The organism is Polymorphospora sp. A560 (assembly GCF_045781765.1).
GTDB classification, from domain to species: Bacteria; Actinomycetota; Actinomycetes; order Mycobacteriales; family Micromonosporaceae; genus Polymorphospora; species Polymorphospora lycopeni.
Window position 1 is genome coordinate 3610465 of sequence record NZ_CP122282.1, and the last position, 57671, is coordinate 3668135.

At 70.1% G+C, this 57671-nt stretch carries 45 protein-coding genes and 5 pseudogenes (2 of these 50 only partly in view); 24 read left to right on the forward strand and 26 right to left on the reverse strand.

Going from position 1 to position 57671, the window contains the following annotated elements; all coding sequences use genetic code 11:
* A protein-coding gene (locus QCD66_RS16285; RefSeq protein WP_375737168.1) for an Hsp70 family protein crosses the window boundary here: on the forward strand, positions 1 to 455 show its final stretch. 1660 nt of this gene lie to the left of the window's left edge; 455 of the gene's 2115 nt are visible here — the last part of the coding sequence; its start codon lies off the left edge, out of view; it ends in the stop codon at positions 453 to 455.
* Positions 456 to 1004: 549 nt separating this feature from the next.
* Here QCD66_RS16285 and QCD66_RS16290 read toward each other — a convergent pair.
* On the reverse strand, positions 1005 to 2444 hold the full coding sequence (locus QCD66_RS16290) for a hypothetical protein (RefSeq protein ID WP_375737169.1): 1440 nt from the start codon (positions 2442 to 2444) through the stop codon (positions 1005 to 1007).
* Positions 2445 to 2765: 321 nt separating this feature from the next.
* Between QCD66_RS16290 and QCD66_RS16295 the strand changes: the two genes are divergently transcribed.
* Complete coding sequence (locus tag QCD66_RS16295) at positions 2766 to 3026, forward strand: hypothetical protein (RefSeq protein ID WP_375737170.1); 261 nt, start codon at positions 2766 to 2768, stop codon at positions 3024 to 3026.
* A 986-nt stretch (positions 3027 to 4012) separates the two neighbouring features.
* Positions 4013 to 5713: an IS1634 family transposase gene (locus QCD66_RS16300; protein ID WP_407566753.1), complete on the forward strand. Its 1701-nt coding sequence runs from the start codon at positions 4013 to 4015 to the stop codon at positions 5711 to 5713.
* Positions 5714 to 5917: 204 nt separating this feature from the next.
* Here the strand turns inward: QCD66_RS16300 and QCD66_RS16305 are convergent, their stop codons facing one another.
* Positions 5918 to 6976: a serine/threonine protein phosphatase gene (locus tag QCD66_RS16305; RefSeq protein ID WP_407567185.1), complete on the reverse strand. Its 1059-nt coding sequence runs from the start codon at positions 6974 to 6976 to the stop codon at positions 5918 to 5920.
* A 690-nt stretch (positions 6977 to 7666) separates the two neighbouring features.
* On the opposite strand from QCD66_RS16305, the gene QCD66_RS16310 reads away from it, so the two are divergent.
* Positions 7667 to 8401, forward strand: a complete 735-nt coding sequence (locus QCD66_RS16310; protein ID WP_364220456.1) for an alpha/beta hydrolase — start codon at positions 7667 to 7669, stop codon at positions 8399 to 8401.
* 568 nt (positions 8402 to 8969) lie between these two features.
* On the opposite strand, the pseudogene QCD66_RS16315 reads toward QCD66_RS16310, so the two are convergent.
* From QCD66_RS16315 to QCD66_RS16335, 5 genes and pseudogenes are all read right to left on the reverse strand, one after another.
* A pseudogene (locus QCD66_RS16315) lies at positions 8970 to 9515 on the reverse strand (GPP34 family phosphoprotein); the annotation flags it as partial.
* A 78-nt stretch (positions 9516 to 9593) separates the two neighbouring features.
* Positions 9594 to 9989, reverse strand: a complete 396-nt coding sequence (locus tag QCD66_RS16320; RefSeq protein WP_375734719.1) for a GntR family transcriptional regulator — start codon at positions 9987 to 9989, stop codon at positions 9594 to 9596.
* 5 nt (positions 9990 to 9994) lie between these two features.
* A complete protein-coding gene (locus QCD66_RS16325; protein WP_375734718.1) occupies positions 9995 to 10819 on the reverse strand; it encodes a hypothetical protein in 825 nt (274 codons plus the stop codon).
* A 274-nt stretch (positions 10820 to 11093) separates the two neighbouring features.
* A complete protein-coding gene (locus tag QCD66_RS16330) occupies positions 11094 to 12281 on the reverse strand; it encodes a hypothetical protein (RefSeq protein ID WP_375734717.1) in 1188 nt (395 codons plus the stop codon).
* A 137-nt stretch (positions 12282 to 12418) separates the two neighbouring features.
* Positions 12419 to 12688 (reverse strand): hypothetical protein, encoded by a 270-nt coding sequence (locus QCD66_RS16335; RefSeq protein WP_407567186.1) that lies wholly within the window; start codon positions 12686 to 12688, stop codon positions 12419 to 12421.
* Between the two features lie 159 nt (positions 12689 to 12847).
* Between QCD66_RS16335 and pdxY the strand changes: the two genes are divergently transcribed.
* The 3 genes from pdxY to QCD66_RS16350 all read left to right on the forward strand — a co-directional run bounded on the left by pdxY (position 12848) and on the right by QCD66_RS16350 (position 15883).
* Complete coding sequence (gene pdxY, locus QCD66_RS16340) at positions 12848 to 13699, forward strand: pyridoxal kinase PdxY (protein ID WP_375734715.1); 852 nt, start codon at positions 12848 to 12850, stop codon at positions 13697 to 13699.
* 647 nt (positions 13700 to 14346) lie between these two features.
* Positions 14347 to 15603 (forward strand): hypothetical protein, encoded by a 1257-nt coding sequence (locus QCD66_RS16345; protein WP_375734714.1) that lies wholly within the window; start codon positions 14347 to 14349, stop codon positions 15601 to 15603.
* Between the two features lie 10 nt (positions 15604 to 15613).
* Positions 15614 to 15883 carry a hypothetical protein gene (locus QCD66_RS16350; RefSeq protein WP_375734713.1) on the forward strand — a complete coding sequence of 90 codons (270 nt, stop codon included), beginning with the start codon at positions 15614 to 15616 and terminating at the stop codon, positions 15881 to 15883.
* A 153-nt stretch (positions 15884 to 16036) separates the two neighbouring features.
* Here the strand turns inward: QCD66_RS16350 and QCD66_RS16355 are convergent, their stop codons facing one another.
* Positions 16037 to 16249, reverse strand: a complete 213-nt coding sequence (locus QCD66_RS16355) for a hypothetical protein (RefSeq protein WP_364220429.1) — start codon at positions 16247 to 16249, stop codon at positions 16037 to 16039.
* Between the two features lie 525 nt (positions 16250 to 16774).
* Between QCD66_RS16355 and QCD66_RS16360 the strand changes: the two are divergent.
* A pseudogene (locus QCD66_RS16360) lies at positions 16775 to 16912 on the forward strand (M23 family metallopeptidase); the annotation flags it as partial.
* Positions 16913 to 16961: 49 nt separating this feature from the next.
* On the opposite strand, the gene QCD66_RS16365 reads toward QCD66_RS16360, so the two are convergent.
* A complete protein-coding gene (locus tag QCD66_RS16365; protein ID WP_364220426.1) occupies positions 16962 to 17588 on the reverse strand; it encodes a DUF2625 family protein in 627 nt (208 codons plus the stop codon).
* A 33-nt stretch (positions 17589 to 17621) separates the two neighbouring features.
* Here QCD66_RS16365 and QCD66_RS16370 point away from each other — a divergent pair, with 33 nt between their 5' ends.
* The gene (locus QCD66_RS16370; RefSeq protein ID WP_375734722.1) at positions 17622 to 17756 is read left to right on the forward strand and encodes a hypothetical protein; all 135 of its coding nucleotides are present in this window, start codon (positions 17622 to 17624) and stop codon (positions 17754 to 17756) included.
* Positions 17757 to 17818: 62 nt separating this feature from the next.
* Here QCD66_RS16370 and QCD66_RS16375 read toward each other — a convergent pair whose 3' ends face one another.
* Genes QCD66_RS16375 through QCD66_RS16390 form a run of 4 tightly spaced genes read right to left on the reverse strand, consistent with a single transcriptional unit; the run spans position 17819 to position 21978 of the window.
* Positions 17819 to 18826 (reverse strand): LLM class flavin-dependent oxidoreductase, encoded by a 1008-nt coding sequence (locus QCD66_RS16375; RefSeq protein WP_375734712.1) that lies wholly within the window; start codon positions 18824 to 18826, stop codon positions 17819 to 17821.
* The gene (locus tag QCD66_RS16380) at positions 18823 to 19860 is read right to left on the reverse strand and encodes an NAD(P)H-quinone oxidoreductase (RefSeq protein ID WP_375734711.1); all 1038 of its coding nucleotides are present in this window, start codon (positions 19858 to 19860) and stop codon (positions 18823 to 18825) included. Before QCD66_RS16380 ends, QCD66_RS16375 begins: the two co-directional genes overlap by 4 nt.
* Positions 19857 to 21074 carry a hypothetical protein gene (locus QCD66_RS16385; RefSeq protein WP_375734710.1) on the reverse strand — a complete coding sequence of 406 codons (1218 nt, stop codon included), beginning with the start codon at positions 21072 to 21074 and terminating at the stop codon, positions 19857 to 19859. The genes QCD66_RS16380 and QCD66_RS16385 overlap by 4 nt, the downstream gene beginning before the upstream one ends.
* A 1-nt stretch (position 21075) precedes the next feature.
* Positions 21076 to 21978, reverse strand: coding sequence for a transporter substrate-binding domain-containing protein (locus QCD66_RS16390; RefSeq protein WP_375734709.1), 903 nt, complete (start codon positions 21976 to 21978; stop codon positions 21076 to 21078).
* A gap of 208 nt (positions 21979 to 22186) precedes the next feature.
* Between QCD66_RS16390 and QCD66_RS16395 the strand changes: the two genes are divergently transcribed.
* The 7 genes from QCD66_RS16395 to rocD all read left to right on the forward strand — a co-directional run bounded on the left by QCD66_RS16395 (position 22187) and on the right by rocD (position 30111).
* Positions 22187 to 23776 (forward strand): PucR family transcriptional regulator ligand-binding domain-containing protein, encoded by a 1590-nt coding sequence (locus tag QCD66_RS16395; protein ID WP_364220412.1) that lies wholly within the window; start codon positions 22187 to 22189, stop codon positions 23774 to 23776.
* A gap of 89 nt (positions 23777 to 23865) precedes the next feature.
* Entirely contained in the window at positions 23866 to 24789 is a 924-nt protein-coding gene (locus QCD66_RS16400; RefSeq protein WP_364220409.1) for an amino acid ABC transporter permease, read from the forward strand.
* On the forward strand, positions 24786 to 25577 hold the full coding sequence (locus tag QCD66_RS16405) for an amino acid ABC transporter ATP-binding protein (protein WP_357534493.1): 792 nt from the start codon (positions 24786 to 24788) through the stop codon (positions 25575 to 25577). Before QCD66_RS16400 ends, QCD66_RS16405 begins: the two co-directional genes overlap by 4 nt.
* Before the next feature lie 34 nt (positions 25578 to 25611).
* Entirely contained in the window at positions 25612 to 26514 is a 903-nt protein-coding gene (locus tag QCD66_RS16410; RefSeq protein ID WP_375734708.1) for an arginase family protein, read from the forward strand.
* Entirely contained in the window at positions 26511 to 28040 is a 1530-nt protein-coding gene (gene argH / locus QCD66_RS16415; protein ID WP_375734707.1) for an argininosuccinate lyase, read from the forward strand. Before QCD66_RS16410 ends, argH begins: the two co-directional genes overlap by 4 nt.
* The gene (ddaH, locus tag QCD66_RS16420; RefSeq protein WP_364220400.1) at positions 28037 to 28900 is read left to right on the forward strand and encodes a dimethylargininase; all 864 of its coding nucleotides are present in this window, start codon (positions 28037 to 28039) and stop codon (positions 28898 to 28900) included. Before argH ends, ddaH begins: the two co-directional genes overlap by 4 nt.
* Positions 28897 to 30111 carry an ornithine--oxo-acid transaminase gene (rocD, locus tag QCD66_RS16425; protein ID WP_364220397.1) on the forward strand — a complete coding sequence of 405 codons (1215 nt, stop codon included), beginning with the start codon at positions 28897 to 28899 and terminating at the stop codon, positions 30109 to 30111. Before ddaH ends, rocD begins: the two co-directional genes overlap by 4 nt.
* A gap of 175 nt (positions 30112 to 30286) precedes the next feature.
* Here rocD and QCD66_RS16430 read toward each other — a convergent pair whose 3' ends face one another.
* The 4 genes and pseudogenes from QCD66_RS16430 to QCD66_RS16445 all read right to left on the reverse strand — a co-directional run bounded on the left by QCD66_RS16430 (position 30287) and on the right by QCD66_RS16445 (position 34783).
* The gene (locus QCD66_RS16430) at positions 30287 to 32701 is read right to left on the reverse strand and encodes a carbohydrate-binding module family 20 domain-containing protein (protein ID WP_375734706.1); all 2415 of its coding nucleotides are present in this window, start codon (positions 32699 to 32701) and stop codon (positions 30287 to 30289) included.
* A 606-nt stretch (positions 32702 to 33307) separates the two neighbouring features.
* On the reverse strand, positions 33308 to 33586 hold the full coding sequence (locus QCD66_RS16435; RefSeq protein WP_364220391.1) for a substrate-binding domain-containing protein: 279 nt from the start codon (positions 33584 to 33586) through the stop codon (positions 33308 to 33310).
* A 52-nt stretch (positions 33587 to 33638) separates the two neighbouring features.
* Positions 33639 to 34034 (reverse strand): annotated as a pseudogene (locus QCD66_RS16440) (LysE family translocator); the annotation flags it as partial.
* A 2-nt stretch (positions 34035 to 34036) separates the two neighbouring features.
* Positions 34037 to 34783: a metallophosphoesterase gene (locus QCD66_RS16445; protein ID WP_375734705.1), complete on the reverse strand. Its 747-nt coding sequence runs from the start codon at positions 34781 to 34783 to the stop codon at positions 34037 to 34039.
* Between the two features lie 91 nt (positions 34784 to 34874).
* Between QCD66_RS16445 and QCD66_RS16450 the strand changes: the two genes are divergently transcribed.
* Positions 34875 to 35510 (forward strand): CGNR zinc finger domain-containing protein, encoded by a 636-nt coding sequence (locus QCD66_RS16450; protein WP_375734704.1) that lies wholly within the window; start codon positions 34875 to 34877, stop codon positions 35508 to 35510.
* Positions 35511 to 35701: 191 nt separating this feature from the next.
* Positions 35702 to 35923 (forward strand): hypothetical protein, encoded by a 222-nt coding sequence (locus QCD66_RS16455; protein ID WP_364220382.1) that lies wholly within the window; start codon positions 35702 to 35704, stop codon positions 35921 to 35923.
* A gap of 101 nt (positions 35924 to 36024) precedes the next feature.
* On the opposite strand, the gene QCD66_RS16460 is transcribed toward QCD66_RS16455, so the two are convergent.
* Both QCD66_RS16460 and QCD66_RS16465 read right to left on the reverse strand, forming a co-directional pair.
* Positions 36025 to 36579, reverse strand: coding sequence for a CGNR zinc finger domain-containing protein (locus QCD66_RS16460; RefSeq protein ID WP_375734703.1), 555 nt, complete (start codon positions 36577 to 36579; stop codon positions 36025 to 36027).
* Positions 36580 to 37004: 425 nt separating this feature from the next.
* Positions 37005 to 37901: an alpha/beta fold hydrolase gene (locus QCD66_RS16465; protein WP_407567187.1), complete on the reverse strand. Its 897-nt coding sequence runs from the start codon at positions 37899 to 37901 to the stop codon at positions 37005 to 37007.
* A 292-nt stretch (positions 37902 to 38193) separates the two neighbouring features.
* Between QCD66_RS16465 and QCD66_RS16470 the strand changes: the two genes are divergently transcribed.
* The 4 genes and pseudogenes from QCD66_RS16470 (at position 38194) to pip (ending at position 41206) form a co-directional block, all read left to right on the forward strand.
* Positions 38194 to 39138, forward strand: a complete 945-nt coding sequence (locus tag QCD66_RS16470) for a hypothetical protein (protein WP_407567188.1) — start codon at positions 38194 to 38196, stop codon at positions 39136 to 39138.
* A complete protein-coding gene (locus QCD66_RS16475) occupies positions 39135 to 39809 on the forward strand; it encodes a DUF6461 domain-containing protein (RefSeq protein ID WP_407567189.1) in 675 nt (224 codons plus the stop codon). Before QCD66_RS16470 ends, QCD66_RS16475 begins: the two co-directional genes overlap by 4 nt.
* 226 nt (positions 39810 to 40035) lie before the next feature.
* Positions 40036 to 40158 (forward strand): annotated as a pseudogene (locus QCD66_RS16480) (DUF664 domain-containing protein); the annotation flags it as partial.
* A gap of 64 nt (positions 40159 to 40222) precedes the next feature.
* On the forward strand, positions 40223 to 41206 hold the full coding sequence (gene pip, locus QCD66_RS16485; RefSeq protein WP_364220373.1) for a prolyl aminopeptidase: 984 nt from the start codon (positions 40223 to 40225) through the stop codon (positions 41204 to 41206).
* 511 nt (positions 41207 to 41717) lie between these two features.
* On the opposite strand, the gene QCD66_RS16490 is transcribed toward pip, so the two are convergent.
* A complete protein-coding gene (locus QCD66_RS16490) occupies positions 41718 to 41957 on the reverse strand; it encodes a hypothetical protein (RefSeq protein WP_375734700.1) in 240 nt (79 codons plus the stop codon).
* 579 nt (positions 41958 to 42536) lie between these two features.
* Between QCD66_RS16490 and QCD66_RS16495 the strand changes: the two genes are divergently transcribed.
* Complete coding sequence (locus QCD66_RS16495) at positions 42537 to 43250, forward strand: response regulator transcription factor (protein WP_375734699.1); 714 nt, start codon at positions 42537 to 42539, stop codon at positions 43248 to 43250.
* Positions 43251 to 43743: 493 nt separating this feature from the next.
* Complete coding sequence (locus QCD66_RS16500; RefSeq protein WP_375734698.1) at positions 43744 to 45579, forward strand: CocE/NonD family hydrolase; 1836 nt, start codon at positions 43744 to 43746, stop codon at positions 45577 to 45579.
* A 211-nt stretch (positions 45580 to 45790) separates the two neighbouring features.
* Here the strand turns inward: QCD66_RS16500 and QCD66_RS16505 are convergent, their stop codons facing one another.
* From QCD66_RS16505 to QCD66_RS16530, 6 genes and pseudogenes are all read right to left on the reverse strand, one after another.
* Positions 45791 to 48121 (reverse strand): lantibiotic dehydratase, encoded by a 2331-nt coding sequence (locus QCD66_RS16505; RefSeq protein ID WP_375734697.1) that lies wholly within the window; start codon positions 48119 to 48121, stop codon positions 45791 to 45793.
* The gene (locus QCD66_RS16510; RefSeq protein WP_375734696.1) at positions 48109 to 49728 is read right to left on the reverse strand and encodes a hypothetical protein; all 1620 of its coding nucleotides are present in this window, start codon (positions 49726 to 49728) and stop codon (positions 48109 to 48111) included. Before QCD66_RS16510 ends, QCD66_RS16505 begins: the two co-directional genes overlap by 13 nt.
* The gene (locus QCD66_RS16515; protein WP_375734695.1) at positions 49725 to 50672 is read right to left on the reverse strand and encodes a thiamine pyrophosphate-dependent dehydrogenase E1 component subunit alpha; all 948 of its coding nucleotides are present in this window, start codon (positions 50670 to 50672) and stop codon (positions 49725 to 49727) included. Before QCD66_RS16515 ends, QCD66_RS16510 begins: the two co-directional genes overlap by 4 nt.
* A 49-nt stretch (positions 50673 to 50721) precedes the next feature.
* Positions 50722 to 50970, reverse strand: a complete 249-nt coding sequence (locus QCD66_RS16520; RefSeq protein ID WP_364220355.1) for an acyl carrier protein — start codon at positions 50968 to 50970, stop codon at positions 50722 to 50724.
* Positions 50963 to 57229 (reverse strand): annotated as a pseudogene (locus QCD66_RS16525) (condensation domain-containing protein); the annotation flags it as partial. The gene QCD66_RS16520 and the pseudogene QCD66_RS16525, both read right to left, overlap by 8 nt.
* 182 nt (positions 57230 to 57411) lie before the next feature.
* On the reverse strand, positions 57412 to 57671 hold the end of the coding sequence (locus QCD66_RS16530; protein WP_375734694.1) for a 2-oxo acid dehydrogenase subunit E2. It continues 874 nt past the right edge of the window; the window shows 260 of its 1134 coding nt (coding positions 875-1134); its start codon lies beyond the right edge, outside the window — the gene reads right to left on this strand; it ends in the stop codon at positions 57412 to 57414.

The following is a 57671-nucleotide window of genomic DNA, read 5'->3' on the forward strand; positions in this document are numbered from 1 at the left end:
TGACGCTGCTCGTGATGAACAGCTTGGACTCCGACGGCGACAACGGCCTGCTCGCGGCGGGCAGCATCGTGCTGGGCACGGGTTTGCTCCTGACATTGGTGGCGATCGGCCTGCTGGTCGTGGGCCTGCGGACCTACCCGCGCTTGGTGGTCCACGCCGATGGGATCACCTACCAGCCGGATGCCCGGTACCGGTATGACCTGCTGTGGACCGACCTGGCACGGGTCGAACTCGCACACCTCACACCGGGACGACCGCCTGCCCTGATAGCCGTACCGCTGCCCCAGTCACCGCTGACCGACGACCTCGCCCAGGACCTTCGGTGGCGCCCCGACCTGGACGCCCTGGTCATCGACGACCTCGACCGTTTGAGTCAACGGCTCGCCGCCGACCTGCCCCACATCGCGCAGGCCCTGGTCCATTACCGCGCCGCGGCAGGCCCTGGCCCGTCCTGACCGACATCGGTCCAGGCGGAATCGGGGCAGCAGATTGGGAGCAGCGGGCCGCTCCCAATGCGCTGAACGGCTTTGGACAAAGCAGCCCGCTACGAGGAGTTCGATGACGGGAAACGGCTGTGTCCGACACTGAGCGTCGGGCCACAGCCGTTCAGATCGAGCATCAGGCGTCCGGAGCAACGACCCTGCGTACGGCGGCTACCGCCCGGGCGGGCCGGTAGTTGGGCCCAGGGTCACCGCACGCCGGATCAGCAGGTCGCGGTGGCCGTAGGGCACGCGCGGGGCGCGGGGGCCGGTGGCGGCGGCACCTGGCCCGGCAGAAGACCGGGCAGATCGAGGGTATTCCATGTCGTGGCCCTGGTGAACGGTGCATCGGCACCAAAACTGGTCCGGGGCGCGCTACCGAGGTACCGATCGGCGTTGCCCGTAGCTGCCGGGTCAGCCGCCCGGCAGCGTCCGCTGCTGCCGGGACAGGGAACGTCCTGCCAGCCGGAGCCGCCCAGCGGGTTGGCGTAGGCGGCCCCGAGTCCTGCGTCGCTGCGGTGCGTGTTATCGACAGGCAGCGGCCACTTGAGCGAGAGCGGCCATATGGGCCGACTCGGCCGTCACCAGCGTGGCCTTGGCTTCCTCGAGCTGGACCTTGGCCTTGGCGACCTTCGCCTCGTCCTGCTTGATGGCTTGGGCCGGTTTGCCGCCCGCCAGGCTCTTCTCGAACTTGACCTCGGCGTCCTGGAGCTTCGTCTGGGCTTTCTGGACGTCCTTCTCAGCCTTGTCCACGGCCTTTGCCGCCGTGTTGGCCTTCGCCTGGGCCGTACGGCAGTCCGGCGACGGGTCGACTGGGCCCGCAGGGGCCTCGACGACGATGGAATTGACGATGCCGTGGTGGCCGGCGTGGGTCAGGGCGGCCCAGACGGTGCCTCCTTCGGGAAGGGCGATCGGCTCGGTGTAGGCGACGGCGCCCCGGAGGTCGACCGGCGCCGCGGCGCCGGGCTCGGTCACGACGTAGGTGATCGTGTACGTCGGGTCGGTCGCCGCGGGCCCGGTGCCGGCCTTGGTGAGCGTGACGACCATGTCGGCGACGGTCCCGGCGACCTCGCTGCCGCGGAAGTCGTGGATCGCCGCACCGCCACCGGTACTGCCGGTGACCGCCGTGGTGCCGTTCAGCACGTAGTCACCACGGTAGAGCGCGGTGTTGGTGTTGGTGACCGTGCTGTCGGTGATCGTGAACAGCGGCCCCGCGTTGTAGGCGTAGGTGGTGCGTGCGCCCTTGCCGCTGACGGTGGAACGGTCGATCGTGACGGTCGGGCTGGAGCCCTCGATGACGATGACGCCCTGCGAGCCCGACATCGTGACGTCCGACCGGATCGTCGCGTCCTGGACCGCCAGGTGAGCGTTGTTGCGCAGCATGAAGAACGCCGCCAGCGCGGTGCTGTCGACGCTCTGCACGATCGTCAGCTTCGGACCGATCGTCAGCTCGGCGTCGTCCACGTTGAAGTAGACGTTGCCCGTCGCGGTGAGCGTGGCCGGCTCGTCGGCCGAAAGGCGGATCTTGCCGGCGTCGACCTGGATCGCCCCGCCTTTGTCGTCGGCGACGATGTCCTCGGTGATCCAGATCGTGTTCTCACCGCTGCCGATCTCGGCGATGCGGAAGCGGAGTTCCGCAATGCTCGCGGCCCGGAACTGCTTCTGCGCCACGAGCGGGTTGAGGAACCTGATGGCCGTGGTGAGGTCGGTGACGGCCGCGTCGACCTTGGTCTGCGAAACGTACGGGTCGTTCATCACGACGCCGGCGGTGTCGATGGCCGCCGTCAGGAACCGCAAGCTGTACGGCGTATAGCCGGCCGGGTTCGGGGCGTTCTCTCCCGTCACGGTGGCCAGCAGACCCGCCAGTGCCGCCTTGCTGGTGTACGGCGACGCACCCTCCAGGTAGTAAAGGTCGTCGATCAGCCCGTCCAGCGGCGGTCGCGGCACTCTGGACACGTACTCCACGCCCACAGCATCGCCGACGCCCCGCCGGCATCGCGCGCCGGGATGGTCCGGCCGCGCTGCCGCCAGCATCGAGCCGGCGCCGATCCCGGACGAGCGCCCGGCCGCGGACATTTGCGTGGGCTACGCGTGCTGCATGAGCGATGGAGCATTCTCGGCCCTCTAGTCTTGTCCCTGCATGGGGGAGGCGCTAACCCAGCTCTCTGCTGCGTCACCGTGCCCTGCTACGCGGTCCGCCAACATCGTGAACTCGGCATGAGTGAGTGGCCGATCATGATTGATCTGGAAGTTGAATAGGGTGGTCAGACCGGCTCACCGCCCTGGATGACCGCGTCGCCACTGGTCGAACGGCTGCCGCTGACCGTGCTGGCCGGGCGTCCGACCCGACCCGACCGAAGCCAAACGCAAAAGGACCACCGGAACTACGTCGATGGCGTGATCACCTACGACTCCGCGACCCGTCGCGTCATCGGCACGGCGATCCTGCCGGAGACCACCAGCGGTAAGGTCGTTGACCGCTCATGCGAGTACACCGACGCCGGCTACGAAAGGAAGCCGAAGAGCGCGTCGCCGCCGACCCGTTGAAGGCTGGCCTGTGGGAGAATCCCTACGCTGTGATGGTCTGCGATGTTTGTGACAGTGGCATGCTGGACGGTGCCGATTTCGGTGAACCCGACACGGGCTGGGGCGTCTGGTGGGTTTGCGGGTTCTGCTTGGCCTCGCAGATCGTTGCTGAGGGTTCACCGCCACTGCGCCCAAATATGCACTTCTCCACAACCGGTGGGCTACGGCCATTGAGCCGCAAAACTTAACGACACACGCGGCGCTATTTAGTGATGTGACGGTCTGTTGGTCTCGGATAGGAAACATGATCAGAGATGACATCAGTTGGAACCCGGACGGACTGAATGCCTGCCGTCGGTGTCGAGAGGCTGCAATACTGGCTGATCAAAAGTGGCCGTCCGGTAGGCGGGGGCGTCCCTGACATCGGTGTTGAGTCGAGTATGAACGACAACACGCGCAGATCATCGACCACATTGGCCACCCGGCCTCCATCGCTTTGCTCCTGTGGTAGCCAGGATGACCTCCCTCTGGGAGGGACAGCATTCCGGCACGCGCGGGCACGTCCGACCGGCTCTGCATCGTAGGGTAAGGCCCGTGACGGTGACCTTCTTGGCGAGATATCTATGGTTGGTAGATGCTTCCAGTGGTCGGCGCCCCCATGTGCCCCATAAGGCCCTCGAAATCTGGCGCGACTTTGTCGATGATTGTGTCGAGGGATGGCGAGCGAGCTGCGAGCCGAGATGAGTGTGTTGGTTTGGAGCGGGACGCGGTTTGGGGTGATATCCATGTCGAGCGCAGAATCAATGATCGCTGCGCGGGACGACCTAACGCCTTCCTTGAGTCCCGAGTTCCGCAGTTCGTAGGAACACAAGCATGATCGGGTCGGGGTCGATGCTGGTCACGGGCTCGCAGATGCCTCGGACTGGGCCGGCGGATCCGAAAGTGTAGTAACACGACCTGAGATTCACATCTTGTTCTGCCAGTGGTGATGTGGTTTCTTCGTAGTCATGTATCTGCGGTTCACCTCGCGGACCAACGCCGACGGCAGCGTGGTGCGCTACGTCGCGTTGGCACACAACCGGCGCGTGGACGGCAAGATCAAGCCTGATGTGCTTATGAATCTGGGCCGCGTCGACCGGGTCGACGTCGAAGGGCTGCGCCGGCTCGCCGCGTCGATCGACAAGCACTTCGGCGAAGACGGCGCGGGTGCGGAAGCGGGCCTGGCGGCCGGAGCGGGACCTCTCGACGTCGTCGACGCACGGTCGATCGGGTCGACATGGCTGCTCGACGGGTTGTGGCGGCGCCTCGACGTCGGCGCGGCGGTGCGGGCGGCTGCGGACGCGCGTAGGTTCACCACGAACATGGAACGGGTGCTGTTCGCGCTGGTCGCCAACCGAGCTGTGGCGCCGATGAGCAAGCTGTCGGCCGCCGAGTGGGCCGGGCAGGACACGGTCATCCCGGGCCTGACCGGTATGGACGACGACCACGCGTACCGGGCGATGGACCTGCTCATCGACGCCGATACCTGCGGCCGGGTGCAGGAGGCGGTGTTCTTCGCCGTGGCCAACCTGTTCAACCTTGAAGTCGACCTGTTGTTCTTCGACACCACCAGCACCTACTTCGAACGCGACACCGAAGACGACGGCGACGATGCGTTTCGCCGGTTCGGGCACTCCAAGGACCACCGCTCGGATCTGCCGCAGATCGTCATCGGCCTGGCCGTGACCAAGGAAGGCATCCCGGTGCGGTGCTGGTGCTGGCCCGGCAACAGCAATGACCAGGCCGTGCTGGCCGAGGTTCGCGACGACATGCGCGACTGGAAGCTCGGACGCGTGATCACCGTGGTCGACCGCGGGTTCTCCAGCGCGGACAACCTGGCCTACCTGCGCCGCGCCGGCGGGCACTACATCGCCGGGATGCGCATGCGTGACGGCAACCCCCTCGTCGAGCGGGTCCTGGCCCGCCAGGGCCGCTACCAGCAGGTCAAGGACAACCTGCGCGTCAAGGAAGTACGCATCGACGGATCCGACGTGCGGTTCGTCATCTGCCACAACCCCGACCAGGCGATGCGTGACAAGCAGCACCGCGACGACGCGATCGCCCGCGTCGAAGCCGAACTCGAACGCATCCGTGACCAGCGCGAACGCGACGCCAGACGACCCGTCGCAGACAAGGCCCGTAAGAAGAACGAGGCGGCGCACGCCCGCGCCGAGTGCGCCCTGCGCGACCACCCGACCCTGGGCCGGTGGCTCGTCCAGCAGCCCAACGGACGACTGAAGGTCAACAAGGCCAAGGTCAAGGCCGAGGAACGCCTCGATGGCAAGTACCTCATCGCCACCTCCGACCCGCACATCAGCGCCGAGGACGTCGCGCTGGGCTACAAGAACCTCCTCGAGGCCGAGCGCGGGTTCCGCGACCTGAAGTCGCAACTGCTGCTGCGGCCGGTGTTCCACCGCCTCGAGCACCGCATCCGCGCCCACGTCCTCATCTGCTGGCTGGCCCTGCTGCTGATCCGCGTCGCCGAACGCGCCACCGGCCAGACCTGGCGAAACATCAACCGGCAACTCGGACGAATCAGCCAGGTCACCCTCGCCGGGCCCGCCGGCACCGTCGTGCAGACCACCCCGCTGAGACCCGAACACAAGGCCATCTACCAGGCACTTTCCGTCCAGCCGCCGGCCCGGGTCACCGCCTTCGACCCCCAGTAGCCAAGATCAGATCCTGGCAAGAGGGCGTAGACACACGCCTCTTGTTCGACGCACGTCAATCTTCGCTGCTCCACATCCAGATTCCGATGATCGTTGAACTACAAACTGCGGAACCCGGGTGAGTCGATGCGCCTGAAAGTGTGATTCTCTCTGGAGCGAACGGTTCTGCTTACCGAAAGTGAAGCCTCAGCGGGTCCAAGGCTGCTAGGACTGCGCGGTCGCGTAGCCGGGGATCGAAGACAAGGCGTGTCTGATCTGCTGGGCGGGGTAAGGCGTTGCGCGGCTTTCGCCGAACAGGTTCCAGTGGAAGTCGTTCATGATGGTGGCGACGGGTGCGTAGCGGCTGATGAGCGCCGCGGCCGGCACCGGGACGTTTGCGGGTGGGTCCCCGGCAGCACATCGCCGGACGTAGTCGTAGCGTTCGACGGGTCCGCCGGTCTCGGGGGCCGGCACCCCGGCGATGTTGGCGACCATCCAGTTGACCAGTTCCTTCATCGCGTAGCCCGCGTCGTAGCTCGTGTGCTGTTCGACGAAGTCACGCTCGTCCGTGGACAGATCGAACCGGGCCGAGGTGGCCAGGCCGAGATCCGCAAGGTAGAGACGGTTGCCGTCGGTCAGGATGTTGCGGAAGTGGGCGTCGAAGTGCAGCAAACCGTTGGCGTTCATGAAAGCGATGTCGGCGCGTAGGCATCGCTCCACCATGGCGCACGCGGCGGTGACGGCTTCCTCGCCGGCGGGAAGCTGCTTGGCCAGCCAGTCGTGCAGGGTCTGCGGGATGTATTCCAGGAACAGCACCACGCTCGCCGACGCCTGGGCGAGTGCGTGCAGCCGCCGCCGTACCGCCGCCGATCCGCCCCAGTACGCGACGGCATGTTCGATGTCCGCGTGCTCGTCGACCAGCGGCGCCGCACCGGGCAGCACGCGCCAGTGATACATCAGTGGAAACGCCTCGCTCTGCCCGGTGAGCACCCAGTTCGTCGTCATGGTGTTGGCGGCGAGTTCCCGCCAGGCGCCGAAGCCGGGGCCGGCCAGCAGGACGACTCCGTATTGGCAGAACATGGGTACTCCGAACAGATTCGCGGTGCACATGACGTTGTCCGGTTCGCGCTCCAGGTCGGTCAACGGGATCCGCTTCACGAAGACCGGTGCGCCAGCGGTATCGAGTAACGCCGAGGTGCCTCCGACGCCGGACCCGATGGCCGGGGCCGTGTCCACGAGCTGACCAAGCTGATGATCACTGAGCAGGGCCAACGCCGTGGACACGGCGCCGTACCTGTCCACGCGTGCCCTGTGCGACATGTCCGTGCCGTCGTGCGGCAGTCCGCTCACCACGTAGCCCACCTTCGACGATCTTCAACGCCTCGCGGAGAGCGTACCGGTGGTCGAGAGGCCGAAATGGCGGCGTGCCTCGACCACGACACACCCGGAAGGTAAGTCCGGACGCCGAAGGGTTCGATCGGACAGGACACAACTATCGCGTCCGGTTGAAGGTTGCCAGTGGCGCCGATGGTGACCAGCGGCTCGCAAGGTAGGTCCGAACGTTTCCGTGTGCAAGCGTCCCGATGCGCATTGCGGTTTCCCCGGTGTCGCGTACCGGTTGTCGTGCAGAGCCGCGTACGACTGATCTTGTAAAGCAAGCACTGGCCGAACCAGCGAGGTTCCGTCTCCGCCGGTCGGGGAAGGGAACAACAGGGCAACGTCGCTGTACGTGATCCGTAAGCTCACATCGCACCGTAACCACATGCGGCCTGTCCGTGGCACCCGGCCCGGGGCCTCCGCCGAAAATACGTTTGGCGGATCACGGCGGCCGCTGCTAGCTTCCTGAGAGCCGTGCGAGAGACCGAGGAGGTGGTACCCGTGAACGTTTCGACATGGGTGCTCCCCTCTGGGGTCACGGTCGGGCGATAGGTCGTCCGGGAGCGCCGTTCACGAGCACTCCCGAAAGGCAAGACCATGCGATTCACTACTGAGCAGCGCCTCGATGACGGCGTTCTCGAACGCGAATTCACCCTCGGCGAGATCCCCGGCATCCTGTGGACGCCCGCATCGGCATCCGCACCGGTCCCGCTGATCCTGCTCGGCCACCCACCGCTCGGACTGCACAAGATGTACCCCCGTCTGGTGGCTCGGGCCCAGCACGCCGCGACGGAGGGCTTCGCTGCGGCCACCATCGAGCTCCCCGGCAGCGGTGACCGGCCGCGTTGGGCCGCCGCCGAGCAGGCCCGCGCCGACCTGCGCCGGGCGATGGAGGCCGGCGAGCCGGTCAGCGACGAGATTATCGACGCCCTCATCCTCCCGCTCGTCGACAAGGCGGTCCCGGAGTCGCAGGCCGCCCTGGACGCCCTCCTGTCACTGCCCGAGATCGGCGGCCCGGTCGGGTACTCGGGGGGAGTGATCTCCGTCGGCATCCGGCTTGCGGTGGTCGAGCCGCGCGTCGTGGCCGCCGGCTTCTTCGCCGGGAGTTTCGTGCCTCGCACCATGTTCGAGGAGGCCCGACAGGTCACCATTCCGCTGCATGTCCTGCTGCAGTGGGATGACGAAGGCAACGACCGGCAGGCGGCCCTGGATCTGTTCGACGCCTTCGGCTCCAGGGAGAAGTCGCTGCACGCCCACATGGGCGGACATACCGGTGTCCCGCAGTTCGCAGGGGAGGACGCGGCCGGGTTCTTCGCCCGGCATCTGCGCTAGCCGCGGGCCGGGGCCCCGCCGCGAGGTCAGCAGCGGGCGGTAGGCGGCGCCGGCCAGCACGCCGCTCATCGAGGGCAGGCCCCGGCCCTCGATGGCGGTGGCCAGCAGATGCACAACCGCCTCGATCGCGGCGGTACCGGGGCATCGGCGGTCCCGGCGCCGGTTGGCGCGAACTTCTGCTCTTGGCGACCCGGCTTGACCTCCGCAAGATCAGCCGTATCTGCCCTGCCGAGCGGGTTCTGCGGCAGCTTTCTTGCTTCCGGCGAGGCAGCGTACAGCGCCGAGCGTCGGGCGTCCGGTACGCGGCCGGCGTGGCCGTGACCGGGTGCCGGCCGAGGCGTTCGTCTCCGCCGCGACGACCTCCTGGATCACCTCGACCAGCCGGGCATCGGCCCTGCCGGTGGGGCGTGCCGTGCGCTGCTCAACCAGGCCCCACAGGCCCTGTGCCGTGTAGCGGGCGCTCGTTGAGCGTGGTCCACACCGGGGCGAACTCCGGTCGCGGTGTCGCACCGGCCGACACGTTGGGCGGAAGCCGGTCTCGACCTCCACGACGTGCCACTCCCACTGCTCAAACCTCACCGATCGCAGCGGCCTGGATCGATTTGCGCAGGGCAGGGCCGATCGGTCCGCTCAGCTTGGTGAGTTCCTGGATGCGCTGTTTGTTGGCGCGTCTGGTCTTACGGTCGAGGACGAGGTTGAGGTCGGCGGCGGCGATGATGGCCACGAGTGCGGCGTCGGCGGGGTCGATGCTGCCGATGGGTTTGCGCAGGGCGGTGTTGACCCGGTCGAGGAGATCCTTGCGGACGCGGGGGTCGCGGACGGTCACCTTGGTGGTGGGGAACAGCCCGAGAACTTTGTGGGGTTGGAGGTGGACCCAGCCGCCATCGTTGAGTTGCTGGCGTGTCGCTCGGACAGTGGCGCGCTGCCTGTGGCCGATCCAGGACTGCCAGGTGTGTGGCCTGGAGCCGGCGATCTCTTCGAGGAGCGCGTCAAGGACGGGATCGTGGCAGGGGTGCCGGACGTCGATGGCGGCGCGGCCGCGTTCGTCGGTGAGGTGGCCGCCCCGGAGAAGGTCGGCGAGGGCCGCGGCGCGGAGCATGGCCCCAGGCCGGTGCCCAGGTCGACCCTGCCCTTGTCCGGGTTGTAGGCCAGCAGGAAGATGCGCTGGGGGAGGCTGTGGGGTACGGCCATGTCAGGCTTCTTTCGGGTCGCGGGTGGCAGGGGATACCGCGATGCCCCTGGTCAGCGCCGCTTGGACGATGCGGACGGCCTCGTTGGCGTCGATGCCGAGGCTGGCGATGACGGCGGCGTACTCGGCGGCGGCGCGACTCGCCCGTTCGCGTCCCTTCTCGCCGGCCGCGGACACGAACGAACCGGCTGATCCGCGAGTCTCGATCAATCCTGCCTCCTCCAGCTCCCGGTAGGCCCGGCCGACGGTGTTGACGGCCAAGCCAAGGTCTGCGGCCAGACGACGGATCGTCGGCAGCCGGGTGCCCACGGCGAGCGTGTGATCCTGGATCTGCCGGGCGAGCTGAGCACGCAGCTGCTCAAACGGCGGGACGGGCGAGGCCGTGTCGATGACGATCATTCGGTTCACGGTGCGCTCATGACATGCCGCGCCACCATGGCGATCCGTGCGGTCCGCGCCTCGATCAGGGCCTGCGCGATGACGCTCAGGACGATGAAGACGATCCAGGCAGCGTTCCACCACCCGAATGCGGTGCTGAACACCGACACCACCGGCAGCGACCACACCGACCACACCGACGTCGGCACGGCGCCGACCCGGGCGTCCTCGACCCGCATGATGACATCGGCGGTCAGCGAGACCTCGTCGTCGGCCACGACCGGGTGCGTCAGAACATGGCGCAGCTGGACGACAATGCCGACCGCGAGCCCGCACAGCCCGATGAGCAGGATGACCGCCGCGTACCTCGCGGTGGAGTTGCGCAGTGTCAGGGCGCCGATCGCCAGCGCCGTCGCGCCCGCGAACGTGGCAGCCGCGAACGCGGCACGCGGCCAGCCGAGCACGGTACGCCAGCCGAGCCGGACCGGGTGAGCCGCCCGTCGCTGCAACGTCGCACCGGCGCGCCGGTCGACCCGCCGCACCCACCAGTCCAGTAACCACTGGGCCAGCACCAACCCGACCACCAGCGCCGTCAACACCAGCAGCAACCAGCGCCGGTTCCCGGACCCGTCAACCATGCCGCCGACGTAGGTGAGGGCAACCGCCAGGATGAACGCGGCCAGCAGGACGGAAGCGGCGAGCCGGGTACGTCGCCGGACCGCCAGACGCGTCGCCAGCAACGGTGTCGGCCGGACGTCGGCCAGGCCGTGCCCGGCCAACCACGCGCCGGCCCGGTCAAGGTCCGCCGGACGCATCGGCGGGCCAACAGCCGGCAAGGTTCTCTCCGACATGACATCCCCTTGTCGCAACTCTTGTCTCAAAAGAGTGCGTCAAGCTTTGCGACAAGTCAAGCCGGCTCGAGGCACCGACGCCGGTCCTGCGCGGGCTCCAAGCGCCCGTGACTGCTTGATCAGGTGCGCGCACATGCCGCCGAGCGCGCGCTCGGTCAGCGTCCGTTCGTGCCCATGAGTGCGTGCGGTCGCGCTGTGTGGCCGGAATCTGCGGATGGCCATATGTGCCTGTACCGGTCAGGTGGGCGGCATGCCCCGATTCACCGGTGGCCCATCAGCGTAGTTCGAGCTGGACGCCGTCCTCGGTGAGGTAGCGGACCAGGTCGTCGAAGGTGACGGCGGGCAGCCAGCTCTTGCGGTCGTAGCCGGGGACCAGGTGGGTGCGGGCGACCTCGGAGTTGTGCCAGATCATGCGGAAGCCAGGGGTCGCGCCGCCGTCGCCGGTGGCGGCGTTCTCGTGTAGCCAGAACAGATCGCCGCCGAACCAGCCCCCGGGGCCGTTGACCGCCTCCCCGATCGCACAGAAGAAGGCGTCGAAGTCAGTGACGTAGCGTCCGTCCAGGTGAGACACCGTGCCCGCTGGCTTGTCCGGAGCATGGCTCCGGTGGACTGCAGCTGCACGCACCCAGAGGTAGCGGTCACTGCGATCGAGCTTCGCCCAAAGGTTGGGCTCAGCCGGGCCGCCAGCGCGCCACATGTCCCACAGTGGGCGGTCGTTGGTCGCCATCGGCTCCGGGATCCGCGCGTCCAACATGACATCGACAAGGTCGTCACCGAGGGTGGACGGGCGCGTGGCGACGACGCTTCCGATCACGCGTTGTCCCCAGCCCATCGTGTGGGCCGTGCCGTCGACGCGTACGTGGGCCAGTTCGGCCTCGAACGACCCGCTGAGCCGGCGACGGCAGCCCAGCAAGGTCAACGGCGGACCCGGCGGCCAGATGTCCGGCCGCTGGTGAAACAGGCCGGCGATGTCACGGCACCCGCCGGCCGGCGTTTCCTCGCTGGATCCGTTCGCCGTCGACCACGCGAACAGCCGGTAACCGACGACAGGGGGCGCGATGGTGCCGCCACGATTGTTGTCGTCGTCGCGGCGATGGCCTTCGAGGTCGATGTCAAGCAGACCGGACCCATCCCTGGCGGGCCGGTGGCCGACGACCCGGACGTCGAGCAGTTCCTCGGTGTTCTCGAAGCACTCCCGGCACTGGTCCTCGCACCTTTCGCTCGCTGGCCGGCCGGGGACGTGTGCGCCCTCGACGACGAAGTTGCCGAACCAGGTCGGCCCCGTGCCGTCGATCGCGGCGAGAAGCGGTCCGGACGGCGCGCAGCTCAACAGGGTGTAGCGCTCGTACAGCGGCTCGCGCGGGAACACGCGGTCGACGAAGAGCCCCTCGATGTCCGTGCAGTCGATGATGGTGGCGCCGGTCCCCTCATCGAGCAGGCGCCAGCGCAGGGGGAATGACACATGGCGACCTTAACCGGCGGACGCGCTTCGCGACCAGCATACATACCGACGGTGATCGACGGCGGATCAGCACGAGATCCGCTTCTGCCGCCAACCGCGCGCCATGACTGGCGGTCGGGACAAGTTCGTTCCCAGCCTTACCCGTCTGCCAGTGGCTGGTTCGCCAGTTCGATAGCGTGGATGTCCGTCGCGTCGATGTCGGCGACTGCCTGTTGGGCGACCATCTGCTCTCCTTGGGCGCGAAGCAGGCGAACGAGAAAATACAAGGCGGTCTTGTCACCGCGCTCGGCACGCCGCCGTAGCTCGACGTCCCGGCCTTCCTCATACAGGAACCTGTCCAACTGGCGCCGTGCGTGAACGTCGGTCTCGGCGAGGTCGGCCAGCTCATCCAAGAGCCCGGCCTTCACGAGCAACTTCATATGCCACAAGTGCGTGTTGTGTCGGTAGTGATCACGGCTGTAGCACTCCGCGAATCCGCTGACCACAGCGATTGCCGTAGCCCAATCGCCACGGAGGATGGCAAGCAGGCCAGCAATCACCATCTGGGAGGGCCCTAAGCTGGGGGGATGAAGGTTCTGTCCATCCAGTCAGCGGTCGCCCACGGCCATGTGGGGAACTCCGCGGCCGTCTTCCCGTTGCAGCGTATCGGTGTCGAGGTCGTCCCGGTTCCCACGGTGAACTTCTCCAACCACACGGGCTACGGTGCGTGGCGGGGGCCGCTCATCCCACCGCTGGATGTGGCCGAGATTCTCCTCGGTGTGGAGGAGCGCGGAGTGTTCTCGCAGGTCGACGTCGTGCTGTCCGGGTACCAGGGCAGCGTGGGCATCGGTGACGTCATCGTTGACGTCGTGCGCCGGGTGAAGGCCGCGAACCCCTCGGCCGTCTATGCGTGCGATCCGGTCATGGGCAACGCCAGGTCGGGATGCTTCACCGCGCCGGAGATTCCCCACCTGCTGCGGGACCGCGTCGTGCCGGTGGCCGACATCATCACTCCCAACCAGTTCGAGCTGGGATTTCTGACCGGCACCGAGCCGGCGAGCATCGAGTCGACCCTCGCCTCGGCCGACCTCGCCCGGGCCATGGGTCCCTCGACCGTGCTGGTCACGAGCGTGGAGCGCCCGGACCGGGAGGAGGGCACGATCGAGATGCTCGTCGTGGACGGCACCGGCGCCTGGCTCGTCACCACCCCGCACCTGCCGTTCAAGGCGAACGGGTCCGGTGACGTGACCGCCGCCCTGTTCACCGCCCACTACGTCGCGACCAAGGATGCGGCGGTGTCGCTGGAACGTACGGCCTCCAGCGTGTTCGATCTGATCGAGACCACCTACCGGTCCGGCGAACGCGAACTCCGTCTGGTGCAGGCTCAGGAGTTCTACGCCGCGCCGAGGATGCAGTTCTCCACCGAACAGGTGCGCTGAGCCCGGCCCGGTCCGAGCGCCGTCGGGAGCCGGCGATGTCGGGGATGGCTGCGGGTGGCGATGTCGGCGGGGATGTCCGTTGATGTGCGTGGTCGTGCGGCGCGGGCTCTGCCGATAGTCTCGGGTGATGGCGGAGATCAGCCGCGAGGCTCAGGTACTGCTCGCAGTCAGAGGGTGACTCACAACGCAGGTCAGACGCCCATTTCCGGAAAGGGTGACGGCCAGCGCCGCTGGCATGGCCGGACGTCGGCCGGTCCTACCGTCGTGATGGGGCGCAGCACGGACGCGACAGAATGACGCGGACGCGGACGCGGATAGCGACCAGCGCCAGCCTACCGCCGGCAACGAGGCGGATCACTCGGCCGCGCGGCCCTGTTGAGCTGTGTGCTCGTCTTCTACGGTGGCTTCTCGCCGGTTGAACGACCGATCCGGAGGCTCCGCTGTACGCCAACGACGCGTTCCTCGCCCGCTACGACAAGCCCGCCCGAGCCCGGCTGCGCGGCCTGGCCCGCAATCCTGCCATCCCCGCCGAGCTGCTGCGGCGGCTCGTCGACGAGCAGTCGAAGGAGATCGGGTTCACCCTGACCTTCCGTAAGAAGTGGACCGACGAGCAATTCGAGGCGGTGGCCACGAATCCCAACCGTAAGGTGCGCGAACTGCTGGCCCAGGCGGTGCACGTCACGCCTGAGCAGCGGGCCAGGCTGGTCGAGGATCCAGAACCTGGTGTGCTGCGCGTCCTTGCGGCAGGGTCCGACTGCCTCGTCACGTGGACATGGACGCAGCAGCAGCCGACACTGCCCGCGTGGGCGTACGAACGGCTACTCGAACGGAACCCGAACCTCGAACTGCTCTTGGCCGAAAGCCCGTGGCTGCCGCAAGACCTACGCGCCCGACTGTGGCCGGCCGGACCGTTACCAGCGCCGGCCGACGAGCCGCCGCTGGAGCGTCAGGAGGCCGAGGCCCGGGCCGGCGACCACAACAAATGGGCACGCGTCACCGCCGCCACCGATGCCAGGCTGCCCGGCGACCTCGTTGCCCGGCTCGCGGTGGACCCCTCGCCCGAAGTCCGGCTTGCCGTGTCGATGCGCCCCGAGCTCAGTGAAGAGCAACGCGCGGCGATCGACTACCACGTCGGGCGCGACGACCGGATCCGGCCCGCCCGTTGGGCAACAGACACTAGAGACCCGCAGGTGCAACGCCGCTGCGTCTTCTCGGCGCACATCGGCCTACGCCGCAGCATCGCCTGTAACACACACCTGACGCCCGACCTCGTAGCCGTGCTTGCCACCGACGACGACTTCGCGGTCCGGCTGTTGCTGTGCGAGCACAATTCGCACGTCGACTCCGAAACGGTCCTCAACACGTATCTCGAGGCCACGACGATGAACCGAGGTCGCCTGCTGCACCATCCCAGGTTCCAGCGCACCGGGCTGGCCCGGCTGGCAGGCTCACCGGACCCGCAGGCCAGGGCCCTGGCGGTCCTCGACCCGAGGCGGCGCCAGAGCTCGTCGAGCGGATCAGCCACGACACGCATCCGCTGGTGCGGCAGCGGACGGCCGATGACCCACGGCTGTCACCCGGTCGGGTACTCGAACTGTTCGACAACCCGTCAACGGGCGAAGCGGCCGCCGCCAACCCACACCTGCCGGTGCCGGTCATGCACCGCATCCTGGACGATGCGGTGCTGCTCGCCGACGCGGCTACCGAGGGCAAACGGGCTGTGTACCTGGGACGGTGGTCACCCGACCAGTTGCCGCCGGAAGAGGAATGACGCGCCAGGATCCGCCCGCGCGTGGTCTCGGTCGACGCTGACCCGCGACGGTGGCCTCGTCAGTGCCTGCGACGTGGTCACCCCGGCTGGTGCGCCGGCCATGAAACATCCACGGTGGTTGGTCGGGGGGTAGCCTGCGCGACGTGGCCGACGACGACTTCACGATCAAGCTCACCCGGGATCAGGCGCTGGTGTTGTCGGACTGGCTGTACCACCGGATGGGAACCGAGGAGTTCGACAGCCTGGTGAATCAGGACCGTGCGGTGTGGTCGCCGCTGCATCAGATCGCTGGCACCTTGGAGACCTCGCTGGTCGAGGTCTTTATGCCGGACTACGCAGGTCGTCTCGACGCCGCACGGGATCGGCTGCTGAACAGCCTCGGCGACGTCGGACTGCCGATCGACGAAGCATGACGGCCGCCTGCGCCCGACGAGGATCCCGACGGCACCATGGCGCTGGGTGTTGCGCCAGCGGCAGGTAGGCGTACAGCCGAGCGCATAGAGACAGCGTGGTTCCCGGCGTAACCAACCGTCACAACGTCCGCCGCCGACAGTCTTTTCCGTCTGTCATGGCAGCGGATCAATCGGTACGAGGGACAGTTTGGTGATCGATAGCGCCCCGTTGGGCACGTACTCGTAGCTGATGGTGTGGTTGCCGGAGGGGTTGTCCACCACTTGCAGCGGTTGCTGGCCCGGATGCGTTGGTCGCATGATCCGATCATGTTCCACTTCACTTGTCCCGGCTGTACGACGCGATGTTCGGTCGCCGACGCTGAGCACGTCGGCAGGCTCTGCAGCATGTGCGCGGCCAGGCAGACCTGGCAGTCGTTGTCGCTTGAGGACCAGCAGGCCGTGGGCACGGCCGTGCGTCGCGGTCCGATCGCGGGTCTCCTCGCCATGCGAGAGCTGACTCCACCGATCCGGTTGCCCCATGCGGCCGACCTACTTGCCTTCCTTCAGCGAGAGGGTGACCAAGCCGAGCCATCACAGGATTAGGTTCCCGCTCCGCTCCAGCCGGGTGCCGGGCTCTGACCTCGGTTTTGCTGAGTTTGAGAGCCACCGCTGGCGACGTCTGGCTCGCACTGGGTGGCTCTCGAACTCACCTACATTGATCATGCAGAACGGCCCGAGTTGGCCCTGAAACTTGCTTACGAATGGCTCCAGTTCTCGCAGACAGATTCAGAAGGTCCGCCGCGTAGGGTATGGGGGCGACGGTGACGGCCCTGCTTAGCAGGCCACAAAGCAAACGCAGCCCGCGGCACCGTGAGCCGGGGTCAGGGCTGACGGGGTACAGGCGGGATCCTGATCTGCTACTGCCACATGAACCAGCCACCCATGGTCGCCGTCGATCAGCAGGTCGCGGCAGGTCAACCCATCGGGCTCGTCGGCTCCACTGGCCACTCCAGGGGCCCACACCAGCACTTCGAGCTCCACGTACGCGGCGATGCCAGTGACGCCGGCGCGCGCAGTTCCTGGAAGGAGGACGAACACGTCATGCTGGATCCGGCTGACCCAACTGCCGCGCCATCTCGTGGTGGAACGACACCAACTCTGTCATCGGAATCGCATTCCGCGACACGACGCCCAAGTCCTTACCTTCGACGGTACAGGGCGGCGGCCAGGTGTGTATTCCCTGATCAAGCAGCAGGTCCGAGACCTCAGCCTGCCAGCCGGGCCAGCGCAACGTCTCATAGAACGCCGTCAGGGATCCGGACAACACCGCGTGCAGCCAGTCGGCATATCCCTGTTCAAGGTCCTGCCAGCCAAGGTCGTCCGGCCCGAAGTAGTGGACCGTGGGCGGAACCCCCGGCTCGGGCTGCAACCAGGCGAACTGCCCGCCCAGAACGTCATGCCCCACGACCAGCACGCCCACGGCCGGATTCGCCTCGGTGACGACATCTGGCAGACGACCGCTGCCGCTGCCCAACACCCGTAGCCAGCCGTGGTCAACCAGCAAGCCGCCCGAGTGCGCCACGACCGCACCCAACCACGACCGCGTGGACATCCCGAGGGCCGTCAGGCAGCGTTCCGCCGCCGCAGGATCCGGAGGCAGTACCTCGGCGGGATACGGCGCTGCCGCCACCGCCGCCGACACCTCGGGCCAAGCCGACTCGCTCATCCAGGGAGCTTCCCACAGGCTCCGAATCCCACCTTGACCATGCGCCGCCTGGCGACCGGGCGGCGGCTCGGCGACCACCCGCAGGCGCTCTCCGACATCGGCCTGATCAACGCCGCCTGGCGCCTGACCGAGGTGACGGCTGCCGGCGGCGCATCCGGGCCGGCTTGATCGTCTGCGGCTCGGACGCCCGACACGCCGGGTGCGGAACGCCTGAGCCGCAGACGATCACGTCAACTCCCGAACGTGCTCAGGAGCTTGTCGAGTTGGTGCGGGGCGGCCGGGCGGACCAGTGGCATCGTGACGCCCGCCGCCCGGTAGGCGTCGACCCGGGCCCGTACGTCGTCGACGGTGCCGGTCGCGGTCAGCGAGGTGACGTACCGCTCCGGCAGCACCCGCTGCAGCGCCGCCTCGCCGCCCGACGCGTACGCCTCGGCGAACCGGGGCAGGTCGGCCGGGTCGATGGTGGGCTCGCCGACCGACATCTTGGCCTTCGGGGTGGAGGCGTACTTGAACTTCGTCGCCACCTCCCAGCGGATCGCCTCGACCGCCGTGTCCCGGTCGTCCTCGATCGAGGTGTTGATCAGTTGGGCGACGGCGAGGCCGTCCGGGTCGCGGCCGGCCCGTTCGGCGCTTTCGCGCAGCAGCGCGACCGCGTTCGCCGAGTACTCCGGCGAGGTGCCGGCGTCCAGCAGCAGCCCGTCGCCGATCGACGCCGCGTTGACCAGCCCCTTGCGGCTGGCGGCGGCGATCCAGATCGGGATGTCGGGGCGTACCGGTTTGAAGTTCAGCGCGACGTCGTCGAGCCGCACGACCTCGCCGTGGTAGGTGACCGGTTCGCCGGTGAGCAGGGCGCGGATCGACTCGACGTACTCGCGCAGCGTGGTCACCGGATCGGTCAGCGGCCGGCCGTTGCGGGCCGCGTGCTTGGCGGTGAAGGCGCCCAGGACCAGGACCAGCCGGCCGCCGCTGAGTTCGTCGAGGGTGGCGGCGCTCTGCGCCATCACCAGCGGGCTGCGCAACCGGACGACCTGCGTCGCTCCGAGCGCGACCCGCTGCGTGGCCAGCCCGAACGCGGCCAGGGCCGAGACCGAGTCGCGGTTGGTGAACAGCGTCTCGGAGAAGAAGGCGGTGTCGAAGCCGGCCCGTTCGGCGGCGGCGGCCGAGTCGGCCATCTGCCGTACGGTGACCGTCGGGTCGTAGCCGAGCGCCAGGCCGACGGGGTTGGGGGACGGGGTCACGCGATCTCCTCGAAGTCGGTCAGCACGATCTTGCCGAGCAGTCCGCCGCGTTCCAGATGTTCCAGGGCGGCGGCGACGCGGGCGGCGGGGTAGCGGGCGGCGACGACCGGCCGCAGGTCGACCGGCCCGGCCCACGGGGCGGCCCGGCGCAGGTCGGCGATGATGGCGGCCTTCTCGGCCGGGGGCAGGCTGCGCAGCGAGCCGCCGGTGACGACCAGCCGGCGGCGGATCACCGTACGCAGGCTCAGCGGCACCTCGTCGCCACCGAGGACACCGACGCTGAGCCACCGGCCGCCGGTACGCAGGCCGGCGAGGGTCAGTCCGGCGACCGCGGCGCCGACGAGGTCGAGTACGACGTCGAAGCCGTCCGGTGCCAGCCGGCGCAGTTCGTCGGCGGCGTCCGGGGCGGTGGAGTCCACGACCGGGTCGGCGCCGAGCCCGCGTACGGCGTCGGCGAGCACCTGGCCGCGGACGGTGCCGGCGACGGTGGCGCCGAGCGCCCGGGCGACCTTGACGGCGGTGGTGCCGACGCCGGAGTTGGCGGCGTGGACGAGTACCCGGTCGCCGGGGCGTACGCCGGCGACCATCCGCAGGTTCCACCAGACGGTCGCCAGCGCCTCCGGCAGTACGGCCGCGTCGGTGGTCGTCCACCCGGCGGGCACGGGCAGCAGTTGCCCCTGGGGCACGAGCGCGTGGGTGGCGTAGCCGCCGCTGCCGAGCAGCGCGCAGACCCGGTCCCCGACCCGCCAGCCGGTGACGTCCGGGCCGACCGCGGCGACGGTGCCGGCGCACTCCAGCCCGGGTACGGCGGACTCGCCGGGCGGCGGGGTGTAGTCGGCGTCGCGTTGCAGCAGGTCGGCCCGGTTGAGTCCGGCCGCCTGGACCGCGACGAGCACCTGCCCGCCGGCCGGGGCCGGGACCGGTGCCTCGTGCCAGACCGGTCGCGGCGGCGCCGGCTGGCTGCCGGTGGGGCCGGTCGGTGCGTCGGCTCCGTCGGGCGCGAACAGCACCTGCCGCATCGGCTGCCCGGTCACGGCGCCGGGTCCGGCCGGTGCGGCGGGCGGAACGGGTCCGGGGCGACGGCCCGGCCGTCGCGGACCAGGTGCTCACCGTCGCGGAACACGTGCCGGACCCGCAGGTCGGGGTCGAGCACGGCGATGTCGGCGGGGCCGCCCGCACGTAGTGCGCCGAGGCCGCCGGGGCCGGCCGGGCCGCCGCGGTCGAGGCGTAGCGCGGCGGCCGGGTTGGCGGTCACCAGGGCCAGCGCGTCGGGCAGGTCGAGCACACCGGCGACGGTCAGTGCCCGTACGGTGGGCAGCAGTTCGACCCGGTACGCGAACGGTTCGGTGGTGCCGTCCGGCAGCGTACGCGGCACCGAGGCGTTGCCGTCGCTGCTGAGCGTGAGCCGGTCGGCGGGTATGCCCCCGGCCAGCAGCGCCGCGACGGCGTCGACCGGGGCGACCGCGCCGGCGATCCGGTCCGGGTTGATCAGCGGGTTGACGTCGACCCAGCAGCCGAGGCCGCCCAGGCGGGTGGCCAGGGCGAGGGTGCCGGTGGTGTAGTTGGCGTGGGTGACCTGGAGCCGGCGCGGATCCGCTCCGGATTCGTCGAGTGCCCGGGGGAGCAGGTCCGGGTCGCCGGCGCCGGTGCCGAGGTGCACGTGCAGCAGGCAGCCCTTGCCGGTCGCCCCGGCGGCCCATTCGAGTTCGCGCAGCAGCCGGGCGAGTTCGGCCGGTCCGGGGGCGGTGGCCCGGTGCTCGTACAGGGCGATCTTGACGCCGACGAGGTGCGGGAGCAGGTGCAGGTCGCGCAGCACCGACCCGGTGACGGTCGGCGGCGGCCAGTGGAAGCCGCCGGCCATCGCCCGGGCGCGCGGGCCGGTGACCGGCAGCGCGTACGTGCGGGCGAGCAGCGCCTCGGGGTTGCGGGTGATCGGGTCGACGCCCGGCATGCCGACGCAGCTGGTGGTGCCGGCCTCGACGATCACGTCGGCGGGCAGTTCGGGGATTCGCGTGTGGTAGCCGGAGCCGCCGCCCCCGCCGAGGACGTGCAGGTGGCCGTCGACGACGCCGGGCACGACGAGCAGTCCGGCGCAGTCGACCACGGTCGCCCCGGGCAGGGTGGCCGGACCGGAGGCCGGGCCGGTCGGCCCGACCTCCAGGATGTCGCGTCCGGCGATGACGACGTCACCGGTGCCGGCCGGGCGCGGGGTCAGCACGGTTCCCCCGCGCAGGACGGTGCGGCCCACGTCAGCTCGCCGGCTGCCCGTTGATGGTCACGGCCGGCCGGAGGATGTCCGACAGACCCCACTTCTCGCCGATCTGGGCGTAGGTGCCGTCGTCCATCAGGGACTTCAGCGCCGCGGCCACGGCGTCCCGTAGCTCGTTCTGCCGCTTGCTGACCGCGATCCCGACCGGGATCTCCGCGATCGGCTTGCCGATCAGGGCGTACTTGCCCGGTTCCTGCTCGTTGGTGACGTAACGGATCGACTCGGCGCCCCGGATGCCGACATCGGCCCGGCCCTGCTGCAACTGGAGGAGCGCGTCGGCGGTGCCGTTGGTGGTCAGTTCCTGCACCGCGGCCTTGCCGGCCGGAGCGCACACCTGCTGGCTGAAGGTGGTCAGCGCGTTGCGGTAGCCGGTGTCGCCGCTGTCGACGGCGACCTTCGCGCCGCACACGTCGGCCTCGGTCGGGAACCGCGCCGCGTTGGCGGCCAGCGTGAACAGTTGCGGCCCGGTGGTGTAGTAGTCGACGAAGTCGACGGTCTCCCGGCGCGACTCGAGGTCCTGCATCGCCGACTCGACCACGTCGATGCGGCCGGTGGCCAGCGACGGGATGTACTGCTCGTACTCCTGCGTCACGAAGGTCACCTTGAGGCCGAGTTTCTCGCCGATGGCCCGGGCCAGGTCGACGTCGAAGCCCTGTCGTTTCTCCTTGTCCTCGGTGCCCTCCGGCAGGTAGGACATGGGGGGATAGACCGGGCTGTTGCCCACCCGGAGTTCACCGGCGTCGCGGATCGACTTCGGCAGCATCGCGTTCAGCGGATTGTCGGACTGGTCGGTTGCCGGGGCGTCGGCGTCGCTGCCGCCGCCACATCCGGCGAGCAGTGTCGCGGCCACGACCGCGCCCACCCATATGGCTCGCTTCTTCACAGTTTCTCCTCCGGGTCGGCGGGTGGTCGTTGGCACCCACGCCGCACATCCGCCACCGGTCCCCTCGGCAACGTGGCCCCAGTTTTCAAGCAGCGACGCAAGCACCGGAAGGGGACCGCTTGTCCAGTCGCCGCTGCCCGGACTGTACTTCACGGCGATGTCACACTCGCGCAATAGTGGTCAACGGTGAAGGGGGTGGGATGTTCCCGTGACCGTGACGATTGCGCAGGTCCTGGCGTTGCCGGACCTGAATCTGCGGGTGGTTGCCGGCGATGCCGGGCTCGGCAACGAGGTGCGCTGGGTGCATGTCAGCGAAACCGTCGACCCGACTCCGTGGCTGCGCGGCGGCGAACTGCTGCTCACCACCGGACTCAAGATCGAACAGCCGGAGCAGTTCGAGCCGTACGTCCACCGGCTGGCCGACGCCGGCCTGGCCGGGCTCGGCTTCGGCATCGGGCTCGGCCACGCCCAGGTGCCCGAGCCGCTGATCCGGGCCGCCGCACAACGCGGGCTGCCAGTGCTCGAAGTGCCGGTCGACGCCCCGTACGTGGCGATCTCCGAGGGCGTGTCGAACCTGCTCGCCGCGGAACGCTACGACACCATCGCCCGCGCGTTCGACGCCCAGCAGGCGCTGACCGCCGCCGCGGTGGAGTCCGGCCGGGGCGGGATCGTCGCCGCGACCGCCCGTGCCGTCGGCGGCTGGGCGGTCCTGACCGACCTGGCCGCCAACGTCGTACGGGCCTTCCCGCCGCAGGCCGCCGACCGCCTGCCGGCGCTACTGCCCGACGTGATGCGGGCCCGGGAACGGGGCATCCGCTCCAGCGGTTCGGTGGTCGGCCCGACCGAGTCGGTGGCGATCCACACGCTCGGCGCCCGGGGCCGGATGCGCGGCTTCCTGGTCGCCGGCGTACCCGGCCGGTCCAGCGACTACAGCCGGATGGTGCTGGCCGGCGCCGTGGCCCTGCTGTCGCTGGAGATGGAACGCTCGCAGGCCGCCACCCGGCAGGTCCGGCGGCTGCGCGCCGACCCGCTGGCCCAGATCCTGCGCGGCGCCGTCACCGACCAGGTGGCCGGCCAGCACGCCACCGCCTGGGAACTCGACCCGACGGCGGTGCGGGTCGCCGTCTACCTGTGTGCCGCCGACCGGGCCGGCCGGGTCTGCGACGACGTCAACGAACTGATGTCCGAGGCCGGCCTGCCCGGCGCGGTCGTCGCCCAGGACGCCGGCCGCCAGGCCCGGGTGGCGGTGCTCACCGACGCCTCCGACCGGGCCACCGCGGCCCTGGCCGAACTGGCCTCGGTACGCCCGATGGTGCCGCTCGGCCTCGGTGACGTGGTGCCGGTCGAGCAGGTCGGGCTGTCGTACCGGGCGGCCACCCACGCCGCCGAGGTCGGCCGGGCCGAACGGCGCGCCGTGACCCGGTTCGACGACCTGGAGGCGCTGCACATGCTCTTCCGGGCCCAGTCGCCGCAGGCGCTGGCCGGGTTCGTCCGCAGGGTGCTCGGACCGCTGCAGCAGCACGACCGGGGGCGCGAGGGTGCCCTGCTGGCCAGCCTGCGCTCCTTCCTGGCGCACAACGGCCACTGGAACGAGACCGCCGCCGAACTCGGCATCCACCGGCACACACTGCGCGCCCGGATCGACCGGATCGAGCAGGTCACCGGCCGCGACCTCGGTTCGGCGTACGGCCGCATGGAGCTCTGGCTCGCGCTGCTGGCCGACAGCGCGGCCGACACCGACGACTTCGCCGGACCGGCACCGGACCGATCCGGTGGGCGGGGGCAGGACAGGAAGTAGCGCCCCCGGTCCGGTGACTGGACCCGGTGTCAGGTACCGGCGCCCCGCCGGCCCGGTGAGACTCGGCGAAAGCACAGACAGGAGACGCGATGACGAGCACTGGACGCGGTGGCACCACCACCGCCGCGCCACCACCCGGGCCGGGGCAACTGGCCGGGCTGCCCAGGGTGCCGCTGCGGCACTACGGCCGGTGGGTCTCGGCGGCGGTCGTGATCGTGTTGGTCGCGCTGCTCGTCCGGGCCTTCGCCCAGGGCGGCATCGAATGGTCGGTCGTCGGCCGCTACCTGACCGCCTCGGCGATCCTGCACGGCCTGCAGAACACGATCATCATCACGCTCTGCTCGATGGCCCTGGCCATCGTCCTCGGCGTACTCGTCGCGGTGATGCGGATGTCGGCCAACCCGGTGACCCGTACGGTCGCCTTCGGCTACATCTGGCTCTTCCGCGGCATCCCGGTCCTGCTCCAGCTGCTGATCTGGTACAACCTGGCGCTGGTCTTCCCGACCGTCGGCTTCGGCCCGTTCGAGGCCCGCATGATCGACGTGATGACGCCGTTCATGGCCGCCCTGCTCGGCCTCGGCATCAACATGAGCGCCTACACCGCAGAACTGGTCCGGGCCGGCATCCTCTCGGTCGACAAGGGCCAGATCGAGGCCGCCCAGGCGATCAGCCTCACCCCCAACCAGATCCGCCGCCGGATCGTGCTGCCGCAGGCGATGCGGGTCATCCTGCCGCCGCTGGGCAACGAGTTCATCAGCACGCTGAAGATGTCGTCGCTCGCCGCCGTCATCACGTACGGCGAAATGCTGGAAACGGCCGAGTTCATCTACTACTCCAACAACCGGGTGATCGAACTGCTGATCGTCGCGGCCATCTGGTACCTGGCGGTGGTCTCCGTACTCAGCGTCATCCAGCACTTCGTCGAGCGCCGGTTCGGCCGGGGCTTCCAGTCCACACCGACCCGCAAGGCCCGGTCGATCGGGCGCCGGTTGAAGGGAGCCCCGGAGCAGTGAGCCAGCCGCAGACGGAGCGGGGTGCGACGCCGGTCGTGCGCGCCATCGACCTCCACAAGTCGTTCGGTCCGGTCCACGTCCTGCGCGGCGTGTCCCTGCAGGTACGCACCGGCGAGGTGCTGTGCGTCATGGGTCCGTCGGGCTCCGGCAAGTCGACGTTCCTGCGCTGCATCAACCAGCTGGAGCGGGTCGACGGCGGTGAGCTGTGGGTACGAGACGAACTCGTCGGCCACAAGCTGCGCGACGGCAAGCTGTACGAGCTGCGCGAACGCGAGATCGCCCGGCAGCGGCGCGGCATCGGCATGGTCTTCCAGCGGTTCAACCTCTTCCCGCACATGACCGCCGTCGGCAACGTCGTCGAGGGGCCGATGCGGGCCCTGAAACGCAACCGCTCCGACGCCCACGCCGCCGCCCGCCGGCTGCTCGACCGGGTCGGCCTGTCCGACAAGTACGACGCGTACCCCGGCCAGCTCAGCGGTGGCCAGCAGCAGCGGGTCGCCATCGCCCGGGCGCTGGCCATGGAGCCGTACCTGATGCTCTTCGACGAGCCGACCTCGGCCCTGGACCCGGAACTGGTCGGCGAGGTCCTGGACGTGATGAAGGCGCTCGCCGGCGACGGCATGACCATGATCGTCGTCACCCACGAGGTCGGCTTCGCCCGCGAGGTGGGCGACACCCTCGTCTTCATGGACGACGGCATCGTGGTCGAGTCCGGCCCGCCGCGCGACGTCGTCGGCGCCCCCCAGCACCCCCGGACCAAGGAATTTCTCTCCCGCGTCCTCGGCTGAGAGCACACCCCACACCACCCGCGAGAGGTCAGCAATGCCACGTCGTCAGCAACCGCGCAAGTTCGACCTGTGGGGGGTCCCCTTCGACGGGGGCTCCACCCTGGGCTGGCCGGGCTCGCGCTACGCGCCCGGCCGGATCCGCGACGCCCTGCGCTGGATCACCCAGCGGATCGAGGACGGCGCCATCTACTCGCTGGAGACCGACTCGGTCCACGAGGTCGGCGACGACCTGCTGCGCGACCGCGGCGACGTCGACGTGGTCGGACACGACATCGACGCCACCCTCGACGCCTGCTCCGCCTCGGTCGCCGAGTCGCTGCGCGCCGGCCGTACGCCGATCATGATCGGCGGCGACGACTCGGTGCTGTTCCCGGTCGCCCGGGGCGTGCACGACGCCCTGCCCGGCCGCGTGGCGGTGATCCACTTCGACGCGCACCTGGACCTGCTCGACCACAACCGTTTCCAGGGCCGGGTCAGCCAGTCCAGCGGCATGCGGCGCAGCCTCGAACTCGACCGGATCAACGCCGAGGACTGCATCCAGGTCGCCGTACGGCACTTCAACTTCCCGTCGTCGGCGGAGTTCAAGCGCAAGAGCGGCCTGACCCACATCACCGCCCGCGAATTCCAGGCGCTCGGCCCGGTCTCCGCCGTCGAGCAGATCCTCGACCGGGTGTCCGGCGCCGACCACGTCTTCCTGTCGTTCGACATCGACGCGATCGACCCGGCCTTCGCGCCCGGCGCCGGCGCCCACGAACCCGGTGGCCTCACCTCCGGCGAGGCCCTGGAAGCGGTGCGGCTGCTGGCCCCGCACTGTGACGCGCTCGCGGTCACCGAGGTCAACCCGCTCACCGACGACAACACCTCGACGACCGCCACCCTCGCCGCGTACCTGCTCTTCCACTTCGCGGTCTTCGGCTCCGGCGCGGACCGGCGATGAGCGGCGAATACCAGGGCTTTCGCGGCACCGGGGTACGGCTGACCGAGGAGCAGTTGCCGCACCTCCAGGCGCACCGCACCGAACTGCTCGGCGACTCGCTGCCCGCGATCCACGCCTTCGACAAGGCCCACGCCGTCATGCTCACCGAGCGGGGGCTGCTCGACCCGGCCGCGGGCCGGGCCATCCTCGCCGCGTTGCGCGGCATGGAGGCCGGCGGCGTCGCCGCCGCCCGCATCGAGGCCGGCGGCGGCATGCACTCCGGTGAGCAGTACCTGATCCGCACGATCGGCGCCGACCTCGGTGGGCGGCTGCACCTCGGCCGCAGTTCCGGCGACCTGATCGAGGTGGCCCGCCGGATGACGATCCGCTGGTACCTGCACTCGATGCTGCCGGCCCTCGCCGACCTGCGCGCCGTGCTGCTCGACCTCGCCGACACCCACGCCGACACGGTGATGCCCGGCTACACCCACGGCCAGCACGCCCAGCCGACGACGTTCGCCCACTGGGCGACCATGTTCGAACGCGCCTTCGCCCGCGACACCGAACGGCTGCTCGGCTTCCACGGCCGGCTCAACCTGTCACCGGCCGGCGCCGCCATCCTGACCGGCAGCGACCTGCCGCTCGACCGGCACCGGGTCGCCGACCTGCTCGGCTTCGACGCCCCGCTGCCGCACACGATGGACGCCATCCTCAGCCACGACCTGGAGATGGAGGCGGCGGCCCTGCTCGCCACCGTCGGCGCCACCCTGGCCCGGCTCGCCGACGACCTCTACCTGTGGTCGACGTCCGAGTTCGCGTACGTCGAACTGCCCGACCGGTTCTGCGGCACCAGCAGCATCATGCCGCAGAAGAAGAACCCCGACGCGCTGGAGGACGTCAAATCGGTGGCCACCCAGGCGCTCGCCGCCCTGGTCGGCGTGATCACCGCCGAGCGTGGCCCGACCGGTTTCCCGATCATGGAACGGCGCTACTCGCAGCAGGCGATCTGGTCGATGTGCGCCGCGATCACCGCCAAGGTCGGCGACGCCGCGCAGATCCTCGCCGACCTGCGTGTCGACACCGCACGGATGGCCGCGCAGGCCGGCGCGCACTGGGCCCAGGTCACCGACGTTGCGTCCGCCCTCGTCCGGCACACCGGCCTGGACTGGCGGCACGCCCACCAGATCGTCGGCGTCTTCGTCCGGCTCGGCGTCGAACGCGGACTGGCCGCGCCCGCCGCCCCGCCCGCCCTGCTCGACGAGGCGGCGACCCAGGTGATCGGCCGGGCCAGCGGCCTGACCCCGGAGCAGTTCGGCGCAGCCATGGACGCCCGCGGGTTCGTGGCCCGGCGCACCCTCTACGGCGGCCCGGCACCGGACGCCGTACGCCGCGAGAACGCCGAATTCGCCGCCCGGCTGGCCGCCGACCGGACCCGGATCGACGAACTGCGCCAGCGGACCACCGCCGCCGAGACGGCCCTGGAAGAAGCTATCGACACCATCCTCGCCGACGGCGGGGCCAGCACCGATGGGACCGAGGCCGGATGAGCCTGACCGCGAAGACCCCGACCACCGCACCGGGCACGACCACCGTCCAGGCGGCGCGGACCGCCACCCGGCGCGAATACCTGATGTGCCCGCCGACCCACTTCGACGTCGTCTACGCGATCAACCCGTGGATGGACCCGTCCGTACCGGTCGACCGGGACCTGGCCCGCCGGCAATGGGCGGACCTGCGCGACACCTACCTCCGGCTCGGACACACCGTGCACCTCGTCGAACCGCAACCGGGGCTGGTCGACATGGTCTTCGCCGCCAACTGCGCCCTGGTCGCCGACTCGCAGGTCTACGGCGCCCGGTTCCGTGAACCGGTACGCGAACCCGAGGCGCCCGCCTACCGGGCCTGGTTCGCCGCCGCCGGCTTCGGCGAGGTGTTCCTGCCCGGCTACGCCAACGAGGGCGAGGGCGACTTCGCGGTCGTCGCGGACCTGATCCTGGCCGGCTCCGGCTTCCGTACCGACCCGGCCGCGCACGGCGAGGCACAGGAGTTCCTCGGCCGGCCGGTCGTCTCGTTGCGGCTCACCGACCCGCGCTTCTACCACCTCGACACCGCGCTGTTCGTGCTCGACGACGACAACGTCGCCTACTACCCGCCGGCGTTCTCCACCGGCAGCCGCCGGACACTGGCCCGGCTGTTCCCCGACGCGGTCCTCGCCACCGAGGCCGACGCCCTCGTCTTCGGCCTCAACTCGGTCTCCGACGGGAAGAACGTGGTCGTCGCGCAGGCCGCCACCGACCTCATCGCCCAGCTCGCCGCCCGCGGCTACCGGCCGGTGCCGGTCGACCTGTCGGAACTGGCCAAGGCCGGCGGCGGCGCCAAGTGCTGCACCCAGGAGATCCGCCGATGAACCGCACCCTCGCCGCGATCAAGGTCGAAAACGACGTGCTCGCGCACAACTACCACCCGCTGCCGGTCGTCATCGAAAGCGCGCGCGGCGCCTGGGTCGTCGACGTCGACGGGAAACGCTACCTCGACTGCCTCGCCGGCTATTCCGCGCTGAACTTCGGCCACGGCCACCCCGCCCTGCTCGCCGCCGCCCGCGCGCAACTGGACCGGGCCACCCTGACCAGCCGGGCCTTCCACAACGACCGGCTCGGCCCGTTCGCCGCCAAACTCGCCGACCTGTGCGGCATGCAGATGGTGCTGCCGATGAACACCGGTGCCGAGGCGGTCGAGACCGGTGTCAAGGTCGCCCGCCGGTGGGCGTACGAGGTCAAGGGCGTACCCGCCGACACCGCCGAGATCGTGGTCGCGGCCGGGAACTTCCACGGCCGCACCACGACCGTGGTCAGCTTCTCCACCGACGAGCAGGCCCGTGCCGGCTTCGGCCCGTTCACCCCCGGCTTCACCGTCGTGCCGTACGACGACCTCGACGCGCTCGACGCCGCGGTGGGGGAGCGGACCGCCGCCGTACTCGTCGAGCCGATCCAGGGCGAGGCCGGCGTCGTCGTGCCGTCCGCCGGCTACCTCGCCGGCGTACGGCGGATCTGCGACGACCGCCGCGCCCTGTTCGTCGCCGACGAGATCCAGTCCGGGCTGGGCCGGACCGGCGCCACGTTCGCCTGCGAACTCGCCGGCGTACGCCCCGACGTCTACCTGCTCGGCAAGGCGCTCGGCGGCGGCGTGGTGCCGGTGTCCGCGGTGGTCTCCAACCGGGAGGTGCTCGGGCTGATCGGACCGGGCGAGCACGGCAGCACATTCGGCGGCAACCCGCTGGCCGCCGCCGTCGGCACCGCCGTCGTCGACCTGCTCGCCACCGGCGAGTACCAGGCCGCCGCCCGCCGGATCGGCGCGGTGCTGCACGACGGGCTGCGGGCGCTGCTCGGCCGGGGCGTCACCGCCGTACGCGGGGTCGGCGCCTGGGCGGGTGTCGACATCGACCCGGCCGTCGGCACCGGCCGCCAGGTCTGCGAGGCGCTCGCCGAGCGGGGTGTCCTGGTCAAGGACACCCACGGCAGCACCATCCGGCTGGCCCCGCCCCTGGTCGCCACCGACGACGAGATCGGCTGGGCGCTGGCCCGGCTGCGCGAGGTGCTGGCGGCGCGGCCCGGCAACTGATCCGTGGTCACCCGATCGCCGGAAGAGTCGCGGAGCGTATGACGTCCGCGCGCTGCGGGCCGAGACTCACCGCCCGTGGTATCGCCGTGTGCAACGCCCGCAGGGGCGTGGAGCGGAAATGGCATGGTGGTTGGCCTCCGCGGCGCGGGGGCCAACCACCATGACGCTTGGGGATCTACTTCCAGGTGTCGTTGTTGACGTGGGTGCCGGTGGGCGGGGTGGTGAGCTGGCGGTTACCGCCGCTCTCCCAGGTGACCGACCCGTCGGGGTTCTTCTTGAGGTACTTGTACTCGACCGCGGTGTTGGGCGGAAGGTTCACGGTCGCCCGCCACACGGGGTAGCTGGCCGACGAGAGCGGGACGGCGTTGGCCGGGTTCCAGGAGCCGAGGGCGGCGATGTTGCCGACCACGTAGACGTTCTGGCCGTACTGGGTGGTGGCGTTGGCGTTGAAGGAGACGGCGACCGACGAGGTGACGGTGTCGCCCCGGAAGGTCTCGGTGACGGCGTGGGTGCCGCCCGCCGGGGTGGTGAGGGTCCGATTGGCTCCGGACTCCCAGGTCACGACGCCTGCGGTGGTCTTCTTGATGAACTTGTACTCCAGCGTCGTGGACTTCGGCAGGTCGACGACGCCCCGGAAGACGCTGCCGTCCCGGGGCAGCTCGACCGCGTCGGCCGGGTTCCAGGAGCCGAGGGCGGGGATGTTGCCGACCACGTAGACGTCCTGGCCACTGGCGGCGGCGACGGTGAAGGTGGTGGCGATGGCGTCGGTGACGGGGCCCGGCACGTACGTGTCGTTTCGGGTCGCGGTGCCGCTGGCCGGGGTGGTGAAGGTCCGGTCGGTTGCTTCCTGCCCGGTCACGGTCGAGCCGTTCTTGACCAGGTAGCGGTAGGAGACCGTGGTGTTGGCCGGCAGGTTGGCGGTGGCGGTCCACGTGCTGCCGTTGCCGGTCAGTGGCATGGAGTTGGCGGTGTTGCCGCCGCCGAGGGCGGCGGTGTTGCCGACCAGGTGCAGGGTCTGGCCGGCCTGGAGGGAGGCGGTGGCGGTGAACGTGGTGCTGACGGTGACGCCGGGGGCGGGCCGGGCGTTGACGTGGGCGGCGACCGCGTTGTTGGCCGGGATGGTCACGGTGGCCCGGCCGCCGGCGACGGTGATCCGGGTACCGGTGCAGCCGGACCCGCCGGCACCACCGGAGATGACATCGCAGTAGTCGCCGTCGGCGAGGCCGGTGACGAAGGTGTGGGTGACCGGGCTTCCGGAGTCGTTGATGCCGATCCAGGCCCGGTCGCCGCGGTGGAAGCCGATGACGTTGCTGTTGACGGTGGTGAAGTTGGAGACGGTCTTGACGGACCTGGCGGCGTTGGCCCAGCCGACCATGCCCTTGATGCCGGTGCTCTGGCTCAGGCAGTTCCAGGTGCCGCCGCAGACGGTGTCGGTGACGTATCCGCTGCCGTTGTGCGGCGGGGACTGGTTGCGGTTGTTCCAGGAGAAGCTGTCGAACACGGAGGGTTTGCCGTGCGGGTAGGCCAGCGCGAAGTAGTTGGCCAGGACGTAGTCGGTGCCGTTCTTGTAGGACAGGACGACGCCGTCGCGTTCGAGATCGTGGTTGGTGACCATGGAGAAGACGTTGGCGCCGGGCGCGTCGAGGTTCCAGTTCGGGATGTTCGCCAGGGCGGAGATGGAGCCCTGGAACGCGGACCTGATGCCCTTGGCGTAGGCGAAGTCGAGGACGTCGCCGCTGCCGATGAAGGCCCGTGCCTTGAGGGCGTCGTTGCTGGCGCCGTCGAAGATCTCTTGGGCGACGTACGGGCGCTTGCCCTCGGCGACGGTGTTGTCGAGCTTGCCCAGGATGGCGGCGAAGTCGTCCTTCCTGATGTGCTTGACCGCGTCCACCCGGAACCCGTCGACGCCGAGACCGATCAGGTCGTTCAGGTAGGCGGCGATCTTGGTACGGACGCTGTCCTTCTCGGTGTAGAGGTCGGCCAGCGACAGTAGTTCGCAGCTTGTTACCTGCGCCTCGTTGTTCCAGTCGTTGATCGTGCCGTTGGTCGGGCAGTTGTCGCCCGGCCGGTGGAAGTCGTCGTTGCCGTAGGGCACCGCCGGGTAGCTGTAGCCGGAGAACTGGGTGCCGGCGTACCCGCGCGTTCCGCCCGGGTTGTTCGTCCCGGCCATGTGGTTGACCACCGCGTCGACGTAGACCCGTACCCCGGCGTTGTGGCAGGCGGTGACCATGGCGGCGAACTGCTGGCGGTTACCGAACCGGCTCTCCAGCCGGTACGACACCGGCTGGTACACCTCGTACCAGGGGTGTACGCCGTCGGCGCTGTTCGGAAGGCTGACCGACTCCTGCGGCGGGGCCACCTGGACCGCGCCGTATCCAGCAGGACCGAGATGGTTGGTGCAGGCGGTCGCGACCGACGGCCAGTTCCATTGCCACAGGTTGGCCGTCACCTCGCTGTCGTTGAGGGGGACGGCGGCACCGGCGGGCGTGGCGGTGGTGGCAGCCGCAACTGTTCCACCGGTCGCGACGAGCGCGGCGGCAAGCAGCAGGCGACCGATGCGGCCGCGCACCGACGATTTCGGGGCGTGCATGGATGGACCTACCTTCGGGGGAGAGGGTGGGTGCGGGGGTGGATGGCCATCCGATTGACGACGAGGATGCTCTATGCCTTGCAAGATGTGCAAGAGTTTGCGGCAGCATTTCAGAAACGTGCTCGCAAACTGGCCCTCACCCGCCTGCGGTGGCCACGATGTGAGACGAGCGCGGTCTCACATCGAGATGGCCGCCGGCCGCGCCAGACGGATGCCACCGTGTGATCACGGCCGAGCCCTGCCCTGTGGCCGGCGCCGCTCCGAGGCGGCGCCCCGACATTCCCGGCCCGACCTGCGACAACTGCCCAACTCGCAAAGCGGTTGCGTCCACACCCCGCACTGACTTGGGCAGTGCGGGCCTGCCCGGGCCGGGCCGTCGTTCAAGGGAGGTACGCGTGGCGGTGGCCGCCAGAGCCTCTCCTGCGGCCCGCAAGCCCATCCAAACCTTTCACTCTCTTGCAACCCCGCGCCGCCAAGGGGCAGTTTTGCGCACGTCGGCGACGGCTCGGGTGCTGGATGCCATCGCCGTGCTGGCCGCGGCCTGTGCGGTGCGGAGTGGCGCAGCTGGCCCGCTCCGCGCCCTGGCCAGCACCGCCGCCTGTGGCGTCAGCCAGCGGGAGGGGCGGTGCTCTGGCGAACCGTGAGCGTGGTCGCCAGTTCGACGCCGGCCTGCCGGACCTCCCCTCCGCGGCCGAGAGCAAGCGCCAACTCGGCCGCGGCCACCGCCATCTCGGTCAGCGGCTGGTGGATGGTGGTCATCGGCGGATCGACCAGGGCGGCGATGGGCAGGTCGTCGAAGCCGACCACGCTCAGGTCCGCCGGGATACGCAGTCCGATCGTGCGCGCGGCCTGATAAACGCCCAGCGCCTGCAGGTCGAGAGTCAAGGAACTGCGGGGCAAGGGTCAGATACACGGCGGCAGCCTTGGGGTTGAGCACATTGCCGAGCAGCCCTTGGAGGTACGGGTGGTGCCCGCGCCACGGCAGCCGCCGAGGCCGGCGGGGGGACAGGTCGTCCAGCGTGGCCGAGTCGGTCGGGTGCCGGCGGCGGGTCGCCGACCAGAGCAGCCACAGGCCGAGCCCGACCAGATAGCCCGCGCCGACCAGCTTCACAATCCAGAACGCCTGCGACGAGCGCAGCACCAGTGCGGCGAGGCCGACGGCTGCGAGAGTCGCGTGCACGTAGATCCCGGTGACCGTACCGAGGATCACCCACCAACCCTGCCGGTGCCCACCGGCGGCGACCCGTGATACGACCAGGGTCAGGCTGGTCCCCGGCGTCATGGTGATCGGCGCGAGGGCGACCAGGAAGCCGAGTACGGAGATCCCCTTCATCCTCAGACCACCACCCGGTAGTGGGTGGTCAGCAGCCCCGCGTCGTCGTAGACGTGGAACGCCACCCCGGGCGGCTGTCGCAGGTCGACCAGCGGCCCGTCACCCTCCCAGGGCAGCCGGAGCGTGGAGATGACACCGGGCGCGATCCGCAGTGGTCGGCCGGCGAAGGTGCTCGCGGCGGCGGTGTGAAAGTGCCCGGTCAGTACCGCGACGACCTGCGGATGGGCGGCCAGCAGTTCGGCCAGCGGCTCGGTGGGAAACAGCCGCATCGAATCGACGACGGGGTGGTGCAGTTCGACCGGCGGGTGGTGGAAGGAGACGAAGACCGGTCTGCCGGCCGGCACCGAGCCGAGTTGATCGGCGAGCCAGTCCATGGTTTCCGCGTCGAGGTGACCGTCGTTCTCGCCGGGAATCGACGAGTCTGCGAGCAGGAAGACCGCGCCGGCGACGTCGTACCGGGTGTTGATCGGGCCGCTGCCGCCGCCCTCGTCACCGAGTAGGCCCTTGCGGTACGCGTCGCGGACATCGTGGTTACCGGGACAGACCATGACCGGCAGTGGAGACGCGAAGAGCTTCGCGGCGGTCCGGTACTCGGTCACCTCGCCGTGATCGGCGATGTCTCCGCTGATCAGGATCGCGTCAACCGGTCGTGGCAGGGCGTGCAGGTAGTCCATCACCCGGGCGGTCCGTTCGGCCGAGCGGGGATGGCTGTCGAGGTGCGTGTCACTGAGGTGCGCGATGACGAGCAAGACGTCCCCTAATGGTTGTCTCCGTCTCAAACATTAGGGAGGCTACACTCGATCAGGCCGGGCAAGTCAGGCAGGTACCAGAGGAGACCCGATGTCACAGCAGCTCGCGCTCGCCCTGGCCAGCACCATCCGGCACGACGGCAACGGCGGCGTCGCCGACGACCTCGCCGACGTCGGTGGACTGACAACCTGGCTCCGGGAGCACGCCGAACCGCTGCGGGAGTACGCCGCCGAGCCCGAGCCGTACGCCGGCACGCCCGACGAGCAACTCCGCCTCGACGTGGTCGCGCTGCGACGCGCCGTGCGTACCCTGTTCGCGCATGCGGTCCGCCCCGGGGCACCGAGCCGGGCCGAGTCCGCGCCACTGCTTCCCGTGCCGGACGCCATCGATCAACTCAATGAGGCCGCCGGCCGGCTGCCGGTCCGGCCCGTGCTGGGCTGGCCGGACGAGTCGACGCCGACAGTCGCCTGGCGCTGCGCGCCGGCCGATGCCCGACTGCGACTCACGGCGGGGCTAGCCCGGGCCGCGATCGAATTCCTCGCCGGCCCGGCCCGGACCCAACTGCTCGCCTGCCCGGCGCCACGCTGCGTGCGTTACTTCGTCAAGGAACATCCGCGCCAGGCGTGGTGCAAGCCGTCCTGCGGCAACCGCGCCCGCGTGTCCCGGCACTACCAGCGCCACGCGGCGAACCCACCAGCCGCCTCAGCCGAGCCACCTCCGCAATGAGCGGATCGACCCGTTGATCATGCCCGCCCTGGCGACCGCGTCGACGTCGTGGTGGCCGTACGCGGTGCGTACGCCGGAGATGGACATGCCCGCGGCCGCGGCCAGGTCGCCCAGCCATCTCCAAGCCGGAGGCGTGCGTCATGGTGCCGGAGTAGCAGGGGCCTGCGAATTTCGCCGACGCGGCCGGGCGGGTGCGGCTGATCGCCGACGCGTACGGACTGCTGGACAGGGCGGCTCTGGTCGAGACGATCCTGTGGTGGCAGGACCGCTGCTGGCGGGGAATCGCGGCCGCGGCGGACGCGGGTGAGCCGGCGATGGTACGGCTGCGCGCGTCGGGTGCGGTCGACGAGGTTCGGGCGGTCCACCGTTGGACGGCCGAACACCGGACCTTCCTGCAACAGGTCCTGGCGTAGGCGCTCAGATGGCCGGAATGCGGTCAAGATGAACCGCCCCCTCGCCAGCAGCAATAGACCAAACGGGCGTGGCAGTGGGTGACGGGTAAGGCGCGTGCTCATCACGGACGGGTGGAGCGGTAGCGGGCGGCTTTGGCCTGGTTGCCGCAGGTCTTCATGCTGCACCAGCGGCGCCTGCGGCCGCGGGATGAGTCGATGAAGAACCAGCCGCACCGGTCGCAGGCGCGCACGCCCTGCGGTGGTGGATCGAGCGCGAGCGTGATAGTCCTCAGCGCCACAACTGCGAACGCACCGTGTGCGTCGCGCGAAGTAGTTGACCCGTCAGGGTGAATGGCCAGGTCTGCGATGGAGCGACGGGCCGTGTCCAGCAGAGCTGCAAAGGCATCTGTGGGGATGGCGTGACCGTCTTTTTGCGCATCGAAGACCGTCCACAGCAGCGCTCGTAGCGCGCGAGCATCCTCTAGCGCCGCCTCGGTCACGCCGGATTCGCCGTTTGCGAGCAGCCGTGTCCGGGTGAGCCAGTTGGCCAGTGCGTCGGCGTCGGTGAACAGGTCTGGGCCTGGGTCGGGCCAGCGGCGGTAGACGGTGTTGGCGAAGTCGAGTGCGAGGTTGCCGGCGATGAAGTGGTCCTCGACCCATTCAGTGGTGGCGGTCATCGGAATCCTTCCGTGGATACTCCGGCCTTCAGGCCGGGAAGGAAACGGAACCCCTGCCTTCCGCCCCCGAGAGGGTTCGACAGGATATGCCTCGGCCATCCGGGTCGGCGAAGTCCTGGCGAGGTGATCACAGACTCGGTGATCCACGCGGGCAACCGCCCTGCGCCGCGGTGGCTACTCTCCATCAGCAGACAGGGCAGTGAGACGACCGGTTCGTCGTCGATCGGTTTGAGCAGGGGCGAGCGTTGCATGCGGGGAGAGTCGGTGCGGTCGCCGAAGCCGCACCACGCGACCGGCTCCTGGTCGAGGTACCCACGACCAGGAGCCGGCGACCTCCCGCCCCTTGCCAGCGCACGCGTGGCATGACCGTCTCGAAGTCGCCCACGTTGCCGGTCTGAGCGGCTTGACTGTCAGAGTCGGCGCGTTCATGCGGCCGCCCCCGCGCGGTCGAGGACGTTGCGGGTGAAGGTGACGAGCAGGTCGGCGACCTCGGCGGCGTGGGTCTCTAACAGGAAGTGTCCGGCGTCGAAGATGTGCGCCTCGAACGTGGTCAACGCCTGGTGGTAGGCGAGTACCTCGGCGATGTCGAAGGCCGGGTCGTGCCGGCCCCACAGCAGCATGCAGGGCGGCTGGTAGGCGGAGTGGTACTCGGCGATCTCGCCGAAGCGTGCCACGTGCTTGCGGTAGTCGTAGAAGAACTGGAAGTACACGTCGGTGTTGCCAGGCCGCGACAAGCGCTCCCAGTCCAGATGCCACGATTCCGGCGGATGCAGCTCTGCGACCTCCGCGGGCAAGCCGCCCAAGTAGGTGTCCCTCGTGCCCTCGAAGGTCAACCAGTCCGGCAGGGCGGCCTTGTTCTCCTCGGTCGGCTCGGCCCAGTACCGGCGACCCGAGTCCCATGCCTCACCCAGGCCGGCTTCGTGCGCGTTGCCGTTCTGCACCACCAGGCCCAGCACCCGCTCCGGGTGCCGGGTGGCCAGGAAGTAGCCCACCGGTGTGCTGTAGTCCGTCACGAACACGATGTACCGCTCCACACCAAGGTCGTCGAGCAGCGCTTCTATCACGTGGGACAGGCCCTCGTAGGTGTACTCGTACTCTTCGACCGGCGGGGTGTCGGAGAATCCGAAGCCTGGGATGTCAGGCGCGACCACGTAGGTATGTTCACCCAGGGGCGGGAGCACCTCGCGGAAGGAGTAGGACGAGCTCGGGGCTCCATGTAGCAGAACGACGGCAGTCGATGAAGGGGTCCCCGCTTCGCGGTAGCGCACCCGCAGGCCCTCCACATCCCGGTACCGATGCCTGGTCTTGGCTACGTGCTTCACAGCGCATTCCTCTCGACTTGCTGACGGGTGATATCAACAGTAACCCCACTAGACGGCTACAACGGTTATTGAGGAGCCGTGGGACCGGTTCATCCCGGAGATGGTGCGCTCTGCGCTGGCGTCTCTGGCGTGACTGGACGGCGACATCCCAGTTTGGTTGCGTGCCTGCCGCAAGTCGCGCACGCAGCCATGCCGCCGCCTCGGGCCGGTGGTGCTCTAACTCGGGCCGACTGAGCGGTACGGCACTCGGCTAAAATGCACCGCCCGATGTGGATTGATCGACGGGAGTGTCGTGGTCGAGGTTCCTGATTCGGTGCTCGCAGAGATGGTGCGTCCGGTCATCGCGGCGATGCCGCTCATCATCGCCCGCATACCGAAGGCGCCAGCGGCCGAACTCGGTCGCTTGCGGGCAGTCGTCGACGGCGACGCCTGGCCGATCCGGGAGGCAGCGTTCCGGGCCGGGCCGGTGTTCGGGGCCCGGCCCGCGTCGGGCTCTTCGCCGGTGCAGGACGCGCTGGGTTCGCTGCCGCCGTTGCTTGTCGAACGCCTGCTCGGCGCGCTGGAGCTGACGGTGCCGGAGCTGGACCTCGCCGACACCCCGGACCTGACCAGTCTTCTGAACGAGCCGACACCCAGCGTTTTCCTGACTGCGACGGGGAGCGGCCAGAGCGAGGCGGTCACCGGCGCGACCGTGCTGCAGCAGATCCGGCCCGGCGTGTTCACCCTGGTCACTGCACTCGCCCGCCGGCTGGCCACCGACCCGCGGGTGGCCGTCCTGCTGACGGTGGCGCCAGAAACCACCGAAGAGCAGGAAATCGCCGCGGCGCACGGTGGCGCGCAGTTGGCGCTGGCCGTGGCCACCGCTGCCGCCGTCACGCACAAGGTGGGTATCCCACCATGGGCCACGACACCACCAGCCGTACTCGGCGTCGCGATCGGCGCGGCGGTCCTGCTGTTGCGGGAAACCCGCACCGGGTCACCCCGCCGTGGCCGGGCGACTACCGGCTTCGAGTGCACGCCCGTGGCAGGGACGACACCGACCTGCGCGGCAGCGAGTCCTACCAGCTGCTGGTCTGGCAGGCACCCGCCGCGCCCGACATCGTGTACGCCCGCGCCGACCGGCTCGGCTACCGGCTACGCGGCGAGGCGGATCCGGCGCGGCCCGAACGGCCCGAGATCGCGTACCGGTGGCTGTCCAACAGCACCCTGGGCATGGCGGCGACCGTCACGGTCGTGAGCGGGGCCGGCGTCGGCGCCGTGCTGCGCGCATTCGGCGCGGACCCGGCCCGGCCGGAGTCGATGCGGGCGATCGGCGAGGACCTGGTGCGCAGGCAGTCGATCGACCCGTGGGTAGCGGTACTGGACGTCGGTGAGGCCGTGATCGCCGTCGAATACAACGGCTGGGAGGGTTCGACCGCGCCCGTACTGACCGAGGCGTCGGCGGGTGGGCGGGTCGCCAGCATGTTCTGGAACGTCGAGGCGGAGACCCGGCTGTCGTTCGCCGAGCACGGCGCGGTGCTGCTATCGGTGGAGCCGTTCGCCGCCATCGACGCGCCACCACCGGTCGCCCCGGCGGTCGACGACCTCGACTTCGCCGACCACCGGCGCGACAAGCGGCTGATGGGTCTGCTCGCGGTGCAGCGGTTCACCGGCCACGGCATCAGCGCCGACGACGTGGCCCGGATCGAGGCCGCCGACGTCGGATTCCGGATCGTGCCGGCCCTGCCCGCGCTGCGCCCGCGCCGGCCGCAGCCCGGCGACCCGCTCGACACCGTCGCCGAGGCGCTGGCCGAGATCCCGAACCACAGCTGCGGGACCTGGCCTGGTGGGTCGCCGCGCAGGCAGCCCACCACGGAGGGCTCGGCGAAGACCCGGACGTCGTCGCCAGCCTCACCGCCCGCGCCCTGACCGAACAGGCGCGTCGGCGTGCCGGACGGTCCCAGAGCGCCCGCAGCACGCACCGGTGGATCTGGCTCGCGCTGCACGGGGCGACGAACCCGGATCCGGTCGCGGCGGTCGCCGACGCCGTCGACGCGGCCCGCTACGCCGCCGGCGCGCACGCGGCGAACCTGATCGCCGACACCAGGGCCTGGATCGTCGGATCCACCCGTTGACGCCCCCCGACCGTCGGTACGGGGCTCGTGACCTCGAAGCGTCGACCATCCGTCACAAGATGGTCCACATGGTCGAGCAGTACGCCCGGCACTGCGGCCATGCCGATCTGATCCGGGAGCGGATCGACGGCCGGGTGGGTCAGTTGGCCGCCCGACGTGGCGTTCTCAGGGCCTTACGCAACGGCAACGCATTGATACGATCTTGTGGTGACTCGCCGGAGCCAAGCACTGCGCAGCCTTTACCCGCCGATCGAGCCGTATGCGATTCACCGCGTGGATGTGGGCAGCGGCCATCAGCTCCACGTGGAAGAAGCCGGCAATCCGGCGGGAATTCCCGTGGTGTTTCTACACGGCGGCCCGGGAGGCGGTATCGCTCCGGTCATGCGGCGGTTCTTCGACCCGAATCGCTACCGGGTCGTTCTTCCCGATCAGCGTGGTGCCGGCCGCAGCACCCCACTCGGCGAACTGCGGGACAACACCACCTGGCACCTCGTCGACGATCTGGAGGTGCTTCGAGAACACCTCGGCGTGGACGCGTGGTTGGTGTTCGGCGGCTCGTGGGGGTCGACGCTCGCACTGGCCTATGCCCAGTCGCATCCGACGCGGGTGACCGGCTTGATTCTGCGCGGAATCTATCTCGTACGCCGCAGCGAGCGGACGTGGATCTATCAGAACGGCCTGCACAACCTGCAGCCGGAGGAGTGGGAACGATTCGTCGCACCGGTTCCTCGCGACGAACGCGACGACATTCTCGCGGCGTACCACCGCCGTCTCGTCGGAGACGACCGTGAGGTGGCACGACGCTGGGCCGGTGCGTGGATGCGCTGGGAAGCCGTCAATTCGTCTCTGACGCCCGACCCCTCCTTCATCGCCGCGCTGACCGACGACGACACGGCGCTGCCCGCCGCGCAGATCCTCGCCCACTACGTCGTCAACGGCGGGTTCTTCGAATCGGAAACCCAACTGCTGGACGGCGTGGACCGCATCCGTCACCTGCCCGCGGTCATCATTCAGGGCCGCTACGACTTGTGTTGTCCCCCGGTGACCGCCTTCGACCTGGCCCGCCGCTGGCCCGAAGCCACCCTGCACATCGTTCCTGACGCGGGCCACTCCTCGCTGGAACCCGGCACGACGGATCAGCTGATCCGCAGCACGGACCGTTTCGCCGTGCGTCTGTCCCAGCCGGTCTGAGCCGGAAGCCGCGACCGGCCAGCCCGGCGGTGCACGGTCAGGTGCGGCGGATCGACGTACGGGGTGGCTGCTCGGGCGGCCGGCCGCGAGAGCACGTGATCGTTGGTTCGCCTTCCACGTTGCGTCGCGGGCCGCGCTACCCGGCCCGACCGGTCGAGTAGTGGATCTGTCTCCGGTCGGGCTGCCAACCCTGCTCAACGAGCCCGACCTACGGCGACCTGGTGCGTAATCGCGAGGGCTGTAGCCAGCCAGGGAGGCTGTAGCGTTACCAGGTGATCATGCGGTCGGAGACGGGTCCCGCGACGGTGTTCATGGTCTCGGATAGGAGCTCGCGGCGGCCGGTGAAGCGCTGCGGTAGGCGCCGCCACTTCAGTTCGGCGATGGCGTGCTCGACCGGATCCGTCGCGAGGACCGGCGTTTGCGGTCGGCTTCCCAGGCGGCATGGCGCGCTTGGGTCGCTCGGGGTCGTGGTTTCAGCGGTGGTGCGATGGCCTGTGCCGGGCAGGTTTGGTCAGGCCTGGTAGCCGGTGTCGACCAGGGCCTTCGCCTGTGGGTAGGCGTGGAGCAGGGTTTCGATTCCCTCGGTCCGCGCTGCGGTGGCGTCGTGCATGCGTCCAGGCCGGTAGCTGCCGCACCACAGCGTCGGCCGCCGGCGTCGGAGACGACGGTCGCCTTGATCGCCGGGCCGCAGGTTGGCCAGCGTCATCACCAGCCGGTCGACGAAGCCCAGCACCGCCGGTCGGCCCGGCATGTGCCTCCCGCTGCCGGCGCCCACCGCGTCGGGCGTGCGGCCGGCCCTCATGCCCGGCGATCCACAACGGATGCGAGTCCGACCGCAGCAGGTCGGAAACCCGGTAAATGCGTGATGGCTGAAGACACGACGCGCCCGGCGGACCGACACCCGCGGATCATCGACCACGCCGATCGGCCGACGCCCAGCGCCCTACCGTGCGCAAGGTCGTAAATCCGTGAAGCCCGCTGCCGTGGCGGGTGCGCAGCTCGCGCCGGCCCTGGACACCGGCAGTGCGCTCCAGTATAAAGACATCGGCGTTCTAATGATCTTGACGAAGAATGAGGTGTCGACTGTGAAGCATCGTCGACTCGGGCGTCTTCGTCGGGCACGTGTGGAAGCAGTCTCAACGCGAACCCGATCGGGGACCGCTGCTTTTCCGTGGCTACCCCGGGGTGGCGAGACCGGCACAACGCCAGCGAACCGGTGTTCAACGACAGTCACGCCCCCGCATCAGGGACCGTTGGTGCGAGCCGCGGCGGCGGCACCGGCGAGACGCAACCGTGCGGACGGGGTATCGCCTGTCGGTGAAGAGTTCCGATGAAGCTGCTGGTTGTTGAGGACGACAGCAGGGTGATGGGCGCCCTGCGTACCGTTCTGGTCCAGCATGGCCTGGAGGTCGCCTGCGCCCACACCGGTGAACAGGCGTTGGAGCTCGTCGCTGACGGCCCCGACGCTGTTCTGCTCGATCTGGGCCTACCGGGCTGCGATGGTTTCAAGGTGTGCACGCAGATCCGGAAAATGTCGAATGTGCCGATCATCGTCGTCACCCCTTGGGCGGACTGGCGTTCGCGTGTGCACGGGCTGAATCTTGGTGCCGACGACTGCATCGTCAAGCCGTACAACGTTGCCGAACTGGTGGCCCGGATCCATGCGGTCACCCGGCGCGCGGGCACGGCGACGTACGCCGGTGGGGTTACCCCGACATCGGCGGCCGGTGCTGCCCCGCGTGTGTTCGGACCGGTGAGCCTGAACACCGAGTCGCGCGTCGTCATGGTGGATGGACGAAGGATCCACTTGACTGCCAAGGAGTTCGACCTGTTGGCGTTGCTTGCCCGCCGTCCGGGCGTGGTGTTCCGCCGGGAGCAGATCATGAGTGGGGTGTGGGGCACCGCCTGGGGAGGCGCGGGACGCACACTGGAGGTACATGTCGCGTCGCTGCGGCAGAAACTCGCCGTGCCCGGTCTCATCGAGACCGTCCGCGGCGTGGGCTACCGGCTGACGCTTCCGGTCCTGCCCTCCGAGGTTGCCTGAGCCGCCTCCGCGAAAGCGGCTCGGCTTGTCGCGCCGGCAGGAGGTGTTCGTTGACCAGTCGCAGGACGCCGGCTGTCCGCCGCCATTGCCCAGCAGGCAACCGCGTCCATCGCTCAGGACGTACTCGCCACGCCCTCGCGCACGCCGAGAGGTAAGGAACTGGCAGCCGACTGTCCCTCGATGGACATATGGGCATATGGACATATTGCGGTTGCGGCGACAGCCGTACGCGTCGACGGTCTCGGTGGGCCCGAGATCCTGGGCCTGATCACCCTCCGTCGTCAGGGGCGTGCGGGCCGGCGCTGTGCTGGTTGCTGTGGGTAGTCGCGGTCTGACGCAAAGCTCTGAACTCCCTCAAGTTTGACCGCTCGGCGGCCCGGGCCCTTGTTGACTTGCCCATAGTCAGTTAGACGGAGGTGGAGATATGAATCTTGTACGGCGAATGGTCGCCGTTGGAACGGTCATCGGGGTGACGGTCATGGGGGTGCCCGCGGTGGCAGGCGCCACGGCGGACGCACCCGGGATCGTGATCGAGAACGGTGTGACCCAACCGGTCTTCTCGTACGGCGACGCGATCCAGGAGGTCGTCTACGTAGAGGCGCCGATGGACAGCGACGGCGACGGCCGTCGGGACCTGATCGCAGTCGACGTGATCCGGCCGGCGGAGACCGAGGCCGGCCTGCGGGTGCCGACCATCATGGAGGCCAGCCCGTACTTCGGCCGCGCCTTGACGAACCCCCCACCGGACAAGACGCGCGGCTTCGCCGGCTGGTGGGACGAGTACTTCGTCCCCCGCGGCTATGCCGTCGTCCAGGTCGAGATGCAGGGCACCTCGCGGTCGTTCGGCTGCCCGACCACCGGCGGCGTCGAGGACACGATCAGCATCAAGGCGGCGGTCGACTGGCTCAACGGCCGCGCCCCGGCCTTCTACCACGACGGAAGCCCGGCGGTCGCCGACTGGAGCACCGGCAACGTGGGCATGCAGGGTGTCTCGTACGTCGGCACGCTGCCCAACGCGGTCGCCACAGAAGGCGTCCCGGGCCTGCGGACAGTGGTGCCGATCGCCGCGATCTCCAGCTGGTACAAGTACGTGAACGACCAGGGGATCGCCTGGTCGACCTGGAGCGAGAACGTCAACCACCGGTACACCGAGTGGCTCGCGGACTACGTCTCCGTCGGCCGGGTGCTGCCGGGCGCGGTATCGGCACCGGCCTGTGAGTCGGTCATCACCGCGGTCGGTGACGCCGAGGTGGCCAGCGCCTCCGCCTTCACGCCGTTCTGGCAGGAGCGGAACTACCTGCCGGATGCAAACAAGATCAAGACGGCCAACACGTCCGTGTTCATGGTGCACGGCCTCACCGACTACAACGTCAAGACCATGCACTTCGCCGACCTGTGGCACGAGGTCGAGAAGCGCCAGATGCCGCGCAAGATCTGGATCCACCGCGGCGCACACGTCAACCCGACCAGCTTCCGGCTCACCGAGTGGCAGTCGGTCATGCACCGGTGGATGGACCACTGGCTGCACGACATCCCGAACGGGATCATGGATGAGCCGATGGCGGACATCCAGCGGCCCGACGGCACCTGGGAGACCCACTCGACCTGGCCCGACGCCGGCGCCAAGGATGTCAACCTGCGCTTCGGCCCGGCCACGGCGGACGCGGCGGGAACGCTGTCGTTCGACAACGCCGGCGGCAACCCCACGCAGAGCTTCGTCGACCAGATCGAGTCGCAGGCCGTCAAGGTCGGCAACGCCGAGCAGGCCAAGTCCGGCAGGCTCGCCTTCGTGACCCCACCGCTCGAGAACGACCTGCGCATCTCGGGTACGCCCAAGGTGGAGGTCCGGATGTCGACGACCGGCGAGACCGCGTTGCTCTCGGCCCTACTCGTCGACTACGGCGCGGGCCCGACCGTCACCGTGGCGGGCAAGGAACCGCTGGAGGTGATCCATGAGTCCTGCGAGCCCGAGGACCTGGCCAGCCGGACCGGCTGCGCCGCGCCGATGGAGGCGAGCGTCGCGATCACGCCCGAGCGGGTCCTGGCCTGGGGCCACATCGACGCCAAGAAGTCCTCGGACCTTCGCCGGAGCGAGGCGCTGACGCCCGGCAAGAACTACAACGTACGGTGGACGACGCTCCCCTCCGAGCACGTCATCCCGGCCGGGCACCGGATCGGCCTCGTCATCACCGGCAACTACAACGCGAACCCGACGTCGAACCGGCCGGCACGCGACGCGGGCGCTGTCGGCAGCCAGATCACCGTGTACCTCAACGGCAGCACCCTGGTGCTTCCGGTGGTCGGGGGTAAGGACGCCCTGGGCTTCTGACCAGGCAACGTCTCCTGTAGACCAGCAGTCGGTCCCTCACCAGGCTTGTGGCCTGGTGAGGGACTCTTCTGCCTGGTGATGGACCTACCGCGACCAGCCGTTGATCGACACTCCCCGAACAGGACGGTCGGGAGCCTGCGAGACCAGCAGCCGGCACGGCCGCCACGAGCGGGTGTCGTTCGACTTCCTGGGGTACCGGTTGAAGCCGCGATCAGCCGTCGAATGCCGGTGGGGCGGCGGGGGCCGACGGGTCGAGCGCGACGATCCGTAGCTCGGCCGCATAGCCGTCGCCCTCGGCGTCCCGTAACCAGTTCTGGGTCGTGTCCGGCAGCATTTCGCTGACCACGACCGCCGCCGACGGGGTCTCCTCGGCGCTGCGCCGGATGGCCTTCGCGAACAGGTTGAGCAGGGGCAGGCTGGTGAAGTCCACGAAGCACGGCTTGTCCTCGACCGCCACCCGGTAGAAGGCATGTTCCGGCAGGTCATGGTCGGCCCGCCAGGCACGAGCCCGGCGGTAGCGGTCCGGCTCGCTGGTGACGTGTGCCCAGTCCAGCTCGGTGGCGGGGAAGCGCCACGTTTCGCGGGCCAGCACGAGCCGGCCGACGGTGACTCTCGGCTGGTGCGGGGCCGGGGCCATCGGTTTGAAGCCGTTGAGTACGGCCGAGGAGAGCATCTCGCCGAGGACGTGTAGCAGGTCGTACTCGCCCGCCCGTCCCCGGCAGCGCACGACGAGCCCGCGTTCGGTGCGGGAGACCGACATCGCCGCCACCGGCAGTACCTCCCCGGGAGCCGGGTCGGCGTCGGGGCGCAGTGCCCAGTACGTGTACCGCGGCGAGAGCAGCGCCGACGGCGGGAAGGTACGCGAGGTGACGAAGTCCGACTCCTTGGAGGGGAGTGGATACATCCGCTGTCCACCATAGTCGGACTCGGCGGCGGCGAGCAGCTGCGCCGGGTCGGCATGCTGCTCAACGAACAGGCGGCTCTCCACGGTGTTCGTCGCCGCGTGCAACTCGCCGAGCACCCAGTGGTAGTCGCCGCGTTCCAGTGCGTCCGGATCCGCGGCCAGCATGACGTCCGGGGTGTGGTGCCGCGCCGCCGGCCATGGTGGCGGTCCGCCGGGAAACTCCGCTGCCCCGGCGGCGGTGATGTCCTCGATGCGTACCGCGTGCCGGCGTACCCCGGGCGGCACCCGCAGCACCCGGGCCCACCGGTGCTGCAGCTCGGCCGCGGCCGCGGCGACCGGCGGCGGCGTCTCCCGCAGTGAGAAGAACAGGTTCGGCGTGGCCCGGCCGACGAGGGCACCGAGGGGCATGCCGCGGTCGCCGGTACGGCTCACGTACTGGTCGTAGATCTTGTCGAACAGGGCCCGGTAGCGTTCGGCGGCGTGGCCGACATACCAGCGGGCGCTGTCCAGCACCAGGCCCAGCGGCCCAGCGAGTTCGGCCATTGCGTCCGCGCCGAGGTCGACCCGCACATCCCGTACGGCGTCCTCGTAGACGAGGCTCCGGCCGGCGTACGTGCGACCGTGCCGCCGCTGCGCCGCCACACCGCTCGTGTCGACGAAGATCGCGTTCATCTCGTCCATCGCCGCCGCCACCGCCGCCGCGTCGCCGGCAGCGTCCGCCACCGCGTCGCGGGCGCCGATCAGCCGGTCGACCATCCGGAGCGCACGCTCGCGTACCGCCGGATCACTGATTCGGGTCAGCCGGTCCCGCAGGGTCGCCTCGGGACGTGCCTCGACGGGGGAACGCAGGTCGAGGTGGATCAGGCTGCGGTCGCGCAGCGAGGCGAGCGCCGTCCATGTCTCATCCGTGCCGGCGCCGATCCGGGCCGCGATTTCGTGTACGGAAAGCCGGCCGTCACAGAGGTCCAGCAGATCCGCCTCTGCCGGGGTGAGCACCAACAGGCCACGGTCGGGCAGGTTGACCAGCGTGCCCCGGCGATGGTTGGCGGTCACCGGGCGGGGCTCCACCCACGGACGCAGCGCGGGGTCGCACAGCAGCGCGTCGGCGACCGCGTCGACGGCCCACACCTCGAAGTAGACCCGCCGCCGGGCCAGCAGTCGTGGGCCCGGCCGGGCCGTGATCCGTTGTGGGCCGCCGCTCCATCGGGCCCAGCCGACCGGGCCGAAGAAGCCGATGGTGTCGTTCTTGACGCAGTAGCGTTGCAGGTAGCCTGCGATCGCCAGTTCGTGGTTGCGCCCGCGCACGTTTCTCGGCTCGCCTCGGGCCGCCTTGTCCAGGCAGTCGTTGAGTAACCGCCGATTCTGCCAGACCACGGCCTCACGGAAGCGGGCGTCCTGGGCAATGGCCTGGATGCTGGCGGACAGGCGCCGGGCCGCGGCCGCGTACACCTGGTCGAAGTCGGCGGCGTCGCGGTCGGCCGCCGCGGCGAGCGCCGGGTCTCCGAGGCGGAGTACGGCGGTGGCTGGAAAGCCCGCGCTGCGTAGTACTGATTCCCGCCAGAGCAACCAGCCGGTGTTGCCGAGCGGCACCAGGTGCGTTCCGCTACGCGGGGCTGCGTCGACGATCAGGTCAGACATGTGCCATCTCCGCACTCGTCCCCGTCGCCCAGTTCCACCGGTTCGGCCCGCACCGTCAACTCCCGGCCGGTCCGGGTGGGCCAGGCATGGCTGGTCGCCGCCGACACGAAGTCGACCAGAGGCTGGTTGCGTCCGGTCTTGCGATACCGCAACCGGACCTCGCTGTGCCCGGTGGCCGCCACCTGTTCCACGACCTCCTGCAGCACGGCCCGTTCGACGTCCTTGCCGAGCACCGCACAGGAGATCGAGAACAGGTCGACGACGGCGTGCGGGTCCTCCTCGCGTACTCCGATCACCGCGCTCACCCCGTAGTCGCCGAGTCGGTCACTGACCCGGGCGATCAGTGTTCGCCGCCCGGATCCGGCGGCTGTCACGGCATCGTCGAGCCCGAGGGTGAAGTCCTTTGCCCGCGCGACCACCTTGCGCATGTCGTCCGACGGCGGTCCGTCGACCTCGCTCACCGCGATGTTGACCCGAAGGCTGTCGATGTACGCCTGGGCGGACCCGTGCGCGGGCCCGGACATGGGGCCGTCGACAAGTCCTTCCGCCGGCCCCGGCGCTGCGCGCGGTGCGGTGCCGGCCGATCGCGGCGGAAGCCGGTCGAACAGGCCGGCGGCCACCAGCTGTGCCGGCCATTCCTCGGGCCGGTCGCCGAGGCTCACCCGCGCCGGCCCCGGCCCGCCGGCTCCGACCAGCACCGTCGCGGACTCGTCGACGCCGAGTCCGGCGGCCAGGTCGCGTACCTGCGCGTCGACCGGCCGACCGTCCACGGCCCAACCATCCAGATCGGATTCGACGAGCCGGGGTAGGGCCCTGGCCAAGGCGTCCCACGTCTCGTCGGGATCGCGCCCGCCCCGTACGGCGAGTCGTACGCCGGCCGCGCGCAGGTCACGCAACGGCTCGGCCAGCCAACTCGCGCCGGGTCGAGGCGCGCCGTCGGGGTCCCGGAGCAGAGTGTCCGCGTCCAGCACGACCGCGCGGCAGGCACCCCGGTACCGCACCCGCAGCACGGCACCGAGCTGGCAGCCGAGCGCGGCGAAGAACTCGTCGGTGTACGGCACGCGGGCGAACGCGAACAGCGACGGGTGGTGCGCCCGGACGGCGCCGACCTGCCGTATCGCCTCCTCCGCGTCGGCGACGTCGACCCCCGCCAGCCCGGCCAGCCGTTCCCGCAGCAGCTCGCGGACGGTCGTGTAGCCAGCTACCGCACCCGTCGGGCTGGCTGCCTCGCCGACGCCGTACGGTCGCCGCTCGGGAATGGGGGGCAGCACGAAGAGCAGCCGGCAGCCGCGCCGCCTCGTTGCCTCCAGCCCGGCCGCGGCGCAGCGCAGCAGGTCGGCCTGTTCCGGCAGCTCCTCGAACCGCGGCGCGACCACGACCACGTCCGGGTTCAGGCGAAACATCGCGGCGGCGTCGTCCAGCAGCTGCTGCACGATCTGGTGGTACGGTCCGACCCGCAGTTGGGCGGGCAGCCCGGCGTCGTGCAGCGCTACCCCGAGGTGCGGCACCAGCGGGTCGATCGTGTAGCTGGCAAGCAGACCGACCCGCAGCGCCCCGGGGCCGGCCGCGGCCGGAAGGCCCTGCCACCGCTGCTGGATGGTGGTCACCGGTCCTCCCAGGCGACCGGCGGTCGCGCCGACACCTCGTGGACAACCTCGGCGACCAGATCACGTTGCCGCTCGTCGGCTGCGGCGAACTGCTGGGGGTACGCGGCCGCGTACGTCTCGTACCAGTCCCGCCGACGCAGCCGGTCGAGTTCCTCCGGACTGCGGGTGTCGTCGCCCTTGCTGTGCGGACCGAGCCGGTCGGTGTGGAACTCGACCACGACCGGCCGCGGGGCGCTGCGGACGCGCTCGACGACCGGCGCCAGCCAGGCCCGGATCCCGGCGACGTCGCGCGCCTGTGTCGCGTGGTGCTCGATCCCGAACGCGGCGGCCCGCCCGGCGATCGTGCCGGCCAGCTGCGTCCGGGTCGGCGTCGACTGGGCGATGTCGTTGTGCTCGACCACGACCAGCAGCGGTACGCCCCAGAGCGCGGCGATGTTCAACGCTTCGTACACGACGCCCTGCCCCCAGGTGCCGTCGCCGATGTGGACGGCCGCCAGCCGGCCCGGTTCGGCCGCTTTCAGATGCCGGGCGACGCCGACCGCCACCGGGAGGCTTTCGCCCTGCACCCCCGTGGAGAGGTACCGGTCGCGCAGGATGTGCTGGCTGCCGCCGAAGCCACCGCAGACCGCCCCTCGGCGTCCCATGATCTCGGCGAGTAGCCCGTCCGGGTCGTCGAAACGGGCCAGGTAGTGGCCGTGCCCCCGATGGTTGCTGAACACGTAGTCGTCACTGCCCAGCAACGGTCGTAGCGCCACCGGGATGTACTCCTGGCCGAGACAGGTGTGGGTGGTCCCGTCGATCTCGCCGTCGGCGAAGAGGCGCAGCAACGCCTGCTCGAAGTGCCGGATCAGCAGCAGCATCGCGAGATCGGCCTCGTCCAGTCGGCCCGGCGGCTCCTGCCTGTCTGGTTGCGCCGGCTGGCCCGGCCGTGGCGGTGTCGTCATCAGGTGCACGATGCTCGCTCCTTCGGTGGTCGGTGGGCCGAACGTGCGGTCAGACGGCGACGCCCTTGAGGCGCAGGGCCTCGCGGACCGCCTCGACCGTGGTGAAGGCGACGATCTCCTGATGGGAGAAGCGCACCTGGTAACTCTGTTCGAGCCGCACCACCAGCTCGACGTGTTTGAGGCTGGTCCAGCCCGACAGCGTCGCCGGGCCGGACCGGTCGTGCACGTCGGTCGGATCCACTCCTAGGACGGCGGCGACGATGTCGGTCAGTGATTCGGTCGTGGCCGGCTCAGGCACTGGTACCCACCCCCATCTCGGCCGGTCGGCCCGCCAAGGCCCGCAACCGGCGGCATATCTCTTCAACGAGCTGTTCGACGGTGTCCCGGCGGTAGAAATCGGTGCTGTAGACCACCTCGACCCGGAACTGGCGACCGACCGTCGTGCCGGCGATGTCGAGGTGGTACGCCCACTCGCCGCGGCCGTCCTGGGCCCGGCCGAACGCTGGCGGGCGGACCCGGAACAGTTCTCCGCCCTCCTCGGCGTCGTCGAACCGGAAATGGCCGGTGTAGTTGATACTCACCTGCGGCCACGGAACCTGCGCCAACTGGTCCCGCACCGCCGGGTCGTCGCGCAGGAATCGCAGCAGGCCGTACCCCACACCGCCGTGCGGTGTGCCGGCGAGTTGGGCGGCGAGGTCAGCGACCGCCGCCGGCTCGTCGTACGCCTCCGGTAGCCGCAGCCGCAGTGGGTAGAAGACCTGAAACCAGCCGACCGTACGGGACGTGTCGACACCGTCGAACAACGCCTCCCGCCCGTGCCCGGTCAGCGCGAACGTACGGTCGGTGTGGCCTGTCCGCTGTGCCATCGCCGCGGCCACAGCCCAGGTCAGCGCAGCCGGCAGGTGGGTGCGCAAGCGTCGGGTCGACTCGCGCAACGCGGTCGTCTCGGGCTCCGACAGCATCGCCCGTACCGAGGTCAAGGTAGCGAACCGGGTCCGCCCGCCGGCGATGTCGGGCGGCATCGCCGCGGTGGCGCCGCCCGCCTGCGCCAGCCAGAACGGCAGTTCGGCGGTGATCTCGTCGGAATCCGCGTACCCGGCCAGCCACCGGGCCCATGCCAGGTACGGTGTCGTGCCGGCCGGCGGTGCGGCCGGCTTACCGCGCAGCAGTCCCCGGCAGAGCGCCTGCAGGTCGGCCAGCAGGATGCCTCGGGAGACGCCGTCGGTGACCAGGTGGTGGCAGATCAGCAGCAGCCGGTCCGGTCCGTGCCGGCCGAGCCGGAAGTGTTCGGCGCGGAACAGCGGGCCGCCCAGGTCGAGGCCGCGCTGCGCCTGCGCCGCCAACTCGACAATCCGCTGCTCGTACTCGGTGTCCGCCAACACGGAGACATCGTGGCTGGTGAACGGGACCTCCGCCGGCGGGCCGATGGTCTGCCCGCCGGCGGCGTCCCCACCGGGTAGCCGGATCCGCAGCGCACCGTGGCGGGCGGCGAGGAGCCGGATCGCCCGCTCGACCTGTTCGGGTGGCATCGGCTCGCGTAGGTCGAGATAGTACGGGTGGTTGAAGTGTGCCGGCCTGGGCATCTTCGGTCCGACCAGGTCGAGGTACCAGCGTTGCGCACCGGTCAGCGGCGCGGATTCGTCGGCCGGCGTCGGTTCGCCGGCCTGGGCCGGCGCTGCCGCCGGGTCGGCCTGGCCCGGCTGGTCGGGGCCGCCGGTCGGGTCGACGGCGGGCCGCGCCGCGCAGAAGGCCGCGATCGTACGGTGGTCGACGAGGTCCTGCGGGGCCAAGAAGATTCCGGCGGTCGCGGCCCGGTAGACGGCCTGTACCGCCAGCATCGAATCCCCGCCGAGCTCGAAAAAGTCGTCGTGGATCCCGACCTGTTCGACGTGCAGCAGGTCGGCCCAGATCTCGGCGAGAGTGCCGGCACGGGGATCCGACCACGGCCCGGCCTGCCCGACGGTGTCGCGACCGTGGATCCGCCCAGGGTCGAGCGGGCGGGCCGGCGACGAAGGCTCCACCGGAGCAGGGTTCTCGGCCGGGTCTTCGGCGCTGGCGAGAATTCCGGTGGAGTACTCGGCTATCCGGGCGACTTGCGCGGCGGGCATGGCCGCGACCTCCACCGCCCCCGGGCCAGGCGGATCGAGCGGCCAGACGTGCCCGAGGAACTGCCACAGCTCGGCACCGCCGGCCGGGGCGGTCAGGGCGACCGTGTCGGGGAAGCGATCCAGCACGGAAGCGACCGTGACCGGGTTGGTGTCGAGCACGACGCAGTCGGCCGGCGTGCACGTGCCGGCGTCGACCAGTCGGGCCAGGGTGTCGACCGGACCACTCTCCGGCGGCCAGGCGAGCACCTGGCGGCCGTACCGGTGTTGTTCGAGTCGAATCCGCGCGACGTCGCTGCGGCGCCAGCCGGACTCCGGCAGCAGTAGCCACCCCGGTTGCCGACCGGCGGCGAGCAGGCGGCGGACGATCTGCGCGCCGAGCGCGGCGAGGAACTCCTCGGTGTAGCTGTCACCGGTCGGTCGGTAGGCCGTCGCCACGCCGTAGCGGTGCGCCCACCGCGCCGCCGCGTCCACCTCGACGCCGGTGACCGTGGAGAGTTCGGCGGCCAGCCGCTCGTCCAGCCGACCGAATGCCCCGGCCCATCCGGCCCAGGCCGGTGCGGCCGGGCAGGTCACCACGAGCAGTGGGCGCGGCCCTCGCCGCCGTACGGCAGCCACCAGATCATCGACGAGTTCGTCCAGCATGCGTACGCCGTCGGCGAGCCGGACCTGGGACGGCTCGCCGGCCGGTTCCAGCCAGTCCGTCCAGCGCAGCAGGAACACCCGGGCCGCGCCGTCCGCGCCGTCCGCGGTGTCCAGCAGCGCGGTGAAGACCCGGCCGGCCGGCTGCGGAGCGATCCGGATCGGCACCCCGCTCTGCGCCGACCAGTACCCGACGGGACCCTCCAGCCTTGCCGCGTCGAAGGACGCCGCCACCGGTGCGACGCCGGCGGTCGGATCCGCCCCCGGCTCTCCGATCGGCTCGTCCGGCGCGTCCACCGCCGCCGCCAGCACGTCCTCGAAGTCGGCGAGCCAGCCGGTGACGGTCGTCTCGGTGAACAGCGCGGTCGGGTACTCGGCGACCACCACCAGTCGTTCGTCGCGCCATTGCAGTGTGACGAACAGGTCGAAGTCGGTGCCGGTGGCCGGACTGGCGACACGCTCCACGTCCAGGCCGGGCAGCTCCAGCGCGACCGGTTTCTCGTCGATGAAGCTGACCGCGCACTGGAACAGCGGGTGGACGCCGGGCCGTCGGGGTGGCCGGACCGCCTCGACGATCCTCGCCAGTGGCACCGCCTGGCGCTGGTACGCGGCCACCGCGGTGGCCTGCACCCGGCGCAGAAGCCGCCGGTAGGTGGGGAGCCCGGCCAGGTCCAGCCGGAAAGGGAGCAGGTCCGCGAAGTAGCCGATCAGGTCGGTCACCTCGGCCCGCTCGCGACCGGCGGTGACGACGCCGAGCACGATGTCGTCCTGGCCGCTCGCCCGGTGCAGGACGATGCCGAGGCCGGCCAGCAGTGCGGGGAAGAGCGGTACGCCCTCGCCACGGCTCAACTCCCGCAGGCGTACACCAAGATCAGCCGGGAGTGTCCGGGCGACCCGTTCCGACCGGTACGTCGGCCGCGCAGGGCGCGGATGGTCGGTGGGTAGCTCGAGTTGGGCGGGCGCCCCGGCCAGCCGTTCGTGCCAGTACCGCACCTGCCCCGCCGCATCGTCACCGGTCAGCCACTCCCGCTGCCAGTGCGCGTGGTCGGCGTACTGGACGGGGAGCGGTGCCAGCTCCGCCGCGCGTCCGGTGACGGCGGCACCGTAGAGTTCGGCCAGCTCGGCGAAGAACCGGCCCCACGAGGCGTTGTCGCAGATCGCGTGGTGCATGCTGATCAGCAGGTGGTGCGCCGCCGGGCCGGTGCGCAGCAGCCGCAGCCGCAGCAGCGGGCCGTGGGCCAGGTCGTACACCGCCTGCCCGTGCTCGGCGATCCGTTCGCGTACGGCTGTCTCCCGCCGCACCCCAGGCAGCTCCCGCAGGTCGAGATCGGGCAGCCACGGGTCGGCGTCCGCAGCGATGGCGAGCACCGGCCGGCCGCCCCGGTTCACGAACCCGGTCCGCAGAATCTCGTGCCGATGCACGATCCCGGCCACCGCGTGCCGCAGCGCGGTCCGGTCCAGCGGACCGCTGATCCGCGCCGCGAACGTGGTGTTGTGCCTGGCGGCATCACCATCCAGTTGGGACAGCGCCCACAGGCGCAGTTGGGTGAAGGAGGCGGGCAGTTCCCGGCCCCGGGCGACGCGGACCAGCGGCGCGTCCGGTCCGGTCGGTTCCCGCGCCGTGTCGATGGCCGCGCCGAGCCACTCGATGGTGGGCTCGCGGAAGAACTCGTGCAGCGGCACCGCGCAGCCGAACCCGGACCGTACCCGCGACAGCAGTTGGGTGGCGAGCAGCGAATGCCCGCCAGCGGCGAAGAAACTGGTCACCACGTCGAACGGGTGCGTCGGGAGCAGGCCGCGCCACAGGTCGACGAGTCGGCGTTCGGTCTGCGTACGGGGCTCGACCGACCGTTGCGGGTCGTACACCGGTGGTCCACTTACCCGTGCCCGGTCCGCGACCGCCTCGGCGGTGGCCAACTGGGTGCGCATGTAGGCGGCCCGCTGCGGTCCCGGGTCGACCCCCCAGCCGACGGTGAGGTGGTCCATCACGGCGGTGCCGATCGCGGCGAAGAAGTCCGGTGTGTACGGTACGTTGCCGATCTCGTCGGCGGTCGGGTCGTGCGTCTCGGTGACCGCGTACCGCTGCGGTGACACCCAGACCAGAGCCACGTCGGGTGCTGCGGCCAGCCCACGGGCCAGTCGCTCGTCCGCTCGCCGGCAGAGCGCCTCGTGCCCGGGTGGGCTGGGGCAGACCAGCATCAGCAGCGGACCGTGGCCGGCCTGGCGGACTGCGTCGACGAGATCGTCGACCACCTGGTCGAGCAGCCGTCCACGGCGATCGGTGTCCACGTCCCCGTCGACCGCTGTGCCGGTGTGCCGCAGCCAGTCCGCCCAGCGGACGAGCACCACCATGTTGTCGGTGTCGGTGTCGGCCGGGTTCAGAAGGTGCTGCACCACCTGCCCGTACGGCGCCAGGCGCACGGCGACGGGCACCCGCAGGAACCCGGACCAGAACGCGATGGTCGTGCGGATCGGGTCGGCGGTGAACGACGCCGCCACCAGGATCTCCCGCCGCCGCAGGCTCGCCAACTCCGACAAGCGGTGGCCAGGCTGGACTGCCAGATCGGCGAGGACCGCGGCGAACCGGTCCAGCACCTGGTCGATGGTCTCATCGAGGTAGAGGTCGGCGTTGTAACGGAAGACACCACGTAGGACGCCGTCGGCGTGGGCGATCGTGACGAACGCGTCGAAGTCGGTGCTGACGCCTTCGACCTGGTCGACCACGAAGTCGACGCCAGCCGCCGAGCGCTGCGGCTGGGTTCCCTCGGCGACGCTGATCATGATCTGGAACAGGGCGTTGTATCGGGGGTCGCGGGCCGGTGCGACATCTTCGACCACTCGGGCGAACGGGGCTGCCTGATGCGCCTGGCCTGCGGCAAGCGCCCGGTGCACCTGCCGGACCAACCCGTCGCCGGTCGGATCGTCCGCCATGTCGACGCGGAGCACGATCGTGTTGGCGAAGCAACCGACCAGGTGCTCGGTGCCGGCAGCGGTCCGCCCGGCGACCGGCACTCCGAGCAGCACGTCGGACTGGCCGGCCGTTCGACTCAGCAGCGCGGCGAAGCCGGCCAGCACCACCGCGTTCAACGTGACCCCGTGCGCGCGGGCGAGCCCAACCAGCCCTTCGGTGGTCTCGGCGGACACGTCGAAGGCGCGGTGGCGCGCGCGATGCGTCTGGGCGGGCGGCCGGGGACGGTCCGGTGGCAGCGTGGACAGCGCGGGCGCGCCGGCCAGCCGATCCTGCCAATAGGCCAGATGCCCGGCGAGCCCAGCCTCACCCGCTGCCCGTTCTGCACTGGCATGATCGACGAACTGGACGGTCAGCGGTGGCAGCGCCGCCGGGACGCCGCCGGCGAACTCGCCGTAGCTGGCCACCAGGTCCGAGAGCAGCACGCCGCCGGACCAGCCGTCGAACGCGATGTGGTGCACGGTGATCAGCAGCAGGTGTTCCGCCTCGGCAAGGACCAGCAGAAGCGCCGCGATCGGTGGCCCTACGGCCAGGTCGAACGCATGATGGGCGTGCGCGATGGCCTGGCTCGCGGCGGCGGCCCGCCGCTCCTCTGGTGGCAGGCCGCGCAGGTCGACAGCGCGCAGCGGCGCCGCGGTCTGGTCTCGTACCACCTGCCGCGGCTCGCCGTTCACCTCGACGAACGAGGTCCGTAGCGCGGGCTGCCGGCGCAGCACCGCGGCCAACGCCCGGTCGAGAGCGGCGCTGTCCAACGGCCCGGTGACGCGCAGGACGATAGGTACGTTGTATGCCGGGTCACCGGGGTTGATCCGGTCCAGGAACCACAGCCGTTCCTGAGCGAAGGACAACGGTGCTGGATCGGTGTCGGCACCCGGTGGGGCGGCCGCGGCGGCTGGGGCTTGCGAGGACCGCCGCTGGCGTAGGCGCAGCGCCAGTCGCCGCTGCTGGGCGGGGCTGAGCCCAGCCAGTTCCTGGCGGACTTCGTCGGGCACAACTGGCTCCTTTCCGGCGTCCGGCTCTGGTCTCATGTCGTTAGTCGCCGTAGCCCTTCCGGTGTCTGCAGCGCGTCCCGTAACGCGGCCAGGAACAGGCCGGCCTGCCTGCCGTTGAGCAGCCGGTGGTCATAGCACAGTCCGACGTAGACGAAGCTGCGGGCGGACAGCCCGCCGTCCGGGCCGAGGCAGGGCTCCTGCTGGCGCGCCCCGAGCGAGACCATCGCGACCATCGGGGGCAGGATCATCGGCTGGGCCAGGACGATCGGGTCCTCGGCCAGGGCGACGCCGA

Excerpts from the sequence above, each read along its gene's own strand:
- QCD66_RS16295 (WP_375737170.1), top strand. The coding sequence starts at position 2,766 with ATGACCGCGTCGCCACTGGTCGAACGGCTGCCGCTGACCGTGCTGGCC.
- QCD66_RS16300 (WP_407566753.1), top strand. The coding sequence starts at position 4,013 with ATGTATCTGCGGTTCACCTCGCGGACCAACGCCGACGGCAGCGTGGTG.
- QCD66_RS16310 (WP_364220456.1), top strand. The coding sequence starts at position 7,667 with ATGCGATTCACTACTGAGCAGCGCCTCGATGACGGCGTTCTCGAACGC.
- QCD66_RS16320 (WP_375734719.1), bottom strand. The coding sequence starts at position 9,989 with ATGATCGTCATCGACACGGCCTCGCCCGTCCCGCCGTTTGAGCAGCTG.
- QCD66_RS16325 (WP_375734718.1), bottom strand. The coding sequence starts at position 10,819 with ATGTCGGAGAGAACCTTGCCGGCTGTTGGCCCGCCGATGCGTCCGGCG.
- pdxY (WP_375734715.1), top strand. The coding sequence starts at position 12,848 with ATGAAGGTTCTGTCCATCCAGTCAGCGGTCGCCCACGGCCATGTGGGG.
- QCD66_RS16365 (WP_364220426.1), bottom strand. The coding sequence starts at position 17,588 with ATGAGCGAGTCGGCTTGGCCCGAGGTGTCGGCGGCGGTGGCGGCAGCG.
- QCD66_RS16400 (WP_364220409.1), top strand. The coding sequence starts at position 23,866 with ATGACGAGCACTGGACGCGGTGGCACCACCACCGCCGCGCCACCACCC.
- QCD66_RS16410 (WP_375734708.1), top strand. The coding sequence starts at position 25,612 with ATGCCACGTCGTCAGCAACCGCGCAAGTTCGACCTGTGGGGGGTCCCC.
- argH (WP_375734707.1), top strand. The coding sequence starts at position 26,511 with ATGAGCGGCGAATACCAGGGCTTTCGCGGCACCGGGGTACGGCTGACC.
- ddaH (WP_364220400.1), top strand. The coding sequence starts at position 28,037 with ATGAGCCTGACCGCGAAGACCCCGACCACCGCACCGGGCACGACCACC.
- rocD (WP_364220397.1), top strand. The coding sequence starts at position 28,897 with ATGAACCGCACCCTCGCCGCGATCAAGGTCGAAAACGACGTGCTCGCG.
- QCD66_RS16430 (WP_375734706.1), bottom strand. The coding sequence starts at position 32,701 with ATGCACGCCCCGAAATCGTCGGTGCGCGGCCGCATCGGTCGCCTGCTG.
- QCD66_RS16450 (WP_375734704.1), top strand. The coding sequence starts at position 34,875 with ATGTCACAGCAGCTCGCGCTCGCCCTGGCCAGCACCATCCGGCACGAC.
- QCD66_RS16460 (WP_375734703.1), bottom strand. The coding sequence starts at position 36,579 with ATGACCGCCACCACTGAATGGGTCGAGGACCACTTCATCGCCGGCAAC.
- QCD66_RS16490 (WP_375734700.1), bottom strand. The coding sequence starts at position 41,957 with ATGCCGGGCCGACCGGCGGTGCTGGGCTTCGTCGACCGGCTGGTGATG.
- QCD66_RS16495 (WP_375734699.1), top strand. The coding sequence starts at position 42,537 with ATGAAGCTGCTGGTTGTTGAGGACGACAGCAGGGTGATGGGCGCCCTG.
- QCD66_RS16505 (WP_375734697.1), bottom strand. The coding sequence starts at position 48,121 with ATGTCTGACCTGATCGTCGACGCAGCCCCGCGTAGCGGAACGCACCTG.
- QCD66_RS16515 (WP_375734695.1), bottom strand. The coding sequence starts at position 50,672 with ATGACGACACCGCCACGGCCGGGCCAGCCGGCGCAACCAGACAGGCAG.